The organism is Gardnerella swidsinskii (assembly GCF_023277705.1).
In the GTDB taxonomy this organism is placed as follows: Bacteria; Actinomycetota; Actinomycetes; order Actinomycetales; family Bifidobacteriaceae; genus Bifidobacterium; species Bifidobacterium swidsinskii.
Map to the genome: position 1 here is coordinate 1 of NZ_CP083176.1, position 57,671 is coordinate 57,671.

Consider the following 57,671-nt stretch of genomic DNA (forward strand, 5'->3'; position numbering starts at 1 on the left):
ATGGCATCGGATTTTTGGCTTATTGCTGGCTTGGGAAATCCTGGTACAAAATATGAGGGTACTCGACACAACATGGGTTTTATGGTTGCAGACGTTTTGGCACAACGTTGGTCAGTATCTCTTTCAGATCACAAAGGTTTAGCTAAACTTGGCAAAGGTGTTATGAATCTTGATGGTCGCGTAGCAAAGTTTTTCCTTGCTAAACCGTTGACTTTTATGAATGATTCTGGTGCTGCAGTATCTTCTATAAGCTCCTATTATCAAATAGAACCAGATCATATTGTGATAATTCATGATGATATGGATTTAGATTTTGGGCGTATTAAAGTAAAAGCAGGAGGCTCTGCGGGAGGACATAACGGTATTCGTTCTATCGATCGCTCTCTTGGTACTCCTCAATATTCTCGAGTGAGAATGGGTGTTGGTCATGCGCAGCGTGGTGCTCACGCGCACGATAATACAGTCAATTGGGTTCTTGGAGGTTTTGCTGCAGCTCAAAAATCCGATCTTCCAAACTTTTTAGCAGATGGTGCTGATGCTGCAGAAAGTATTATTTTCCATGGATTAGTAGCAACGCAGGAGAAGTTTAATGGCCGCTGATAGCAGGTCTAATATCAAAAATAACAAGAATGATAAGACTGATGATATTTCAGTAATAAGCTTGAGAGATATTCTTAATGATTTATCAACTAAGGACTCACTTTTTAAAGCTTTATCTGAATATGATCTTGATGTGATATCTGATTATTGTTGCGAAAGTGCAAATAAAAATCGTAAAGATTTAGATTCAATAAGTGAAGATTTAACAATTTCTTCTCCTATTGGAATTCGTTCTGCTATTGTTGCTGCATTAGCTAAGAAAAAGCCAGTTGTTGTTATTGTTCCATCGAGTAGAGATGCTGAAGATTTTATTGCGTCTGTGCGTGATTGGTACGATGGTGATGCTCAAGACGTTGCTAAATTAGAAGCGTGGGAAACGTTACCTCATGAAAGGCTTTCGCCTAGGGCAGATACTGTTGCTAGCAGGATTGCAGTGTTCCGTAGGCTTTGCCATCCTGAAAATAACACATCACTTTTTGGTCCGATTCGCGTGTTGGTTATGCCTGTGCGATCGCTTATTCAGCCTATAGTTGAAGGCATTGGTGATATAGATCCTCTGTTATTTGAGTGCGGAAAAGAATTAACTCTTGAATATGCTGTGAAACGTTTGGTAGAAAACGCATATACTCGTGTTGATTTGGTTATGGAACGTGGAGAGTTTGCTGTTCGTGGTGGAATTATTGACGTTTTTGCGCCAACGATGACGCATCCTGTGAGAATTGAATTTTTTGGTGATGAAATTGATACTATAAAGCAATTTCATGCTTCTGATCAGCGTACTTATGGCAATAATATTGCAAGTATTTGGGCTACGCCTTGCCGTGAGCTTCAGATTACAGAAAAAATTTGCAAGCGTGCGCGTTCTCTTATTGGTGCAATTCCAAATGCTGACGATATGCTTGAATCAATCGCAAATTCTATACCTGTAGAAGGTATGGAGTCTTTGTTGCCAGCACTAGTGGATCGCATGGAATCAGTGCAAAATATGCTTCCGAAGGAATCTGTTATTATTCTATCTGATCCCGAAAAATGCCGTAGAGCTGCAGATGACGTAACTGCTACAGCTAACGAATTCTTAGCAGCTAGTTGGCATGTTGCTGCTTCTGGACACGGTTCTGGAGCTCCAATAACATTCGATCAAGCTAATTTCTTGGATTTTGATGAAACGATTTCATCGTTAGAATTGTCTAATCATGACGTATGGAAATTAACATCTTTTGGTGTTGACAATCAAATTTATGGAAATATTGCTTTGCCAGCATCGGCGCCACAAGAGTTTCGAGGAGATGAATCGAAAGTTTCTGGCGGCATCACTTCTCTTGTTGACAATGGTTTTGCTGTAACTATTACTGCAGCGGCTTCTGGTACTCTTGCACGCTTGAGGCGCGCTATATATGCGACTGGTGTACATGAATTTACTACAGTGCGCTCAAGTATTTCGGATGGCTTCATTGACAATGCTGCGCGTATTGCGATTCTTACAGAGCGTGATCTGACAGGTAAATCTTCTGCATCAGCTCAACTAAAAACTCCAAGACGCAGGCGCAAAGCAATCGACCTAATGGAACTAAAGCCTGGTGATTTCGTTGTGCACGAGCAGCATGGTATTGGACGTTTTGTCGGCATGAAGCAACGTAATATTGCTGTTTCGGGTGGTAGTGCAACGCGCGAATATTTAGTCATTGAATATGCTCCTAGCAAACGTAACGCTCCTAACGATAAGCTTTTTATTCCAACTGATCAGCTTGATTTAGTGAGTAAATATATAGGTGCAGAAATACCAAAGCTTAACAAGCTCGGAGGTTCTGACTGGGCTCAAACTAAAGCAAAAGCTAAAAAGCATGTTCATGAAATTGCTGAAAATCTTATTAAACTTTATTCAGCAAGGCAGCAATCTCGCGGATTTGCGTTTAGTAAAGATACTCCTTGGCAAAAAGAGTTGGAAGACGCATTTCCTTATCAAGAAACTGCTGATCAGCTTACAACTATTGACGAAGTAAAAGCAGATATGGAAAACCCAATCCCAATGGATCGCTTAATTTGTGGAGATGTTGGTTTTGGTAAAACTGAAATTGCGTTACGTGCAGCTTTTAAAGCTGTGCAGGATTCCAAGCAAGTTGTTGTTTTAGTTCCAACGACCTTGCTTGTTCAACAGCATTACGAGACTTTTATAAATCGTTTTGAAGGATTCCCTGTAAAAGTTGCTGCAATGAGTAGATTCCAAACTTCTAAAGAGATTGAAGAAACTTTAGCTGGATTGCAAGATGGAAGCATTGACGTTGTTATTGGAACGCATAAGCTTTTGAATCCTAGTATAAAGTTCAAAGATTTAGGTTTGGTTATTATTGACGAAGAGCAGCGTTTTGGTGTGGAACATAAGGAAACGCTTAAAGCTTTGCGCACAAACGTTGACGTATTAAGTCTTTCAGCAACGCCAATTCCTAGAACTCTTGAAATGGCTGTAACTGGTATTCGTGAAATGTCTACTCTTGCAACTCCTCCAGAAGATAGGCTTCCAGTGCTTACATACGTTGGTGCGTATGATAATTCTCAAGTTGCTGCGTGCATTAAGCGTGAATTGTTGCGTGGGGGTCAAGTTTTTTACGTCCATAATCGCGTTGAAGATATTAGTTCTGTTGCAAGTAAGATTCAGGAGCTTGTGCCAGATGTCCGTGTTGCTATTGCTCATGGAAAAATGGGCGAGAAGCAGCTCGATGCTGTTATTCGTGATTTTTGGCATAGAGATATTGATGTGCTTGTTTGTACGACGATTATTGAAACAGGTCTTGATATTTCTAATGCGAATACACTTATTGTCGATCACGCAGATAGATTCGGTTTAAGCCAGTTGCATCAGCTTCGTGGTCGAGTAGGTAGAGGTCATGAGCGTGCTTACGCTTACTTTTTGTATGATCCGTCTAAGTCTATGACACAACAATCTCACGATAGGCTCTCAACAATTGCTCAGCATACTGCGCTTGGTTCTGGTTTTGATGTTGCGATGAAAGATTTGGAATTGCGCGGAACTGGAAATTTGCTTGGAGATGAGCAAAGTGGACACATTGAGGGTGTTGGATTTGATTTGTATGTTCGTATGGTTTCTGAAGCTGTTGAAAAATATAAGGAACCTGAAAGAGTTGAGCCTGTTTGCGTAACTATTGATCTTCCCGTTGAAGCTTCTCTTCCAGTTGATTATATTGCTTCTGACAAGCTTCGTTTGGAAGCGTACAGGAAGCTTGCTGCTGCTAAGGATAATAGTGATTTGCAAGAACTTCACGATGAGCTTCTTGATCGCTTTGGTAATCCGCCTGAAGAGTTTGAGTCTTTGTGTGATGTTGCTCGTTTGCGTTTTAAAGCACGCGAGATTGGTATTACGCAAATCAGCTCTCAAGGAAAATCAGTACGAGTTGTTGGCATCGATCCAAAAGAGTCTGTGATGATGCGTTTGAAGCGTATTTATAGAGGATTGCAGTATCGTCCTCTTACTCATATGCTTATTGTTCCAGCTCCTTTTGAATCTTCACTCGGGTCTGGTTCAATGAGTGAATCAGATATTCTTAAGTGGTCTAAGCAATTACTTGAAGACTTAGCGTGGTGATTTGTAATATCTGTTGCAATATAAGTGTTAAAAATATTTATTGCAATGCCATGCGTAGTTCGTCTTCTATTTCAACGTGATTATTTGGACGCTTTTGTGCATCAAGTTGGCTTCGATCAATATTCCAGTTTTTCTCAATAATTCCGTCTTTGATCATAAGAATTCTGTCAGAAAGTCTTACTGCTTCGGAAATATCGTGCGTGACCATTATCGTGGTCCAGCCATGTTTTTGCCTTAGATTATCAAGCAAATCTTGCATGTCTAAACGAGTTAAAGCGTCTAATGCTCCGAAAGGCTCGTCTAAAAGTAGTAATTCAGGATTATGAACTAAAGCTCTAGCTAATGAGACTCGTTGGGCTTGACCACCTGAAAGTTCTGATGGCCATTTCGAACCATAATTATTAAGTTGCATATCGTTAAGAGCTTTTTCTGCAATAGATTTTAGTTCTGATTTGTTTCCTTGCATGCCGAAAACTACGTTCTTACTTACTGTTAGCCATGGTATTAATCTTGCATCTTGGAAACCTATTGCTTGATGTTGTGTGACGTTTATTGTTCCAGAATCAGGTTTGATTAATCCTGAAATAACTTTAAGAAGAGTGGTTTTTCCGCATCCTGAGCGTCCTATTAGAGATACGAATTCGCCTTTTTTAATATTTAGATTTATATCTCGTAATATTTTAGCGTTATTTTTAAAAGTCACGCCAATATGTTCTAGAGTAACGCAGTAAGAGTTATCTTTAGTCTCATAGTTTTCTTCTATTTGAGTGTTCATATTTACTCCTACTGCGTTGCTTTAAATCATGTTTATATAATCTTGTTATATAACTTTGTTTTAATTTTGATTAATCAGTTATATATTATTTTATTTTGATATTTTATTTTGTTTTTTATGAATATGTGTTTTATGGATAAATGAATTAATTTACTTTGTGCAATCCATTACAGAATCTTTCAAATTCTTTGGAGCTTGCTTAATTAAACCATATTTCACGTATTCTTTGGCCTGAGTTTCCATCATTTTCAAACCTTTTTCATCGATTGGACGAATAGTTGGATTGTCAAACTTTTCAATTTGCTTAATAATAGTTTCGCTTGCTCCGAGCTGCTTGTAAGCGTTTCCAATAACATTGTTTTCTTTATGAGACTTTTCTGCTTCGCGAACAAGAGCCTTGTACATCTTCTTAACAAGATCTGGATGCTTTTTGGCAAAGCTCTTAGAAACAATGTGAATAGTAACGTTCATATTGCCGTACTTTTTAGCATTTACAAGCAATTTTGCGCCTGGAGTTGTCATTGCTGCAGCAAGATTCTGATCGAATGAGGAAATTGCGTCAATCTGTCCAGAAGTAAATGCTGCCTGGAAGTTCTTAGGGCTCATCTCAACTTTGTTAACTTTAGAAACGTCTAAACCGCTTTTATCAAATGCGCGGTGAAGCATGTAATCGCCAGTGTCACCGTTGTGAATAATAGCAACTTTCTTACCATATAAGTCTTTTAGTGTTTTCACTCCGCTTTTTGCGGATGCAACGATTCCTTGAGAATCACCATTGTAATATTCGAGCGCAAAAGCTACCCATGGCTGTCCTTCAGCAATCAAATCAATGAAGCGTCCAGTTCCAGTAGTTGTAGCATCTGCATTTCCGCTCATCACAGCAGTAAGACCGTCAACTGGAGTGTAAGGACCAGTGTAAGTTACTTTAGATTTTCCAAATTCTTCTTGAAGGAATTTCTCATTTTTCAAAGTAGTTAGATAATTTGCTGTAGAAAGATAAGCAACTCTCATAGTTCCAGCATCTTCTTTTGAAGAAGCGTTTGATGATTTTTGTGAGCTTCCGCAAGCTGCAAGAGATACAGTTGCACAAGCAGCGCAGATTAATGCAATAATGCTCTTTTTAGAAAATCGCATTTTTAAATTGGCCATGATATACAGCTCCTTTTGTTTGTTGTTTTGTTTGTTGTTTTGTTTATCTGTTGTTTGTTTGGTTGTTGTTATTTGGTTGTTGAATCTAAATATTGACTAATTCTTAAAAAGCAATTTAATGCATTTTAAAAAGTAGTTAACTTTAGAAAAATGTTGATATTACTAGATTATTGGCGTGATTTTTTATTTAATCTGCGTTCAGGTATAAGAAGATACTCTAATATGTTTGCAGTAAGCTCAGATCCAAGACCTGCAATTGCGTACATAATAACGCATGCCATCATTTGATCTGGTCTAAAGAATTCTTGTGCTCTTGAAAGAATGTATCCAATTCCAATAGAAGAATTAACTGTTTCGCAAGTCACTAATGCAACCCATGCTACAGATATTGCAAATCGCAAACCTGTCATAAAACTTGGAAGTGTGCCGCGAAGCAAAATAGATATAAAAATAGTAGATTTTTTAACGTGATAAACCTGCGCTAATTCAAGAAGTTTTGAATCAATATTACGAACTCCGTCGCGAATATTAACGTACATAGGTCCAAAAACGCCAACAGCTATAAGTGCTATTTTCATCGTTTCATCTATTCCGAGGAAAATTATTAATATTGGAGCTAAAGCCGGGAATGGAATTGACCTCAACATGTGGCTTGGTTTATCAACTACAATATTGCCAAGCTTACTGCCTCCTGCAAGTATTCCTGCTGGAACAGCAAAAATAATTCCTAACAAAAGTCCTAAAAGAACTCGTAAAATACTTATTCCTAAGGATTTTAATAATATGCCTTCGTTGTTTAAATCAATAAAAGCTTGTATTACTTCATATGGGGATGGCAAAGAACGGTCTTCGGTTGGAGAAAGAGTTGTGAAAAACCACAAAACCAAAATGAGGATAGTTGAAATCCACACTTTACATGAAGATACCGCTTTAAATGCAATCTTCAATATGTTCTTCGCTTTATTAGGCGAACTGTAAGTCATGCGACAATCCCTTCGATAGTTTTAGCTATATCAGGTTCAACGAGTGTATTCTCAGCGCAACACTATATGTATTGTTGTTTGGCACGATGTAGTTGCGCACCCCGTGTCTGAGGTCATTATCACTTAAGGGTATGGACAAGTATATTTTAAATCGATATTTATAAACAATATTGCTTAAAAATATACAATTGGCTCATATGACTCGAGTTGAATCAAAATATTGTGAACGTTCACGGCATAAATACGCTGGTACTCAATATAACGTCCATAAAACGCACTAGTCTTAAAAGAGTCATCACAACCCATAGGTATAAAGGAGTAGTTGTGGCAGCTATTGAAAGCGTATATGCACGCGAAATTTTGGATTCTCGTGGAAATCCTACTGTTCAGGTTTATTTGGAGACCGAAGATGGCGCTCAGGGTATTGGTTTAGTGCCTTCTGGTGCTTCTACTGGTGAAGCAGAAGCTTGGGAGCGTCGCGATGGCGACAAGTCCCGTTATCAGGGCAAGGGCACGTTGGAAGCTGTTAAGGCTGTCAACGAAGTAATCGCTCCTAAGGTTATTGGCATGGATGCCACCGATCAGCGCGCTCTTGATGAGACGATGATCGAGCTTGATGGCACGCCAAACAAGGGCAAGCTTGGTGCTAACGCAATTCTCGGCGTTTCCCTCGCTGCTCTCTACGCCGCTGCTGAGTCTGCTCAGCTTCCGTTGTACCGCTACATTGGCGGCACCAATGGTCACATTCTTCCAGTTCCAAACATGAACATCATGAACGGTGGTGCTCACGCTGATTTTGCAACCGATATTCAGGAATACATGATTTCTCCATACGGTTTCGCAACCTACAGCGATGCTTTGCGCGCTGGTGTTGAGGTTTATCACACCTTGAAGAATGTTTTGAAGAAGGAAGGCTTGGCTACTGGTCTTGGCGACGAAGGTGGCTTCGCTCCAAAGATGAAGTCCAATGAGGATTCCTTGAAGTACATCATGGATGCAATCGCAGCCGCTGGCTACGAGCCAGGCAAGCAGATTGGTATTTCTCTTGACGTTGCTTCCTCTGAGTTCTACAACAAGGAAACTGGTAAGTATCGTTTCGATGGCGAAGAGCGCGAATCTGCTTACATGCTTGATTACTACGAGAAGCTCATCAACGAGTATCCAATCGTTTCCATTGAAGATCCATTCCAGGAAGAAGGATGGGATGATTGGGCAGAAATCACCAAGCGTCTTGGTGATCGTTTGCAGTTCGTTGGCGATGACTTGCTTGTCACCAATCCAAAGCGTTTGGCTAAGGGTATTGAGCTTGGTGCAGCTAACTCCTTGCTCGTGAAGTTGAACCAGATTGGTTCCGTCACCGAAACCCTCGACGCTATTGAGCTTGCAACTAAGAACGGCTTCACTTCTATGGTTTCCCATCGTTCTGGCGAGACTCCAGATACCACCATTTCTGATCTTGCTGTTGCTAAGAACACTGGCCAAATCAAGACTGGTGCTCCTGCTCGTGGCGAGCGTATTGCTAAGTACAACCGCTTGCTTGAGATTGAGGAAGAGCTTGGTTCTACCGCTCAGTATGCTGGTTACAGCGCATTCAAGGCTTGCAAGAAGTATATGAAGTAACTTTTAGTTTTAAGTAACTTAGTGGCTTCTTGAGTCTTTGAGTTTTAACGGTCAGTCGTGTTTACGGCTGACCGTTTTTCGTATATTTTAGCGATTTTTTGAAAAAATATATAAATTTTTCTAACATTACTTTTATTCTCATCAAAATAGTGCTATTTTTTATGGAAAACTAAAAACGGAAGGAGATGTTTCATATGAGAAAAGTAGCAGTTATAGGCATGGGAAACGTTGGTGCAGCAGTAGCGCATCAACTTGTTGTTGGCGGTCACGCTGATGATTTGTATCTTTATGATACTAATGAGGCAAAGGTGAATGCCGACGCATTGGATTTTGAAGATTCAATGGATAATGTGCCTTTTAACGTTAATATTACGGTTAATGATTATGAAGCATTAAAAGACGTAGAGGTAATCGTAAGCGCCTTGGGTCATATAAAGCTTTTAGACGTTCCTCATCCAGATCGTTTTGCAGAGCTTAAGTATAATCGTAAGGAAGTTGCAGAAGTTGGTGCAAAGATTAAGGCTTCTGGATTCCACGGTGTTTTAATCGACATAACAAATCCTTGCGACGCTATTTGCCAGCTTTACAAGGAAGCTACTGGTCTTCCTTACGAAAAGATTATTGGAACTGGCACTTTGCTTGATTCTGCGCGCTTGCATCGTGCAGTAGGCAAGTTCTTTGGCGTGCATCCAAAGGCTGTTAAGGGATATAGCTTAGGAGAGCACGGTGATTCGCAATTCGTTGCGTGGTCTACTGTTAAGGTCTTTGAGCAGCCTATAACAGAGCTTATTAAAGAAAAGAACATGGATTTAGACGTTATTGATGAGGAAACTCGCGAAGGCGGTTTTACTGTGTTCTACGGAAAGAAGTACACAAACTACGGTATTGCTGCTGCTGCAGTTCGTTTAGTGGATGCAGTTCTTTCGGATTCTAAAGAGCAAATGCCTGTTTCAAACTATCGCGAAGAATACCATTCTTATCTTTCTTACCCAGCAATTGTTGGTAGAGAAGGAATTGTTAAGCAATGCCAGCTTGATTTGACTCAAGAAGAGTTGCAAAAATTGCAACATTCTGCAGATACAATTTTGAGTAAAGCTCAAGCAAAATAGATAAGTCAAAAATAAAATAACTAAAAAATACTACTTTTGAATCTAAAATATTTTACAGATTTTAGATAAAAGCGTATTGAAAAATGTCGTTGTAGGTTTGATTGCTCTTCAAGAGTATTGAATTTACAGCGACATTTTTGTTATAAAAATTTTTGATATTAGCTTATTTATTATTTGAATTTATAAAGTTGGCTAGTCCTAACTGTTCATGATATATACTTTTAACTATAAATTGAATTATTTTTTTTGGGGGAAATATGATTTCTAGTGCATACATAAGTGTTGGAAGTAATATAGGTGATAGATTACTTAATTTGCGTCAAGCTGTTTCGCTATTGAAGCAAAATTCGCATATAAGCAATATTATCGTTTCTTCAGTGTATGAAACTGAACCAGTTGGTGACGTAGTGCAAGACAGTTTTTATAACATTGCTTTACGCTTGGACACTGATTTAACAGCTTTTGAATTGCTTGATTTTATTCATGATATTGAACAGCGTCTTCACAGAAAGCGCATAGTTCGTTGGGGTCCTCGAACAATCGATTTAGATATTATTGATTTTGGTGGTCAAACTATAAAAAGTGAAAATCTTACGATTCCGCACAAAGAAAGAGATAATCGCAGATTCGTATTAGTTCCTTTGCTTGAAATAAGCGCAGACGATGCTAATTATCATGAGCTCATCCAAGATAAGCTTAATAAAACTAGCGACACTAATTGGATTAATATTATTGAAAGTAGCGAAGTTTTTAATTAGTTTGGAATATAAATTTAGTTTTAAATATGAGGTTTTAGAAAGAAAGAATACAAATGCGAATTATTGAAAGCGATTTGGAGAATGCGTCTTCTAAAAGTATTGCAGATATAGCGTTGCTGCAGGATCTTTGTGTAAATCAAAAAATTTTATGCACGTGGGAAAATATTAGCGAAAACGATTTAAGCAAAGTAGCTGATTTTCTCGATCATTTTGATACAGCTATCAAAGTTTCCGAGTCTTCTATTGACTTCATTTTGCCGCTTATTGCTCTTAAACCTTTTATGCAAGAGTGCGAAAAAGCATGGTACGAAGATCAAGAATTACTTGCAAGTTTGCGCTCGCTATTAAAGCAAAAAGCAATTGTGTGGAATGCAGGGCGATTCTGCTTTGATACACTTGACAAGCCGATAGTTTACGCGATTTTGAATATTACTCCTGACTCATTCTATGATGGCGGCAAGTACCAAAGTGAAGACGAAGTAAATAGCCATATTAAAGAAATAGTTGAAGCTGGTGCTGATGTTATAGAAGTAGGCGGTCAAACTACAAAACCTGGCGGTTATTTAGAAATTACTCCAGAAGAGGAAATAAGTCGCGTTATGCCTGCTATTAAGTATATTCACAAAAATTATCCTCAAATTGCTGTAGCAGTAGACACTTACAAGTTACCTGTAATGGAAGCTGCAATTGAAGCTGGCGTAGATATTATAAATGATGTTCGTGCGTTTGATTCTCCAGAAAAAGTAAAGCTTATGGCAGATTCTAACGTTGGATTAGTAACAATGCATAGCAATAGAGATACAGAATATGACAATTTAACAAAGGTTATGTGTCAATTCTTTAGCGATAATTTAAAAATGCTTGTTGATGGAGGAGTTGACTTAAATAGGATTATTCTTGATCAAGGAATTGGCTATGCAAAGGTTGCTGATGGTGAACAAGATTATGCAATGATGCGCAATATTAATCAATTGCATCGTTTTGGTCGACCAATACTGGTTGCGATTTCTAGAAAAGGCTTTGGTAAGAAGCTTTTTAATTTAGATAAAGAAGATCGTTTGCCTGTCACTTTAGTTGCAGAAACAGCGATGTTTATGGCTGGTGGACGTGTAATACGTGCTCATGATATTGCAGAAACAAAGCAATTAGTTGAAATGATCGATGTTATTAATAGAAATTACTGGTTTAAGTAGAAAAATTTGAATATTTTTTTGCAGTTTTGTTCGTCAGTTTTTTTAATTTTAATAACGAATAAATGTGAGTTACTGTAAATGTAGCGTGACTGTAAATGTGGCACAACAGCATTTTGCATCTAAAAGCGCGTAAGATACTAGCGGAATGTATGATGTTTTCACGTCGAATACATCAAGTAATTTAGAGAGTATGGTTATGAAAAAGCGTCGTAAAACAGCATTAGGTGAAGATGTAGCACCATTGCAACAGCGTCGACTACTTTCAGGACCACTTGTGTTTTTATTTATGGTTTTTGTAGTTACTGTTGGTTCAATTGAGTGCATTTCAACAGTTAGAAATTATGCGTTAAGCTTATCTGAGCTTCATGCACTTCAGCGTGAAGAAAGTGATTTACGTGAACAAAAACGTACGTTGGATAATAATATTGACCGATGGAAAGACAAAGCATACGTTACCGCTCAAGCTAGAGATCGTCTCGGTTTTATTTTTCCCGGTGAGCAGGCTGTTCGCGTAGAGCATCCTGAAGCAGTAACTGGAAAAGTTCCGAATGAATTTGCTCAAGAAAATAGCGAAACTAAGACTCATTCAGTCTTGCCTTGGTATAGTGACTTAATGTATGCAATACATAAAGCAGACAAACCAGATACTGTGCCATCCTTATAACATATAAACTGATAAAGTAAAAGATTATTTATTTGTAAAACAGCTTTAACAGGAGTAGAAACGCATGGCTAGCAGCCAAGAAAGTTCAGATAAAATGCAGAACAGTAATAAGAAATATATTCCAGAAGAAGCTGTGAAACGTTTATTTACTACACCTGCAAGTGATGCTGAGCGTACAATTGTTGAAAAGCAACTTGGAAGATTCCCTAGAGGAATGGTAGCTGTTGGTGCGCGTTGCGTTTGTGGTAGACCTCTTGCTGTTATTACTAGACCATGTTTAGAAGATGGCACACCATTCCCAACTACATGCTACCTTACCTGTCCTGAAGCTGTAAAAGCGGTGTCTCGCGTAGAAGCAGACGGTATTATGCGAGAATATAACGAGCTATTGCAATCGGACGAAGATCTGAAGAAACAATATGAGCGTGCGCATAAGTATTATTTGGAATTCCGTCATGAATTAGCTGTGTCTTTGGGGGATAGTGAAGAGCATATTAGTCAGATGAGCGCTGGTGGAATGCCAGTTCGTGTTAAATGCTTGCATGCTTTGCTTGCGCAAACATTGGTAATGGGCAAAGGTGTAAATCCTATTGGTGATATGGTGTTAGAGCGCATTAAAGATGAGTTTGATCCTAGCGTGTGCCGCTGTACTACTCCGTGGAGCGATGATGCATATGCTACTGAAACGGAAGTTGTTGTGGAAGACGAAACGATTGCAAAAGATAAAACTGCAGAGGGCGAAGCTGTGAAAAGTGACACGACTACTTGTGCAGAAAAAACAGTACAGGTTGCCGCAATTGACTGTGGTACGAATTCTATTCGACTAAAAATTGCGCAAGTTTCTGAGCATGGAATGAAAGATATTGTGCCTCGTATGCTTCGCGTCGTTAGACTAGGTCAGGGAATTGACGAAACTCATCGTTTCGCAGATGACGCTTTGGAACGAGTGAGGGAGGCTGCGCACGAATTTGCGCAAGTTTTGAAAGAACATCCAGTTGATGCGATTCGTTTTGTGGCAACTTCAGCTACACGAGATGCTGAAAATCGTGAGATTTTTGAACAAATGATGATTGATGAGCTTGGTGTTCGTCCTGAAGTTATTAGTGGTACTGAAGAGGCAGCTCTTAGCTTCCTTGGTGCAACAAGCGTTGTGTCTCGCGATGAGTTGCAGCCACCGTATCTCGTAGTTGATTTAGGTGGAGGTTCTACTGAGTTAGTGCTTGGAGGGGATGGGGACTGCTTGCCAACGCACAAGGTTTCTGCGGCGTACTCCATGAATGTTGGTTCCGTTAGAATGACGGAAAGGCATTTGCATACTGATCCTCCTACTGAAGAGGAAATTCAAGCTGCGATTGAAGATATTGACAAGCATATTGATGACGCTTTCAAAGTTGTCCCTGCAGGGCGAGCTCGTACTATTATTGGCGTTTCTGGAACTGTGACAACTATGGCTGCTTTGACTATGGGATTGCAGCATTATGATCATACTGCTGTCGATGGTGTGCGTATTGGGTTAGAGCAGGCCTACGCTGTTAATAATCGATTTTTGCGTATGCCTAAGGACTGCAGGCGCACGTATGCGACGATTCACCCAGGGCGTGTGGATGTTGTTGGCGGTGGAGCAGTTATTTGGAGTCGCGTGTTGGAGAGATTAGCAAAAGCTGCGTATGAGGATCACGGTGGGGTTTTGGATACGTTTGTTGCAAGTGAGCATGGTTTGCTTGACGGAATTACGCTTGATTTGGGAAGAAAGTTACTCGCCACACGCTGAGCTTGTTCTTTGCTTAGATATATGGCATAATAAGTGATTGCTGCCTCTGTGGCGGAATTGGCATACGCATCAGACTTAAAATCTGACGCCCTTACGGGCTTGTGGGTCCGAGTCCCACCGGAGGCACAAACAAAGCGCTGCACAGTTTTTAGCTGTGTGGCGCCTTTTGCTTTTCTGTTGGTTTTACCTATAACCCATAATGCGTGCATGTTGACAGCTTGTGATTACATAGTTATAGACAAAGTAATTGATAATAGTGAACCCCGGCTTAGGCTGGGGTTCATTGCGTATAAGGCAAAATGCGAATGATATTGAGAAACGATATCGCCCAAATATTTTAATATTTTAGGAGGTTGGAAAGTGCATAATCATAACGATGTAATTCAAACTAACGGCACTGGTTCACGCTCAAGCAGTGTGAATGCAAATGTCAACTCTTCCGATACTAATTACAATAATGCCAACGCAGCTTCCCAAGCAGAAGCAATTCACGCAAGTCATGCACATCAGCATCGTTTGCTTCTTACGCTTTCTCTTACTGCAACTGTGTTCTTTGCTGAGGTAATTGGTTCTTTCATAACCAATTCCTTGTCGCTTCTTATAGACGCAGGTCATATGCTTACAGACATTTCGGTTCTTGCAGCTTCAACAGTTACTGCAATTCTTATGCGTCGTCGTCCAAATAGTAAGCGCACGTGGGGTTGGGCGCGTCTTGAGGTTATTACAGCTGCTGCGGGAGCTCTTATTTTACTGCTTGTAGGAGTGTATGCTCTTGTTGAAGCTGGAATGCGTCTTTTTGGTAGTGGCCATCAAGGCATTCACGATGTAAATCAGCTGCTATTCTTTGGTATCCTTGGTTTAGCTGCGAATTTAGGTTCTCTTGTAATTCTTATGTCTCAATCGCAAGACAATATGAATATGCGTGCTGCTTTTCTTGAGGTTATGAACGATGCTCTTGGATCTGTTGCAGTTGTAGTCTCAGCTATTGTAATGATGAGTACAGGTTGGGCAGGTTTTGATGCTTTAGCTGGCGGTATTATTGCGCTTCTTATGATTCCTCGTGCGTTAAAGCTTCTTAAGAATGCTGTTAAGGTTCTTCTTGAGCAGACTCCTGAAGGTCTTGATTTAAACAAAGTTCGTGAACATCTAGAGCATGTTCCTCATGTTCTTGCAGTTCATGATTTGCACGCTAGTACTGTCTCTACTGGTATGCCGATTTTTATGGCACATGTTGTTGTGGATCCTAATATGACAATGTCTCAATGCTCTCATGTGCTTTCTCAGCTTCAGGACTGCTTACGCGAACATTTTCCTGTTTCTGTGTCTCACACTACTTTTCAACTTGAGCCTAAAGGCTATACAACTTCCAGTGCTTCAGAGCATCATGAATAGAGTTTATAAGGTTTTGCTTATAAGTTTTGTTGCAATGAATGTGGCAGGTTTGCATAAATCTGTGAATGTGTATTTCCTGTGTCGTAATCGTTTTTGAAGTAAAGTTATATTTATGCCGTTAAAAGAACTAATTGATAATACTCACAGTGAGCGCGTGCGCAGACTCGTTTCTTTAGGTCGCGCAAAGTCGCATGATTTGCAGCGTTTTTTAGTTGAAGGTCCGCAAAGTGTGCGCGAAGCTGTACGTTATGCCACAGATTCGTTATGTGATATTTATGTTACTAAAGATGCTTGTGAAGGTAATGAAAAGAAAAGTTCCCAATTTTCTTCTTTGCGGGAAATAGTTAAAGAAGCTTTATCTCGATCTTGTTATGTTCATCCTGTTGAACCGAGTATTATGCAAAAAATTAGTGCTGATTCACAGGGAATTGTTGCGGTTGCTAATTCGAAATCTTTAGATGATATCTATTTTAGTGAGTTTAAAAATTTGCAACAATCAGCACAAGTAAAATCAAAAAACGATTTTAAGCCTCTTCGTATTGCAGCTTGCTGGCAGGTAAGAGATCCTGGCAATGCTGGTGCTATTATTCGCGTTGCAGATGTTGCTGGATGCGATGCTGTTGTTTTTGTTGATGATTGCGTAAGTCGTTGGAATTCTAAGCTTGTGCGTTCGACTGCAGGTTCACTATTTCATCTTCCTGTAGTGCAATTAAGCGTTCAAGACTGGTTCGAATGCGCTGCAAAATCAAATATTCGAATTATTGCAGCTGATATTTACGGAACTGACAAGATTAAACCTGTGCCATTTCCAAAAATTTTAGTCAATTCCGAGGTTATTAGCAGTTCTTTGGCTATTTTATTTGGCAATGAAGCTAGAGGCTTACCTAAAGAAGTATTGCAACAGGTTGACGATATTTCAATAATTCCAATATATGGAAAAGCAGAATCAATGAACCTTGCAACAAGTGCAGCAGTAATGCTTATGGGCTTGGCTATGTCGAGTCATGAGCGAAAAATATAACTTTGGGCAATATTTTGCAATATCGTATATAAACAATGAATATACGTATAACACAGATAGGAAGGGTGCTGTGACCGATAATAAGCCATTCGATATTAAAGCTGTAAGTAAAGCAGTAAAAGAAGGTATTGCTAGCGTTACAGCTGCTCAAACTATGGAAGAGCTGAAGGCTGTTAAAACTAAGTATGCTGGCGCGCAGTCAGTGATGACTGTTGCAAGTAAAGCAATTGGTTCTTTGCTTGCGGATCAAAAGAAGGAAGTTGGCAAGGTGATGTCAACTTTGCGAGCTGATTTTGGTCGAGCTTTTGCAGAAGCTACAGAGCGAATTAAAGCTGTTGAAGAGGCTAACATGCTTTCTGCAGAAACTGTAGATATGACTCTTCCAATTAATCGTAAGCCTTTAGGTGCTCGTCATCCTATTGCTCGTATTATTGAGGATTTTGAAGACTTCTTTGTGTCTATGGGTTGGCAGATTTCTGCAGGTCCAGAAGTTGAAACTGAATGGTTTGATTTCGATGCATTGAACTTTGGTCCGGATCATCCTGCGCGTCAAATGCAAGATACTTTCTACGTTCAGGGTAATCAAGCTAAGGATGCTGCAGGCTTTGTCGGTTCAAATATGGTTTTGCGCACGCAAACTTCTTCTGATCAAGTACGTGCGTTAATTGAGCGTGGAGTTCCTCTGTATATTGCTTCTCCTGGTAGAGTGTTCCGCACTGATGAACTGGATGCAACGCATACTCCAGTTTTCCATCAATGTGAAGCTTTGGCTGTAGATAAGCATTTAACAATGGCTGATTTAAAGGGTGTTCTCGATCGTTTAGCTGTTGCGATGTTTGGTCCAGATGCAAAGAGCCGCTTGCGACCAAGCTACTTCCCATTTACTGAGCCTAGTGCTGAGCTGGATCTTTGGTTCCCAGATAAAAAGGGCGGTCCAGGCTGGATTGAATGGGGCGGTTGCGGAATGGTTAACCCTAATGTGTTGAAGTCTGCAGGTTTAGATCCACAAGTGTATACCGGTTTTGCTTTTGGTGTCGGCTTGGAGAGGACTCTGCTTCTTCGCCACGATATTAACGATATGCATGATTTGGTTGAAGGCGATAAGCGCTTCAGTGAACAGTTTGTAATGGGGGAGTAAAACTCATGCCAATGGTAGATATTGACTGGCTCAAAGATCATGTTGAAGTGCCAGAAGGTTTAACTTACGAACAGCTTGCTAAAGATTTAGTTCGTGTTGGTCTAGAGGAAGAAGAAATTCATACTTCTCAAGTTACCGGTCCAATTGTTGTCGGTTACGTAGTTGACGCTACTCCTGAACCGCAGAAAAATGGCAAAACTATTAATTGGTGCCATGTTGATGTTGGAGATAAATACAACGATGTTGACGAGAACGGCAAGAAAGTTCCTCGTGGCATTGTTTGCGGTGCTCCTAATATGGCTGCCGGTGAAAAGGTTGTTGTAACTCTTCCTGGTGCTGTTCTGCCTGGAGATTTTAAGATTGAGCCGCGTAAGACTTACGGTCATATTTCTGACGGTATGTGTGCTTCAGAGCGTGAGCTTGGTTTGGGAGATAGCCACAATGGCATTATTTTGTTGCGTGAATATGGCTTCTCTAAGGCTGAATACGATGAGTTGAAGCCTGGCGACGACGTAATGGAGTTGTTGCATCTTAATAAGCCGATTTTGGAGATTAACATAACGCCTGATCGTGGATATGCTTTCTCTTATCGTGGTGTTGCTCGCGAATATCATCATTCAACTGGTGCTGTTTATACGGATCCTGTTTCAAAGTTGAATGAGCAGGTATCGCAAATTAATGATGAAGGTCACAAGACTTCAGATATTGACGTGAGTATTGAAGATACTAATCCAATTCATGGTGTACCTGGTTGTGATCGATATTATGCGCGTGCTGTACACGGTTTTGACTCCACTTGTGCAAGCCCACGTTGGATGCAGCGTCGTTTAACGCGTGCAGGTATGCGCAGTATCTCTCTTGCTGTTGATATCACTAATTATGTCATGCTTGATTTGGGTCAACCTCTTCATGCTTATGATTTAGACAAAATTGAAGGTCCAATTGTAGTTCGTCGTGCACATGAGGGCGAACATCTTACGACTTTGGATGGCAAAGATCATGAATTGCATGTTGAGGATTTAGTTATTTGCGATTCTCCTCGTGGAAACCATGGTTCACGCGTGCTTGGCTTAGCAGGTGTTATGGGCGGCATGTATGGCGAAGTTACGAGTGAAACGAAAAATATTTTGATTGAGGCAGCGCACTTTGATCCCGTTTCAATTGCTCGTACTGCTCGTCGACATAAGATTCCTTCTGAGGCTTCTCGTCGTTTTGAGCGTGGCGTTGATACCCAATTGCAGCCAGCAGCTGCACAAATGGCTGCAAATCTTTTGGAACAGTTTGGTGGAGCTAAGCCATCTACATCGCCGTGTGATGTCAATAATACTCAGTCGCGAAATGTGATTGTGTTTAAAGCTAATGAAGTGCAGCGAGTTGCCGGTTTGGATGTTGATTTGAATCGCATTAGCGATATTCTTACCGATATTGGTTGCTCTGTTGCTGGTGGTGGAAATGGATCCTTCTCCGTTCTTCCTCCAACTTGGCGTCCTGATTTGAATGAGCCTTGCGATCTAGTAGGGGAAATTGCTCGACTTGTTGGATATGATGAGATTCCTGTTAAGGTTCCTGCTGTTCCTGTTACTGGTCGAACTGGCTTAACTGCGCAACAGCAAACTAGACGAGCTATTGCTTATGAGTTAGCGGAAACTGGTTTTGTTGAATCTTTAAGCTATCCATTTGTTGGTGAGGAAGATATTAAAGCTTTCCGTCAAAATGTGGATGAAGTTGCTGAAGTAAGTGTTCGTATTGCTAATCCTTTAGCTGGAGACAGGCCTTGGCTTCGTCGTTCTGTTTTGATGACTTTGGCTGGTACTGTTCGACGCAATCTTCATCGTGGTTTAACAGATATTTCCATGTATGAGCTTGGTCATGTGTACTTTAGCGATCCAAATGCTCCTGCAATTCCTGCATTACCTGGTTCTGTTAGACCTTCTAATGCTGAGCTTGCTGCGTTGGATGCTGGATTACCGGAACAACCTTTGCATGTTGCTGCTTTGCTAACTGGTCATGCTGAAGAAACTGGTTGGCTTGGTACTCATAGAGATGTTGATTGGAGCGATGCTGTTGAAGCACTCCAGCGAGTTGGTAAGAGAATTGGTGTTAAGTTCATTCTCGAACAGTTTAAAGCTCAAGATGCTCCATCTTCTTGGCATCCTGGTCGTAGTGCTCAAGTTTGTGTTCTTGCTGAAGATGGTTCAAGCGTCAATCTCGGTGTTGTTGGCGAATTGCATCCACATGTTTGTGAAGCGCTAGATTTACCTAAGCATTCTGCAGCATTCGAGCTTGATTTAACTGAATTGTTTAAGAATATGATTATGAAGCCTGTTCAAGCTAAACCAATTTCGACTTTCCCTCCTGTAAAGCAAGATTTCGCTTTCACTGCACCAATTGAGTTGAAAGCGAATGAATTGCAGTCTGCTATTGAAAAGTCTGCTGGAGATTTGCTTGAATCTGTTGAGTTGTTCGATGTGTATGAGGGTGAGCAGCTTGGAGAAGGTTTGCGTTCTCTTGCTTATTCCGTAACGTTCCGAGCAAATGATAGAACACTTTCTGGCGAAGAGATGGAAGAAGTTCGTAAGAAGATTACGGATGCTGCTGAAGTCTTGCACGCAACTTTGCGAGTGTAAAATATAATATATTTTAGTTAATGCGATTGTGCATACGTTCTAATAGTAGTATGCATAATCGCATTTATTGTATTATTAACTCTTTTTCTTTTTATGTAAAGTAACATCTATTTTTTAAATAAAATATAGCATTTTCATGCATAATAGATATGTGTGACGAAGAACACATAAATAATTTTTTATGCATGTAGATATGTATACACATATTCGTATATATTTAATTGAAAATATGTTTATGAAAGGTTTTGATAAAATTATGATGAATCCAGAAACGGATGCAGAATCAAATAACGAAGTGTCAATAAAACAGCAACGTCCTGCAACAAAAGCAGCGCGTTTAAACGCTATTGAACAAGCGTTACTGGCAGAAGTGATTACTTCTCAATCTCAACTCGCTAAAGTGTTGGCGCGTCATGGTTTTAATGTTACTCAAGCTACTTTGAGCCGAGATTTAGATGAGTTAAATGCCGTTAAAATTCGATTAACGGATGGCAGGATTGCGTATGTGCTTGGCGATGGTACTGGCAATCGTCATGCTATGGATACTGTGCGAATTGATCAGCAAGTTGCTCGCACTTTAGCAGGTCTTGTCACTGAAGTTGGACATGCAAATAATATTGTTGTTATTCACACTCCATCAGGCGCTGCACAATATGTTGCAAGTGTTATAGATCGTCAGCCTTTGAAAGGTATTTTAGGATCAGTTGCTGGAGATGATACAGTTATTATGGTTTGCGTTTCAAATGAAGAAGCTGAAAATCGAGCAAATTGGATGCTTTCAGTAGCTTCTCGTTAAACAATTTATTAAAAAATATTGTGGCTATTTAATTAAATATTGCATTAAAAAAATAATTTTGCAGTAACGAAAAGATTTATACGCGTGCAGTGCATTGTTGAGCTGCGCGCGTTTTTATATGTATAACTATAATTGATATATTTTTTTATATTTTATAATAACTCTTCGAAGATGATAAAAATATAATAATTTTTTGGCGCATCTGTTGATTTTATTTTAGATGTATAATATGCTCTTTATTGTTTATTTATTCAATACATGACCTGGGAGGTCACAATGACTAATAAAAAACGTATTGTCTTGGCGTATTCAGGTGGCCTCGATACTTCGGTAGCAATTCCATACCTTAAAGAGCAAACAGGTCAAGACGTTGTAGCTGTGTCGCTAAACGTTGGTCAAGGCGGTGAAGCGCTTGAAGTAATTAAGAATCGTGCTTTGGCTTGTGGTGCAGTTGAGGCATATGTTGTCGATGCTCGCGAAGAATTCGCAGATAATTATTGCATGCTTGCATTAAAAGCTAACGCAATGTATGAAGACGTGTATCCATTGGTTTCTGCTCTTTCTAGGCCTTTGATTACTCGCCACTTAGTGAATGCAGCTCATCAATTTGATGCAGACACAATTGCGCATGGTTGCACCGGCAAAGGAAACGATCAGGTTCGTTTTGAAGTTGCAATCCAATCTTTGGATCCAGAATTAAAAGCTATTAGCCCAATTCGAGACTTGTCACTTACTCGTGATGTTGAAATAGAATTCGCTAATGAGCACAAGCTTCCAATTGAACAAAGCAAGAAAAGCCCATATTCGATTGACCAAAACGTGTGGGGTCGTGCAATTGAAACCGGTTTCCTAGAAGATCCATGGAATGCTCCGACTGAAGAGTGCTATTCTTATACGCAAAATCCTCTTGAATCTCAAGAACCGGATGAAGTTAGAATTACTTTTGAAAAAGGTATTCCAGTCGCAATTGACGGTCATAGTGTAACGCCTTTGCAAGCAATTGAAGAAATGAATGCAAGAGCTGGAGCGCAAGGAATTGGACGAATCGATATTATTGAAGATCGTCTTGTAGGAATTAAATCTCGTGAATTGTACGAAGTTCCAGGTGCTCAATCTCTAATTGTTGCACACCAAGAGCTTGAAAATTGCTGCCTGGAGCGTGAGCAGCATAGGTTAAAGCGTGCTCTTGATAAAAAGTGGGCTGAATTTGTCTATGATGGTCAGTGGTTCTCTCCAGTTGTGTGTTCTCTTAACGCATTTATTAATGAAACTCAAGAGCATGTTTCTGGAGAGATTCGAATGACTATGTATGCTGGCAAAGCTGTAGTTACTGGACGTCGTTCTGAGGAATCATTGTATGACTTTAATTTAGCAACGTATGATTCTTCAGATACATTTGATCAGCGTGCTTCCAATGGATTCATTGAAATCTACGGATTGTCTAGCAAGGTTGCAGCAGCAAGAGATATGCGCGTTGCAAACAACAACTAATACGATATATATAAAAAGATATAAAGGTAATAAACTATGCACGATGCAACAAAAGCAGCAGCCGCAGAACTAGAAAATAATGAAAGTAATAATACTAATCACCCTATTGCATTGTGGGGTGGACGATTTAGTTCAGGTCCTTCAGCAGAGCTGACGAAACTAAGCAAGTCCACACAATTTGATTGGCGATTAGCGGATGATGATATTGCTGGTTCTAGAGCTCATGCGCATGCGTTGCATCGTGCAGGTCTTCTTAACGAAAAAGAGTATGCTGATTTATCTTGTGCATTAGATGAATTGCAAAAGCGTGTAGATGATGAAACTTTTGCACCCATTGAGGAAGATGAAGATGAAGCTACAGCATTAGAGCGCGGTTTACTTGAAATTGCTGGAAATGAGCTTGGTGGAAAGCTTCGTGCAGGTCGATCTAGGAATGATCAAATTGCAGCTTTAATACGTATGTTTTTGCGTAGGCATGCGCGCGTTATTGCATCATTATTGTTGTCAGTTTGCCAAGCGTTGCTGAATCAATCAAAAAATGCAAAAGACGCAGTGATGCCGGGTCGCACTCACATGCAACATGCTCAACCAATTTTGCTTGCGCATCAGTTAATGGCACATGTTTGGCCGCTTTTACGAGATGTAAATCGCTTCATAGATTGGGATTTGCGTGCAGATGAAAGCCCTTATGGAGCAGGAGCTTTGGCAGGCAATACTCTTGGTCTTAATCCAGAAGAAGTAGCTAAAGAGCTTGGTTTTTCTAAAGTTTGCGCTAATTCTATAGACGCAACTGCAAGTAGAGACTTAGTCGCAGAATTTTCATTCATCGCAGCAATGATTGGCGTTGATATATCACGATTAAGTGAAGAAATTATTATTTGGAATACTCAAGAATTTGCATTTGTTCGTTTAGATGATGCTTATTCAACTGGCTCATCGATTATGCCTCAAAAAAAGAATCCAGATATTGCTGAACTTGCTCGCGGTAAAGCTGGTAGATTAATAGGCGATTTAACTGGTTTAATGGCAACTCTTAAAGGTCTTCCTACTGCTTATGCTCGCGATTTGCAAGAAGATAAAGAAGCTGTTTTTGATCAAATTGACACTTTAGAAGTGCTTCTTCCAGCTTTTGCTGGAATGGTAGAAACTATGAAATTTGATCTAAATAGACTTTATGAACAGTCTTCTACTGGTTTCGCTCTTGCTACAGATATTGCAGAATGGCTTGTAAAAAAGGGTGTTCCATTCCGTAACGCTCATACTTTGTCTGGTTTGTGTGTAAAGCGAGCTGAGGGAATTGGGGGAGATCTTGCTGATTTAAGCGATGATGATTTTTCAAATATTCTAAGCGGTTTTGTTGATAGCGCAGAAATTGCGAATATCAGAACAATATTGACTAGTGCTGGATCTGTGTCTGCCAGATGCGGTCGTGGCGGTACAGCCTTCGCACGAGTTAAAGAGCAAATTGTAGAGGCTGAAAATGCAATGGATAATTATTATAAATTTGCAAATTCAAAAAGCGATGGTTCTGCTTATATCTCGCCTATAAAATAATTTTAAAATTAGATTATTAGCTGTCACGTTATAGTGCCAAATATTGTACTTTATAATATTTGGCACTTTTTTATTATGCGTGTCGTCATGTGCTGCAAAAATTGAAAGGCTTGTGGACGCGCAAAGCGCCCGATATTTATCGGTATTCTGTATTAAGGAGATACGAATGGCTCAGGTCAGGAACTACAAGGAAGCAGGTTTTGCTTCTTTGTTTGAAGAGCTTAAGTGGCGTGGATTAATTTCACAATCTACTGATGAGCAGCAGCTTGCTCAAGCGCTTGACGGAGAACCATTAACGTATTATTGCGGTTACGATCCTACTGCTGCTTCATTGCATATTGGTAATCTTGTACAGCTTATTAATATGCGCCATTTGCAGGCTGCAGGTCATCATCCTATTGCTTTAGTTGGTGGTGCCACTGGTTTGATTGGTGACCCTCGTCAAAGCGGAGAACGCACTCTTAATTCTAAGGATATTGTGGCTGGCTGGGCTGAACGTTTGCGTAAGCAGATTGGCAGAATTTTGCCTCTTGATGGTGAAAATCCTGTTCGTTTTGTCAGCAATTACGACTGGGTTTCTAAGATGTCTGCTATCGACTTCTTGCGTGATGTTGGTAAGAATTTCCGTGTTGGCACAATGCTTTCTAAGGATATTGTGGCTCGTCGCTTAAATTCCGATGAAGGTATTTCTTTTGCTGAGTTTAGCTATCAAGTTTTGCAAGGCAACGACTTCTTGTACTTGTTTGATAATTACGACGTAACTTTGCAACTTGGCGGTTCGGATCAGTGGGGTAATCTCACTTCCGGCATGGATTTGATTCGTAAGGTTCGTGGCACATCCGTAAACGTGTTTACTAGCCCGATTATTACAGATAATCAAGGTCGTAAGTTTGGTAAGTCAGAAGGTAATGCCATGTGGCTTGATCCTTCTATGCTTAGCCCTTATCGCTTCTACCAGTTCTGGTTCAATCAGCCTGATGATGAAGTTGTTAAGTTGCTTAAGGTGTTCACTTTCTTGCCAAAAGATGAAATTGAGCGTTTAGCTCAGCAAATTCAGGATGATCCTGGAAGTCGTGAAGCTCAGCGCGTGCTTGCGTGGGAAGTTACAAGTTTCGTTCACGGTGAAGATTTAACAAACCAGGCTATTGAAGCTTCTTCCGCTTTGTTTGGACGTGGTGATCTTTGCAATATTGATGAGCAGACTCTTGAAGCTGCTTTAGATGGCGTTAAGGTTAAGGCTGAAGACGGTAGTTTAGATTTCGCTAAGGCTAAAGTTGCAGATCGTGTTGTTGAGGCTGCAGTTGCCGCTGGTCTGTTCCGCACTGTTTCTGAAGCTCGTCGTGCTATTGAAGCAGGCGGTTTGTATCTGAATAATGAACGTGTAAGTGGTGTCGACGATGTGTTAAGTGAGGGCTCTTTCTTGCACGGTCGTTTCGCTTTGCTTCGCCGTGGCAAGAAAGCTATCGGTGCCGTAGAGCGCGCTTAATAAATGTTTGTGATTTATTAAAAATACATCTGTTGTAAGCTTGCTGCTTGATGTATGCTATAGCTTGCTTCAGCAGATGTTTAGTTGTTTTATGAATATAATTAAAATGTGATTTTGTAATAAAATTGCACATAGATGAGAGGTATGCCAGAATGGGCGAAGAACGCGAACACTCGCGGAGTGGTAAGAAATCTTTTGGTGAACGTGGTGGATTTGGTCATCGCAATGGTGGTAAAAGTAGCGAGCGTCGCGGTGGTTTCCATAAGGATGGTTTCCATAAAGGCGGTTTTAAGAAGGGTGGTTTCCGCCGTAATGATGATGACCGTGAAGAGAGCTTCCACTCTGGCGTAAAGCGTGATGGTGATCGTCGTTTTAACCGTCATGACGATCGTAAAGATGACCGTCGCGGTGGTTTTAAGAAGAATGGTTTTAAGAAGGACGGATTCCGCTCAGAGAATCGCGATAATGATCGTCGCTTTGATCGTAACCGTCATTTTGATCGTATAGATGATTGTCGCGATGACCGTCGCTCTAGAGATTTTGAACATTCTGGTGAAGAAGGTGGCAACCCACGCTACAAGAAGTTTGATGGTGAACATCGTTTTAACCATCGTGACGATCGCAGGGATAATCGTCGTGAGAACCATAGCAATGGCGATTTCCATAAAGATTTCCATAAAGGCTCTAAGGGTGGCTTCCGTGATGACCGCAGAGACGATCGTCGCGATGAGCGCAGAGATAATGAGCGTCGTTTTGATCGTCGTGACGATCGCAGAGATAATCGTAGCACAAATTCGCGTAGTAACTTCCGCTTTGAAGATGGTCCACGCCGCAATTCTGACGGAACTGTTTCTTATCCATCTCAAAATCCTTATACAGCACGTCGCCCTGGTGAACCTAAGATGCCAAAAGGTTTGGAATGGGCAATGCTTTCTAAAGAAGATCGCGAGCGTTTGCGCGGTCTTTCAAAGGAGCATGCTGAAAATATTGGTCTTCATATTCTTGCAGCTTATACTTTGCAAGAAGAAAATCCTGAACTTGCATTAGAACATGCAAAGTGGGCTGCTAAGCAAGCTTCTCGTATTGATTTTGCTCGCGAAACTTTAGCTTTTGTGGCCTATCGTCAGGGCGATTACAAACTTGCTTCTAAGGAATTCCGCACTGCAATGCGAATGAATGGTTACCTTGATTATTTGCCATTTATTGCCGATTGCGAGCGCGGTATGGGAAATCTAGATAAGGCTTTAGAAATTTGCATGTCAGATGAAGCAAAAACCTTAAGGGGAGAAGTAAAAGCCGAAATGTTCCTCGTTTATGCAGGTGTTTTGGCTGATACTGGTCATGCTGATAAGGCTATTGAATTGGTTCATGCAATGGGTCGTTCAAAGGGTCTTCCTGGGGAGTATCGTATGCGTGCAGTTCAAGCAGAACAATACTTCTTGGAAGAAGCCGGGCGTAGTGACGAAGCAATTGAATTAGAGTCTTTGCTTGATAAGCTTGAGCAACAGTATGCTGATGTTGATGACGAAGATATAAATCCTGATGATATTGTTATCGACTATGATTTAGAGCATTTGAATGATGACATGATGGATGAAATTGGCATGAGTGAAGATGATGCTCAATTTGCTCCTGATGAAGAATCTGATGAATATGCTGATGAAGAATCTGAAGCAACTGAAGATTCTGAAGATTTAGAAGACTCAGAAGAGACAAGTAACTCTGAGAATGCGGATAATACGGATACAATCGAGATGAGTGCTGTTCACGCTGACGAAGAGTAGTTCGTAACATTTGAATATTTGCGCCCGGCTGCTTTTAAGTAAGCCGGGCACTTGCTGCTTTGAGAGTTGATATTTATAAAATATATTTGAAAAATTTGAATCTAAATTAAGTGCAGTGTTTAGCAAACTTAAATGAGGTATAGTATGCAAGTTGAAACGAAAAAGAATTTTTCTTCATGTAATCGTCCGTTAAGCGATGCATTTCGTTTAGCACTGCTTGATTTAGATGGTGTTGTATATCGTGGTGGAAATGCTGTTGAATATGCGTCTGATTCCATTTTGTTTGCGCAAAAAAATGGAATGGCAATTGAATACACAACTAATAATTCTTCGCGTTTCCAATCTGTTGTTGCAAAACAACTGGAAAGTTTTGGCTTAAAAGTAGAACCATGGCAGATTATAACGTCTTCTGTTGTTGCAGCAAGGATGGTAGCTCGCAATGTTGAGAAAGGATCCAAAGTTCTTGTTCTCGGCGCTGAACATTTGCGTCAAGAAGTGCAACGCGTAGGATTACAACTCGTAGATTCGTGCGAAGATAATCCTAAAGCTGTTATTCAAGGCTGGTATCCTCAAATGACTTGGCAAGAAATGGCGGAAGTTTCTTTCGCTGTTGAGCATGGTGCAAAATATTTCGTTACTAACCGCGACTTAACTATTCCAAGAGAGCATGGTATTGCTCCTGGATGCGGTTCCATGATTCAAGCTGTTATTAATGCTACGGGTGTAGAGCCTATTTCGTCTGCTGGAAAACCAGAATCTGCAATGTATGATGAAGCAAGGTTTTTGGTTGCTGCTAATGCTAAGCATGATGATTCTGAATGTGAAGAATACACTGAAAAAGACGAGTATGGGAATCCTGTAATTAGTATTGAACATTCATTAGCAGTTGGAGATCGTTTAGATACTGATATTGAGGCTGGAACAAGAGGAGGCTATGCTTCATTACTTGTTCTTACTGGAGTTACAGATCCTCGCATGCTTATGCTTGCGCCAAAACATTTGCGTCCAAGTTTTGTTTCTAAAGACTTGCGAGGATTAAACGAATCTCATAACGCTCCTGAACGCGTTAACGGTAGTACTTTTACTTGTGAAGATGCTATAGCAAGAGTTGTGAATAATAATATTATTGAAGTTAATAACACTAACGATTGCAATGCTTTAAGAGCTGCTTGCGCGCTGGCATGGAGCTTGCAAGATTGCGGTGAAAATATGGAAAATTATACTCTTCCGGAGTTTTCCTTATGACTTTGAATGAGGATTTAAGTAAACTTTCAAATAGCAATATTTCACAACGCTTAGATTGCGCTTTGGTTAATCGTGGTTTAGCAGAAAGTAGGACAACTGCTCAACGTTTAATTCGTGCTGGCGTAGTGAGTGTTGACAATCGAAATATTACGAAATCCTCATTTTTAGTAAACAATTCACATACAATAACAATCGACGAATCAAAAAATACGCAATCTTGTATTAGATACGTTTCTCGTGGAGCACTTAAGTTAGAAGGTGCTTTCGAAGCGTTTTCTAAAAATGGTTTAACTACTTCCAAATCAACTAAAGCTCTAGATATAGGTGCATCAACGGGTGGTTTTTGCGACGTTCTTTTGCAAAGAGGTGTTCATTCTGTAATAGCTTTAGATGTTGGTCATGGTCAATTGCATCCAAAAATAGCTAACAATTCACATGTAATTGAAATGAGTGGCGTAAATATTCGAGATGTGTACGAAGAGAACTTGCCATATAAGCCAAATCTTATAGTTTCGGATGTTTCTTTTATTTCTCTAACGTTTGTTATTCCAGTAATTTCTAGAATAGCTCAATTGCATGCAGATATTGTGCTTTTAGTTAAGCCGCAATTTGAAGTAGGAAAAGGAAACCTTGGAAAAGGTGGAATAGTAACTGACGAGACTTTAAGAATTAAAGCTTTAGAAACAATAAAAAGTTGTGCAAATCAAAACGGTCTAAAGGTTATCTCCTCTTGCGAATCTCCTATTGAAGGAACGCATGGCAATACGGAGTATCTTCTTTATGCGCGTTACGAGAAGTAAGTTAATTATTGAATGTTTAGCATTTTTCAATATGTATCCTAACAATTACAATAGTAGTAGTTGTGTTTAAACAGTACGAAGGGGCTGTATATGCAGGAACATTTCGATACTAATTCCGCTTCGTCGGCTCGTCGTGCTCTTGTAGTTACTCACGCTAGAATCGATGTTCATAGTGATGTGGTAAATCAAGTCAAGACTCAACTTATTAAAGCTGGATTCGTTGTTGACGTATTCAACAGTGCTTCTGTGTCTGATTTTGCTAAAAAAACTACTCGTATAGTTGATGAAAATACGGAAATAGTTGTGGTGCTTGGGGGAGATGGCACCATGCTTCAGGCTGCTGAGTTAGTGCATTGCACTACCGTTCCAATTATCGGCATAAATCTTGGTCATGTTGGTTTTTTGGCAGAATTTGAAAGTTTTCAAATTAATGATGCTATTCGTAGGATTGCAAACAAGGATTACACTATTGACAGGAGAATGGAAGCTCATGTAGATGTGTGGCTTCCTGGCGAAAGTAAGCCTTTAAGTGATTGGGCGTTGAACGATATAACTCTTGATCGCGAAGACAGAGGTCGAATGGTAGAACTTTCAATACGAGTAGACGATGTTGAAATGTCATCTTTTGGTTGCGATGGTGTAATAGTTTCAACTCCTACTGGTTCCACAGCTTACGCATTTTCAGCAGGTGGATCAATCATGTGGCCAAATGTAGAAGCGTTACAACTAGTGCCATTAGCTGCTCATGCTCTTTTTGCGCGTCCTCTAATTATTGGTGCCGGTTCTACTTTTACTATTGATATTCTTAATGAATCGTCTTCTGGAGGTTGGATTTGTTGCGATGGTAGAAGACAGCGCGCTCTTCCTCAAGGGTCAAGGATTCAAGTTCGTCAATCAAAAGATGACCTATTATTAGCTAGACTTTCTGGTGCTCCTTTTACGAAGCGTTTAGTTACAAAATTTGATTTGCCAATAGTTGGATGGCGTGAGCACAATAATAATTCTTTAAACTGAATTATTTAAGTAGAAAATAATATTAAATATAGCATTTATAAAACGAGGTACAGCGTGCTTGAAGAGTTAGAAATACGTAATCTTGGGCCAATTTCACATGCGCTTATTACTCCTTCGTCTCACATGACAGCTATTACGGGCGAAACAGGCGCTGGAAAGTCAATGCTTTTAAGTGCTATCAAGCTTATTTCTGGATCCAAAGCAGAAGTTGCAAGGATTTCACCAAACGCTAAAGAAGCATGGGTTCAAGGCATATTTAGTATTCCTAAAACAAGTGAATTAGTAGATGCTGTTGGAAAATCCGGTATTGAATTAGAGCCTTCAGAAAATGACGAAAATAAATCAGATATGTATGTTTCTAGAACAGTACCACAAGAAGGTCGTTCAAGAGCAACAATTTCTGGTTTCGCAGTACCAAAAACAGTTCTTGAACAAGTATGCTCACGATTGATAGTTATTCATGGACAAAGTGACCAATTACGTATAGCAACAAATTCAAAACAACGCGAATTGCTTGATACTGTATCTAAAAATAGTGAATTACTTAAGCAATACGCATGTGCGTATCAAGCGTGGAAAGATGCTAAAGAAACATGTAATCGACTAGAAAATCAAGCGTCTTCTTCGCGACAACGTGCAGATTACCTTAGAGAATCGTTAGCGAGAATACGAGATGTGAATCCGCTGCCTAATGAAGATAAGGAATTGCGTGCAAAAAGAGAAAGAATTGAGAATTCTGCTCAAATTGTTAAAGCAGTGAGCATTGCGCTCGCATCCCTTGATTCCAGTCAAATAGATTATGGTGCTTCAGAATCATCTGAAGATGCTTGTTTTCTTGTAGATAAAGCTTCTCAAGCATTACGAAATATTCGTGTAGATGATTCTTTCAATTCTATTGCAAATCAACTTGACGATATTCATGCTCAACTTGACGATATTGTAATGCAGCTTGCTCAACAGTTGGATATCGATGTAAGTGAAAAAGATTTAGATGATTTAAATTCTCGTATTCATGATCTTACTGATTTAACTCGTAGGTGGGGTCCAACATTAGATGACGTACTTGATTGGTCCGAAAAAGCTCAGTTTGAACTTGAAGATTTAGATGATTCTCCTGAAGCTATTGCCAAAGCGCGTGCTAAGTGTGCTCAACGATATGATGATGCTCTTAAACTTGCTGAAGAATTATATAAAACTCGTTTAAATGCAGCTCATGATTTTGGCACTTTAGTTAGTGAAGAATTACATTCTTTGGCTATGCCAGGTGCTCAATTAATTATCAGTGTAAATAGGCGTTGCGAAGATTTATCTGGTTCTATTCCGCTTGATTCTAACGGATGTGATGATGTAGAGTTTTTGTTCCGACCATTTCCTGCTTCTTCAGATTTGCCGATGAGCAAAAGTGCTTCTGGTGGTGAATTAAGTAGGCTTATGCTTGCAATTGAGCTTGTTGTTGCGAAGTTGACAGATTGCGACGAAGAAAATATGACATTTGTTTTCGACGAAGTAGATTCTGGTGTTGGTGGTGTTGCGGCAGTAGAACTCGGTAAACGTTTGGCTCAACTTTCTCAACATGCTCAAGTTATTGTTGTTACTCATTTAGCTCAGGTTGCTTCTTTTGCAGATGCACAATTTGCAGTACAAAAAAATCTTGTTGAGAATAGTGAGAATAGTTCTTCTGCTATAGTTGCGGATACTTCTGTTATTGAGCTTAATGATTTGATGCGTGAGCAAGAGATTGCTAGGATGCTTGATGGAAGTGAATCAAAAACTTCATTAGAACATGCTCGTGAGCTATTGAGTGCAAGTAGGAAGATCATTGATGGATTTACAAAATAATTCGTCTATTGTTGCAGCGATTTTTGATTTTGACGGCACGTTACTTGATTCTTTAAGCGTTTGGGATGATATTGATCGAGTAAGTTTTGCGAAACGTGGTATGAACGTTCCTTCAATCTTTGCGAATACGACTGCAACAATGAATCCTAGACAAATTGCAGAATATGTTATTAAAAATTACGGATTTACTGATGCTCCTGAAGATTTGATGACGGAGTGGTCAGATATGGCTTTTGACGCTTATGCTAATCATCTTCCGCTAAGAAAAGGCGCGTATGAATATGTGTATTATTTGCGTTCTAATGGTATAAAGCTTTTTCTTGTTACAACTCTTTCTAAACGCTTGTGTATTCCAGCTTTAAAAAGAGTTGGCATTTTTAATTGTTTTGATTTTATTCATTTTGGAGAAGATTTATCTGAAAAAGGTAAGCATAGTCCTAAAACGTATATCGATATTGCTAATCAACTTAAAGTAGATCCAGCTAAATGTGTAGTTTTTGAAGATTCTGCTACAGCTTTATGTTCAGCTCAGCAAGCTGGTATGCAAACATGTGGGGTAGTTGATAATTCAAACGTAAAAATTGATTTAGATTCGTCGTTTAATAAATGCTTAGCAGTATTTTCTGATTTTTCTTTCGCTCCAAGAATCAGCGATATAAGTTGAAAATATGCTATTGGTTGAGTTGATGAGGTTTCACATACCCCGGGTTTTGTCGCATACACAAGTGCATGCGGATGGCCATCCATCTCGATTTGACGTTACCGCCAAACTCTAGCAGTCTACCCGAAGACTTGAGCGAGCAGCTCTAAAGCGTCTTCTGCTTGACCTTGCTCCCAATGAGGCTTGCCATGCGGCTTACTGTTACCAGAAGTCCGGTGGTCTCTTACACCGCCGTTTCACCCTTACCCGAACGAAACGTTCAGGCGGTCTATTCTCTGTTGCGCTATCTCTCAGGTCGCCCTGGGCGGACGTTATCCGCCATTGTGCTCTGTGGAGCCCGGAAGTTCCTCAGCCACTCCGAATGAACATTGTGACCGCGGCCATCGTGAAACCTCAACCTTCCCAATTATAGCAGATGATATTAATATCGTAAAAAATTCGTTATTTTATAAGAAATTCCGTAATAAACGTTAATTTTTTTATTTTAATTTAATAAATCGCTAGGTTTGTATGGATTTAGCAGATATAATAGAAGAACCGACGGCATCGTGGCAGTCGGGTTGTACAAATCGAGCTTAAGGTTCGAGTCTATATGGGGAGGTTTCGCATGGAAATCGTCATTACTGGTCGTCATACGCAGATTAATCAAAGGTTCCGTGACGTTGTAGAAAGTAAGATGAATCGTGTGACCGCCATTGCGCCTGATGCGCAGCGCGTGCAAATCGTGTTGACTCATGAAGGCAATCCAAGGCAGGCTGACACAGCAAAGCGAGTTGAAATTACTGTTGTTGCAGGAAGCACAGTGATTCGCGCAGAAGCTTCTAGCACTGATCAATTTAGTGCATTAGATATGGCGCTTGATAAGTTGACGCTTCGTTTGCGTCGCACTCGCGATCGTCGTAAGGATCATCGTCGTGGATATACGGAAATGACTCCTGTAGACATGGGTGCTGTAGAGCCTGAGATTGAGACTACTGTTGAAGAGCCAGAAGAAAATGAGGTTAATAGCGCAGATGCTGCTGTTGCTTCCGATTTAGGTCCTGGTGAATCTGTGGAAGTAAGTGTTGGCGACACTCCTATTGTGATTCGTCGTAAGTTACATATTGCAGAGCCTATGAGCATAGATGAGGCTTTGTATGAGATGGAGCTTATCGGGCATGATTTCTTCTTGTTCGTAAACAAAGAAACTATGAGACCATCTGTAGTATATCGCAGACATGGTTGGAGCTATGGCGTATTTGAAATTGATACACCTGAAAATGTTGCTAAGCAAAAGTAATAATTAAAACACATCTAAAATGCGCGAATAAGTGCGCATGCCCGTCTAGCACAATGTTGGGCGGGCATTTTTATGTAGTAATCAGACTCGCTAACTTATAAAAATCGTAGCCGTCGCGTAATATAGGCACAGTTTACGTCTATGTTGGCTAGGCCGTCGTCATAGACATGACCTAAGGGAGCAAAACGTGGTAGATATCGTCGATAAAGCCTTGCGTATGGGTGAAGGCCATCAATTGAAGCGCCTTGAGAACGTAGCAAAGGCTGTGAATGCGTTGGAAGATGAAATTTCCGCGCTTTCCGATGAAGAATTGAAGGGTCAAACTGCTAAATTCAAGCAGCGTTTAGACAATGGTGCAAAGCTTGATGATTTGATGCCTGAAGCCTTCGCTACTGTGCGAGAGGTTTCAAAGCGTACGCTTGGCCAGCGTCATTTTGATGTGCAGCTTATGGGTGGCGCTGCATTGCATTGGGGCAATATTGCAGAAATGAAAACTGGTGAAGGTAAAACATTGGTTGCTACTTTGCCAAGCTATCTGAATGCTTTGGAAGGCAAAGGTGTGCACGTTGTCACAGTCAACGATTACCTTGCTAGCTACCAGAGCGAGCTTATGGGTCGTATTTATAGATTCCTTGGCATGAGTGTTGGATGCATTATTACAGACCAGCAGCCGCCAGAGCGTCGTAAGCAATACAATGCTGATATTACTTACGGTACAAATAATGAGTTTGGCTTCGATTACTTGCGTGATAACATGGCGTGGGAAAAGAGCGAGCTTGTGCAGCGCGGTCATCACTATGCAATTGTCGATGAGGTCGATTCCATTCTTATCGATGAGGCTCGTACGCCACTTATTATTTCAGGTCCTGCTGAAGGTGATGTAACTCATTGGTATCGTGAATTTGCAAAGCTTGTTTTGAAGCTTACTCGCGATGTTGATTACGAGATTGATGAAAAGAAGAAAACCGCAGGTATTCTTGATCCTGGCATCGCAAAAATTGAGGATTACTTGGGCATCGATAACCTTTATGAGCCAAGCAATACAGCTCTTATTGGTTATTTGAATAACGCTTTGAAAGCTAAGGAGCTTTTCCTTCTAGATCGTGACTATGTTGTTACAAACGGCGAAGTTTTGATTGTCGATGAGCACACTGGTCGTGTTCTTCCAGGTCGTCGTTATAGCGAGGGCTTGCATCAAGCAATTGAAGCTAAGGAAAACGTGGAAGTCAAGGCAGAAAATCAGACTTTTGCTACTATTACTTTGCAAAACTACTTCCGCATGTACGACAAGCTTGCTGGTATGACTGGTACTGCTGAGACTGAAGCTGCAGAGTTCATGGGAACTTACAAGCTTGGTGTTCTTCCAATTCCTTCCAACCGTCCAGTAATTCGTAAAGATAAGGACGATTTGATCTTCCGCACAAAGAAAGAAAAGCTTACTGCTATTGTGCGAGATGTTGCTGAGCGTCATGCAAAGGGTCAGCCTGTGTTGCTTGGTACAGCTTCTGTTGAATCTTCTGAGATTCTTTCTTCGCTTCTTGACGTTGCTCGCATTCCTCACCAGGTTTTGAATGCTAAGCAGAATGCTAAGGAAGCTGCTGTTGTTGCTGTTGCAGGTCGTAAGGGTGCTGTAACTGTTGCTACTAACATGGCAGGTCGTGGTACCGATATTATGCTTGGCGGCAATGTTGAGTTCCTTGCAGATTCTAAGTTGAAGGCTGAAGGATATTCTCCAGACGATACTCCTGAAGAGTATGAGAAGCGTTGGCCAGGCGTTTTAGCTGAAGTTAAAGAGCAAGTTAAGGACGAGCACGAAGAAGTTAAGAATCTTGGTGGCTTGTATGTACTTGGTACTGAGCGTCACGAATCTCGTCGTATTGATAACCAGCTTCGAGGTCGTTCTGGCCGTCAGGGTGATCCTGGCGAGTCCCGCTTCTACTTAAGCTTGGAAGATGATTTGATGCGCCTGTTCAACACTCAGCTTGTTGCTCGTGTTATGGCTAAGGGATTGCCAGAAGGCGAACCAATTGAGTCTAAGTACGTTTCTAACGGTGTGCGCACGGCACAGAAGACTGTTGAAGCTCGTAACTTTGAAATGCGTAAGAACGTTTTGAAGTATGACGATGTTATGAATAAGCAGCGTACTGTGATTTATGCAGAGCGTCAGATGGTTCTTAAGGGTGAAGATATTCACGAGGACATCTTGAAGTTCATCAGTGACACCGTAGAAAGTTATGTGCGTGGCGCAATGAACGGTTCTGATAAGCCAAAGAATTGGGATTTGGACGGCTTAAAAGATGCTCTTAACTCTGTAATGCCTGTACTTCTTGATTGGGATCAGGTGCGTGAAACGATTATCAATCTTAAGGGCGAAAAAGCTGTTTCTGCTTTGCGTGATTTGATTGTCGACAGTGTAGTAAAGGTTTACTCTCTCATCGAAGATCGTCTCGGCGCTGATCCACTTCGTCAAATTGAACGTCGCGTTGTTCTTTCTGTTCTCGATCGCAAGTGGCGTGAACATCTTTATGAGATGGATTATTTGAAGGATGGTATTGGTCTGCGTGGTATGGGTCAGCGTGATCCGCTCGTTGAATATCAGCGTGAAGGCTACCAGATGTACAATTCGATGATTGAGGCAATTAAGGAAGAAAGCATTCAGCTTCTATTCCACATTGATATCAATCAGATTGCTTCTACTGAAGATATTTCTTCTGACGATGAGCTTGATGAAGATGTTGCACAAGCTTCGTCTGAGGTAGATGCTGAAGATCAGGCTGCTGGTATTGTTGGTCCTGCACCTTTGAGTCATGCTGAGGGAGATGTTCCGTTGAGCATGCGACCAAAGAATGAAGAATGGAAGACTCCATGGTCTGATGGTCGTACATTCCCAGGAACAAATAAGAATGAAGAGTGCCCATGTGGTTCTGGTCGTAAGTACAAGCTTTGCCATGGTCAAAACGAATCTGAAAATGAAGCTGAGTAACTTGAAAGCTGCTAAGTAAAATAAATAAAAGGCGGTGTGATTATAATCATGCCGCCTTTTTATTATATTCGATTGATTATTAGCTATACTCGAGCACCATCTCCATAATCGCTGTAATCTTCTTTATACGGATCAGGTTTTTTGCGATTCATAAGTAATCCTGCTCCACTAAGTAGCATTAATAGGCCGCATATAATACCAACAATGTTTGCTATAGCAGGAATAAAAGCACTTACAATAACACCGAAGATACCTATAACAAATAGAATCCACAAAACTACATTAACTAAAGATACGTTATAAAATCGTGGATTTGGGGGCACAAAATCATCTCCATAGTCTTCCATAGTCTTATCTAAATCAAGCCAACTTGTGCGTGCGTTATCACGAGGACCTTTAGCAGTTATGATCGTGTGAGGGTCTTGCATTCTAGTAGGAATAATATAGGATTTATGGCTGCTTAGATTTTTTAAGCTAAATTTATTTTTTATAGCATTTTTTTGATTTTTAGAATTATTATCGCTTGCTATACTGTTGCGTTCTTTCTTTTTTTCTTCTTTCTGAGCGTGCTTTTCAAAGCTTTTTGCGCTACGTGAATTAGCAATATCATTCATATCGTCAGAATGCTCTGCAATAAAAGATGACCAATCATCATCAAAATTTCTATTGTTTTGTTTTTGATTATTCTTTAATGATTCTGACGTTAACTCGTCATCACGGCGAGGGTCGTTGGTATTCTTAGAAGAAGTCATGAACTATACTGTAGCAAGTCTTCCTGATTCTATGCTTAAAATGTTCGAAATTGGACTTGCAAGAAAGGATATGGTATGTTGTACTGGTTCTTCGTGAAGGGACTTGGGGGTATTGCCTGCATGAGGATTCATCCATCAGCGCAAGGTGTTAAAAATGTACCTAAAAAGGGTGGAGCTATTATTGCTGCAAATCATCTTGCTGTTATTGATGACGCGCTTCTGCCATTGACTTGTCCTCGTATGATTCACTTTATGGGTAAAGCAGAATATTTTGAAGGCAAAGGTTTAAAGGGTCGTTTCAAGAAGTGGTGGTTTACTTCTGTTGGCGTTTTTCCTGTAGATCGTTCTGGAGGCGCAAAATCGCTTGGCGCCTTGAATCATGCTCGTGAAATATTAGAAAAAGGTCAGCTTTTTGGTATTCATATTGAAGGTACAAGAAGTCCAGACGGTCGTTTATATCGCGGTCATACTGGTGCTGCACGTCTTGCTCTTGAAACAGGTTGCCCGATTATACCAGTTGCAATTATTGGAACTAGAGAATTGCAAGTGCATGGTCAAGTTATTCCTGCAAAAGGTAAAACTAAGGCAATTTATGGCGAGCCTATTCAAGTAGAGCGTGTTTGTGACGAAAGCGAGATTACCCACGAGCGTTTACGTGAAATTACAGATAAAGTAACTAAGTCTATTCAGCAAATGAGTGGTCAAGAATACGTTGATGAATATGCTCAAACTGTAAAAGAACGTATGCGTAAAAAACGTGAAGAAAGTAATGAAAATAAATAATATAATTCTAATGCTATTAGGCTAGCGTTATTAGATATTTAAATTTTATTTATATTCAAATATTTAAGCGGCGAAAGTTATTTAGCTTCCGCCGCTTTTATAATACTTAAAACACGCTTATATTACTGTAAGAGTGATAATAGAAGGATTTCCATTAGAATCCTTCAATGGTACTTCACTTCCAGCTCCAGGGGATTGGAAGCGCACTACGTGCATTAAATCACCAAGTGGAGCAGAAATACGAACTTTCAGTCCTAGATTTTCAATAATCCTTTTAGCTTCATCACTGTTCTTTCCGCAAACGTTTGGCAATGTAACAGTTTTTGGACCTTTAGAAACAACAACTTTAACACTATCGCCCCAATGTAAGTCAGAACCAGCTTCAACGGAAGCGCGGATAATCTTACCCTTTGCTACAGTATCGCTATTTTCTTCTTCGTACTTTACATCCAGCTTAGCGTCAGTTAAAGCTGAGTCAGCTTCACTCTTTGTTTTCCCAACAATATCTGGCATTTGCACAGGCTTAGGTCCCTTGGAAAGTAAAACACTTACTTCTTCGTTATGGTTCATGCGTGTGCCAGGTTTAGGGTTAATATCAATTAAGCTGCCAGCTGGTATGTCTATAGAATACGTGTCTCCTGACTTATCGTGAACAATGTTAGTAAATCCTGCTTTACGCAATGTTTTCAAAGGATTTTTGCCATTGTAAGTCTTTGGATCTGTAATATCGTCCGGGATTGTAGACTTGCGAATTCCACGCGAAATCACAACATTAAGAGTGCTATTATTGTGCTTTTGAATATGGCTGCCTACAACATCAGGATTTGTTGAAACTACTTTTCCTTCTGGCACATCGTCACTATAATCTTTTGAAACTTTGTAAGGAATTCCAGCAATTTTAAGCGTGTGCTCATATTGTTGCCAATTGACATCAGTTATTTTGCAAGATGCATAATTTTTGCATTGAAGGTCGTCGGGCTTAGGCAACGTCCAATAACTGCCAGGACCTAAGAAATACCAAAAACCACCAATAGCAGCAATTGCTAATACTCCAGCTGTGCTTAAACCTGCAATAAGGAAAACACGCTTTTTAGAAGAACGATTAGGCTTGTTTCCTAAGTTTTTTTCCTTATTTGACATGCCAAACGGTTTTGCTGCATTTAAGTTGTTGTTAAAATTGCGAGAGCTAATAGCAATTGTTGGCATATTGCTATCGTCAAATTCTTCTAAAGGATTATCTTGCGAATTGTATGACACATCTTCTGCATTAGCAGCACGCCATTGCATAGCTTGTGTTTTTTGAAGATTATTCGTATCGAAAGCACTGTCGGACTTCGCTAGTGAATTGTCTATTGCTACATTATTGACTTCAGGATTATGTAGATCATTATTTGTGTGTGAATCGAGTTCACTTACAGAATTATTTCTAGGTATTGCAACAGTTTCGTCTGTAGCATTTTGCAATAAAGAGTTGGAATTAGCAGAAAAATTAGAGCCTGAAGTATTTATTGCTCGTGTAGCATCTGAGTCATTATTAGGATTCAATTTGTCCGAATAATTTGCTTCAGGGGAAACACGCAAATTATTAATAGGAGAAAAGTCTGTTTCTTCTGAAAACTCTTGTGGTTCTTCTGCTTTGTATTGCCAATCTTCAGAGTTTAATTGTGTAGAAAGTGCACGTAATTTTGCTAATGCTTCACTTGCATCTTTAGGTCGTTCGTTCATGTCGCGAGCAGTGAGGTTTGCTATGAATTGTGCAACTTTTTCGCTAATTCCAGGGCAAGCTGTAGCAATGGAAGGAGTGTTTTCATGCACATGCTTGAAAACAAGCGTAACAGGATTATCTGCAGTAAAAGGCACTCTTCCTGCAAGCATTTCCCAAGCCATCATGCCTGCTGAATACAAATCACCTTGAGGAGTTGCAAGATTATGCTCAATAAGTTCAGGAGCAAGATAAGCTGCTGTGCCAAGAAGTAATCCTGTAGAAGATAGTGTTGCTTGCGAAATTGCTCTAGCTAAACCGAAATCAGTAATTTGAACATGACCTCGATCGTTAATTAAAATATTTTCCGGCTTAATATCTCTATGTACAACTCCAGCATTATGTGCAGAAGCGAGACCATCCAAAGTTTCTGCAAGTAGACGCAGCGTATCTCGCACACTGAATGTGCCTTGCATATTCATTTCATAACGCAAATTAACGCCATGAACATATTCCATTACGAGATAATCGAGCCCGTCATATTCGCCTGTATCATAAACTTGTACAATATGTGGATTTGCAATTGCTGCAGCAGAAGTTGCTTCTCTGCGGAATCTAGCAATAAATTGCTGGCGATGCACTCCTTGAGCAAGTTGAGTGTGCATGATTTTAATTGCTACAGGTCTATCAAGGCGTTCATCTTCTGCTTGATACACAGTAGCCATGCCACCCTGAGCTATTTTGCGCACAATGCGATAGCGATTTTCAATGCGCATACCTGGCTGCGCCTGCGTAGCTTCATCCATTGTCACAATCCTTATACGCGTAAAACCATTTTTACTACTTACGAGTGTACAAGCAAGATAGTAAAGAAAGCTAATTTCGAGCGTTATTTGCTAAATATTATTGTACATTACGCCATGCTTCAGGTATAAATCGTTTGCTAATTTCATGCAAAATAGCTTTTCCACTGTCGCTCAATGTACTTGATTCGATTGCTTGTTGTGAATCATTCCACAGATTCTCAATTCGCTTTTTTGATTTTTCAATAGCACCAGAAGTATGGTAAATCTGTATTATTTTATTTACATCATCTTCACTTCTAGTACTACGCGTGTAGGCTTTTAATAGTATTTCTCTTTCGTTATCGTTTCCGTATTGCAAAGCATCTGCAAGAAGAACTGCACGCTTACCTTCTCTAATATCACCGCCAATAGGCTTACCTGTAATCTTGCTATCTGAAACAATATCAAGCAAATCATCAGCAATTTGGAAAGCAACACCTAACGAATTGCCAATAGAATTAGCAAGATTGTATGCTTCAGTTGGTTGCATATTTGCTGCAAGAAAGCCGAGAGTTAATGGAGCAACAGTAGTGTAACTGGCTGTTTTCCATCTAAAAACATTCAAAGATGATTCCGCAAGTTGTATTGGATTATCTAGTTGCATCATTTCTATTGACAAATCCAATACTTGACCAATACCAACATTTCTTTGCATAGACGCAAATGCTGCTAACAATTCCTCGCCATAAGTAAAATTCTTCGCACAATTTCTTGCAATATCGAAACTTTCTGTGGCAAGTAGATCTCCCAGCATTAAACCTAAGCCTGTGCCAATATGCTTATTATTGCAAGCTTTACTTAATGCACAATACGCACTAGGTTTTCCACGTCTTAAATAAGATTCGTCAATAATATCATCATGAATTAATGCAGCTGTTTGAAATACTTCTAGAGCACAAGCTATGTCAAATACAGACTGTTCATGGATTTTTTGAATATTGGTTTCTTTTGATGCAGCGTAAAATGCTGAAATCGTAAGAAGAGCTCTAAGACGTTTTCCGCCTTCGCTTGAAACAATAGCTTGCTTTATTACTTGCTGTAGTATTTGCGCACATGTGGATGAAAGATTATTTTCTAATCCCGTATTAAATTGCTGAGAAATTAAAAAAGTAATTCTAGATTCAATATCGTTAAGACTGTAATTGTTGCCTATAAATGTGCTCATATTATGAAAGTTATCCACAGGGCTGAACATTACAAAACGCAGTTATTATTATGCTTTAATAAGCTTTTCACCGCGGAAATAGTTTTTTATTGAATGCTGACTCATATCTTGAGAAACTTCAATATATCAAAAATGCTATTGCATAGTTTGATTATCAAAATAAAAAATCATGTAAAAAATGAAGGGGAGTATGCATGGAAATTGTAGAGGATGATTTGAAAACGAAGATATCGCATAATTGTATTGATGACTTTGATATGCAAAGTCTTATGCAAATTTATGGTGAAAGTGCTAATTCTTTTAATGGTTGTTTAGATTTTGCAGGTTCAGAAGATTTTGAAAGTTTTGCTGGAAGAGAAATTTCAGATATTAATGGGACTATATATCCTTCTAAAGAGTGCAGCTTTTTTATGACTTTTTCTAAGGAATATATTTACAACAACTGTAGTGATAGTGCGCAATGGATTAAAGGATTAGAATATTGGGTTCCGGCAGTTTCGGAAGCTTTTATAGAAAATGTTAATCAAAATGGCAAGCAATATGCTATTAGAGATATTGCAAGCAGAGCACTTATGCGATGGTACAACATGTTTGCTTACGATGAAAAAATGTTTGGATATGATTTAGTAAATCTGCCAATAGCAATGTTGCATAATATTAATGTTCGTGATGCAATGCTTATTTCTATTCTGGATGAAAATCAAGAATGGTATGACGAAAAAACTTTGTCGGAATTTGCTTGGTGCCCTCATACACCTGAAGTATCTCGTAATTTGCGGCATTGTTTAGAAGCAAAATTCACTCAAACAAATAATAAGCCTGATATAAAGAGAGCTATTTTCGCGTGCAAAATTTTAAAATCTATGGCTATTATTACTAGAAGCATTCCAAAATTATCTGTGCAAGTTTACGCTTTGTTAGCTTATATCAGCTGGTGGTTTAGGCTCGGAGAAGTAAAATATTATTGTGATTGTGCATTGCGCATTGATCCTGATTGTTCTATGGCAAAAATAGTGTGTGGAGCATTCGAAAATGGTCTTGAGCCAGCATGGATTGAATAATTCGCCACGCCGCAAAAATTAGTTGTGGAATAATCGTCTTGCTTAAATGGTTTACTACTTAAGGTAAAACTTGCCCTTGCATGGACTATGCCTATATGCGTTACAAGGGGATAATACAGGAGGAACAGTTTGACGAGTGAAGTTGGATTAACGGTCGACAGCGACGAAATGCAAGATGATACTAAGCCTGTAAAAACTCGCAAGGCTAGCGCTGCGCGTAAAACCAGTACTCGAACTTCGTCAGCTGATAGCAAGACGCGCAGTTCTCGCTCAAAGAAAACTGAAGACAACAAGATTGATACTGAATCAGTATCGGCTGATGCTGAACATGACGAAACTGAAGATAGCGTAGACATTGAATCTCAAGATCAATTATCTATTGACGATTCTTTAGATGACGATTCACATCTTGATGTTGATGATGAACATTTGAATCTTGATGATTTAGACGATATTCAGCCAGAAGATATATCTGATGTTGACGATTTAAGCGATATTGACGTTGCAGATGATCTTGATGATGAAGAGTCTGAAGATCTTGATGAAATTGATGATCACGACGAAATTAAGCATGATGCTCCGCAAGTGCCACAAGCAAAAGGCGCATTTGTTGTACGTGATGATGACGATGACGATAATCTAACTCCATCTGGTAATCCTAAGCGTCGTGTAATTGCTACAGGTGCTACTGCGGATCCTGTTAAGGATTATCTAAAGCAGATAGGTAGAGTTAGCTTGCTTAATGCTGAGCAAGAAGTTGATTTGTCAGAGCGTATTGAAGCTGGATTGTATGCTCAGCATTTGCTTGATACTCAAATTGATCAAATGGAGTTTAAGCGTAAACGTGAGCTTAAGTGGGCTGCAGCAGATGGCAAGAAAGCTAAAGATCATCTTCTTGAAGCAAACTTGCGTCTTGTTGTTTCTCTTGCTAAGCGTTATACCGGTCGAGGCATGCTTTTCCTTGATTTAATTCAGGAAGGTAACCTTGGTTTGATTCGTGCAGTTGAAAAGTTCGACTGGAAGAAGGGCTTTAAGTTCTCAACCTACGCAACTTGGTGGATTCGCCAGGCTATTACGCGTGCTATGGCAGATCAGGCTCGTACTATTCGAGTTCCAGTGCATATGGTTGAGGTTATTAATAAGCTTTCTAGGGTTCAGCGTCAAATGCTTCAAGATTTAGGTCGTGAACCTACGCCGGATGAGCTTGCTCGCGAACTAGATATGCCAGTAGAAAAGGTTCAGGAAGTACAAAAATACGGTCGTGAGCCAATTTCTTTGCACACTCCTCTGGGCGAGGATGGCGATTCCGAGTTCGGTGATTTGATTGAAGATACTGACGCAATCGCACCGTCTGATGCTGTTGCGTTCTCGCTCCTTCAAGAACAGTTCAGGCAAGTTTTGGAAACTTTGGCTCCTAGGGAGGCTGGAGTTATTAAGATGCGCTACGGCTTGGAAGATGGTCAGCCAAAAACTTTAGACGATATTGGTCGCGTTTATGGTGTTACTCGTGAACGTATCCGTCAAATTGAGTCTAAAACAATGTCTAAGCTGCGTCATCCTTCTAGATCGCAAACTTTGCGTGACTTCTTAGATCAGTGATTGTGTGAAGTTATATTACAAAGTGTCGTATTGTTGCTTTTGCGATAGTACGACACTTATTGCTTAAAATAATCGGTTGTACGTTTAATAAGTGCAAGGGGTAGAAGTGGTCTCTCATAAAGAGCAGTATGATGCCGACAGTTTGACAGTGCTAGAAGGCTTGGATGCTGTAAGAAAGCGTCCAGGCATGTATATTGGCACTACAGACAGCCAAGGCTTAATGCATTGCCTTTGGGAGATTATTGATAATGCGGTTGACGAGGCTTTGGCGGGTGCTTGTGACCATATTATTGTTACTCTTCACGACGATGGATCTATTGAAGTTGCAGATAACGGTCGTGGTATTCCAGTAGATGTTGAGCCAAAAACAAAGCTCACTGGCGTTGAAGTTGTTCTAACTAAGCTTCACGCTGGAGCAAAGTTTGGTAACGCTTCTTATAATGCTGCAGGCGGTTTGCATGGTGTTGGATCCTCTGTTGTAAACGCTTTAAGCTTGCGTTTAGATGTTGAAGTCGATAGAGACGGTAAAACGCATCATATGGCGTTCCATCAAGGGCATCCTGGTGTGTATAGCGATGCTGACCCAGAGCATCCATCTCCAGTCTCTCCATTTAAGCATACGCGTAAGAACAAGCCTACTGAGCTTGAAATTATCGGCACTGTTTCGCCAAAAACTACCGGAACTCGTGTACGCTACTGGGCGGATCCAGAAATTTTTAACTCAACTGCGCATTTCAGCTATGAGCAGCTTATTGCTCGCGTGCGTCAAACAAGTTTCCTGGTTCCAGGCTTAAAAATTACTGTTATTGACGAGCACGTTCCTGAAGGTGAATCTGCAAATATTGAAGAAATTGATTCTACTAAAGATGATGTTGCAGAAAATAATATTGCGGAAAATAATCTTCTTGAAAATCAGCCTGATAATATCGATGACTCTGTGTCTGAATTTGAAGAATTAGAATCTGAAACAACATTAGAAGATGAAGGTGATTCTGAAGATAAGACTGAAAATATCGCGAATGAAGATGAGACTGAAGATGCTGAATCTGAAGAATCAGTTGCACAATCTGTTGCAAATGCTCAGTCTGCTAACTCAATGCAAAATAAGCATCATCCTCGAGTAGTTGAATTTTTGCACAACGGTGGTGTTAAAGATTTCGTTGATTTTCTTTCAAAAGGTGAAGCAGTATCGGATATTTGGCGTATTTCTGGCGAAGATACTTATATAGAAGAAACGCAAGCCGTTGACTCTTCTGGTGAATTACACGCGCAGCAAGTAACTCGAAAATGCGGTGTTGATATTGCAATGCGCTGGGTAAACGGATACGATTCAACGATTATTAGTTTCGTAAACGTTGTTGAAACTCCTGGCGGAGGCATGCACGTTGACGGCTTTATGCAGGGATTAACTAAGCAAATTCGTAAAGCCGTGGAAGATAATGCTAGAAAGCTTAAAGTAAATCTTAAAGACGCCAACACAAAAATTGAGCGTGATGACATTATGGCAGGCTTGGTAGCAGTCGTAACTGTTCGTATTGCCGAGCCTCAATTCCAAGGTCAAACTAAGGATGTTCTTGGAACTGCTCAAGTTAAGCCAATCGTTACCAAAATGACTGACGCTCAATTCGGTGAGATGATTACCGGTTCTAAGAGAGGATTCAAAGAGCAGTCTTCTAGAGTTTTGGAAAAAATAGTTTCCGAAATGCATGCGCGTATTCAAGCGCGTAAAACTAAGGAAGTTACCCGCAGAAAGAACGCTCTTGAGTCTGCTTCAATGCCGCCGAAACTTTCTGACTGCCAGCCTGGAAACGACGATGTTGCAGAACTTTTCATCGTCGAGGGCGATTCTGCACTTGGCACTGCAAAAGCTGCTCGAAATTCTGCTTTCCAAGCTCTTCTTCCAATTCGCGGTAAGATTTTGAACGTGCAAAAAGCAAGTCTTGCACAAATGCTTTCCAACAAAGAGTGTGCTGCAATTATTCAGGTTGTTGGAGCAGGATCGGGCGCAAGTTTTGATATTTCACAAGCACGTTATAACAAGATTGTTATGATGACAGATGCTGATGTTGACGGCGCGCACATTCGTATTTTGCTGCTGACGCTGTTCTATCGTTATATGCGTCCGCTTATTGAGCACGGTCATGTTTATGCTGCAGTGCCGCCTCTTCACAGAATTGCGCTCGCTGGAAAGCGCAAGGGCGAGTATATTTACACGTATTCCGACGATGAATTGGCTGGAAAGCTTGATGATTTGCAAGCTAAAGGCATTGATTTTAACAGCGATATTCAGCGTTACAAGGGCTTGGGCGAGATGGATGCAGATCAGCTTGCAGACACAACCATGGATCCTAGAACTCGCATGCTTCGAAGGATTCGTATGGAAGATGCTCAGCAAGCGAGTGAAGTATTTGATTTGCTAATGGGCGATGATGTTCCTCCGCGCAAGCAGTTTATTGTTGATAACGCAGACGACTTCGATCGTTCCAAAATCGATACCTGATATCGGTATGCCGCTCGCGTCGCTTTATGTCGCCTTGTATATTTGTATTCCTTTATATTGCTTTATAAAGTCGCGTTGGCATTACAAATATGAAGTACTAGTGTTGGGGAATTTTTATGGTTAACCTTCTTCTTGCTGTTATTTATCTTGCTTTTATAAGCTTGGGTTTGCCGGATGCTCTTCTTGGAGCTGCGTGGCCTACGATGAGTCATGATATTGGTGCGCAAATTTCTTGGGCTGGTGGAATATCAATGGTTATTTCTGCAGGAACAATTGTTTCTGCGCTGCTATCTAATAGGTTTACGCATAAGTTTGGCCCTGGGAAGGTTACGCTTATTTCAGTTGCTTTAACAGCTTTAGCGTTACTAGGTTTTTCTTTTGCTCCGAATTATCTTGTGCTTATTTTTCTAGCTATACCATACGGTTTAGGTGCTGGAGGAGTGGATGCGGCTCTTAATAATTACGTTGCAATTCACTATGAAAGCTGGCACATGAGCTGGCTTCACTGCATGTGGGGAATTGGTGCTTCCGCAGGTCCTTATGTTATGGGTTTCGCACTTTCTCACGGTCAGCGCTGGCCTGCAGGCTACCAGTATATTGCTGTTATACAAATTGCTCTCACTCTTGTGTTATTCATAAGTTTGCCGCTGTGGAAAAATAATAATAAAAAGGCAGAGACGCATAATCTTACTGAGGTAAAGAAACAATCTTCTGGGATGCTATCTTACGCAGAAGTTTTGCGCATTCCAGGAGCTAAGAATATTCTTATTATGTTCTTTTGCTATTGTGCGTTGGAGCAAACTGCAGGATTGTGGGCTAGTAGTTACATGGTTTTGCATGGAGGAGTTAGCCGCATTGTTGCGGCAGGTTGGGCAAGCTTGTTTTATGTTGGCATTACAGTTGGTCGTTTTGTAAGCGGATTTCTTACTATGCGTTTTAACGATGCAACGATGATTCGTATTGGGCAGTGCGTAATGCTTATGGGCATTCTGGTATTGTTGCTGCCTTTGCTGAATCATATTGAGCTTATTGCAGGATTTGTAATTATTGGACTAGGCTGCGCTCCAGTTTACCCATGCATTATTCATTCCACGCCGCATTATTTTGGTGCAGATAAGTCTCAAGCTATTGTTGGCATGCAAATGGCAAGCGCATATATTGGGTCTATGGTAATGCCTGCGATTTTTGGACTAATTGCGCAGAATGTTTCTATGGTGCTTCTTCCGGCTTATTTGCTTATTCTTCTCGCTGTAATGACTTTTATGCACGTGCGCTTGCTTCGAACTTGCGTAACTCGAGTCTGAAAGCATTTGTGTGCGCGATTGCTTATATTTTTTTGATGTAGACTTGTGTTAGATGTGTTATGTGTGCTAGGTGTGTTAGAACTTGTTGTATACGCATTATCTAGTAGATGTATTTCTAATAATGTTTTTACAAAAGGAGGGGTTATGAATGATATTAAGCAAGAAGTCTTTGACAAAGATAAGCTTGATTTTGCAATATTTTGTATTGAAAATGTTGCTAAGAAGCTTAATCAAAACCCTCGCGATACGTATGATGCTTTGACTAAGAAGAGTAATATTCTTATGTCTTATATTGTTCCATCTTATGACGTTTTGCACACTCAAGGCAAAGAGTATATTACAAACGATATTATTTCCTTCATGCGCGAAAAAGGTGTAAAAGTATGATTGTTTATCACGGTTCTTTTATGCCTGTTGAATTTCCAGATGTATTGCATTCGCGTAAAGATGTTGATTTTGGCGCAGGATTCTACGTTACATCAATACGTAGTCAGGCTGATAATTGGGCGAAGAAATTTATTCGCAAGGACAAAGATGCTTTTGTTTCTTCTTATAATTTTGACAATAATGTTCTTAATGAATTATCTGTTCTTAAGTTTGATTCATATTCTGAAGAATGGCTTAATTTCATACTTAATGCTCGTTCTGGAAATGATACAAGCAGTTTTGATGTAGGTAATTGGCGGTGTAGCAAACGATAAGGTTTATAACACACTTGAATTGTTTTTTGATGATTTAATTACTAAGTCTGAAGCTTTAGGCAGACTAAAATATGAAAAACCTAATAATCAAATATGTTTTAGAAGTCAAAAAGCTATTGATTTGTGTCTTACATACATAAAAAGCGAGTGTGTAAATAGTAAGTTTTTAGGGGAGTGATGGATTTTGAAGGCGAATCCTATTTTGTTGCAAAAGAAGTATGCTAGGGTTGTAAGTCTTCTGGCTGAGCGTGCTGGGTTGAGTTATGAGCAGGCGCTTGACGTGTTTTACCATTCTGTTACTTACGATTTGATGCGTAATGGTATTTCGGATATGCATTGTATGAGCGACGGATATTTGGTTCAAGATTTGCTTGATGAGATGCATAATTCTAAAATGTGTGTTAATGCATGACTTTTGTAATAAATTAAACGATTGTGTGATATACCATGCTTGCATTTGTATTTCGACTATAAAGCGTACAATGTGTATACGTTTTTACATTATCTCGTTATCTATTTTTTAAGAGGGTAAATGAATAAGAGAACTGGTCTTATGTTGACTAGCACTATGATGGGTATTGCTACTGCTGCTTGTGCTTTCTGCATGGCACAAAGTGCGAATGCTGCCGAAACTTCAGCTTCTTCTGGTGTTAATACGACTGTAAATTCTTCTACCACAGCTTCTAATACAGAAACTTCCTCTACAGAAGGTTCTTCTTCCGTAACTTCTTATAACGCAGCTTCTAATACGCCCATTGGGGGGTCTGCTTTAGATAGCACTTCCGCAAAACCTTCTGGAAATACTGTATCTTCCAAGTCTAGCGAAACTGCAAAAACTGCCGAAACCACAAAATCTACTAAATCTTCTAAAGCTTCTGAATCTGTAACTGATGCTGAAAATTCTGAAAATGCTAGACTTACACAAACTCTTATAGATGTAAGCAATACTAATCTTCAAACAAATAATCGTGAAGATAGAAGCGTACACGCATCTGCAGAATCTAAAGCAGCATCAACTGATTCGGGTACTACAGATGATGCATCTTTAACTTGGACGAAGGACGACTTTAATATTTCTGCCGATGGTAAAACTGTTGGTGGCAGGAAAGATGTTTATCATCCTGAAACGAATCAAACAGTAAATGAATATGTGGATGGACTTAGCGCCAAAGGCAAGGAAAAGCTTAAGAAAAATCATCACATAGTTATTCCTGAAGGTATTGAAGTTATTCATGAATGTGCTTTTACTGGAAGTGCAAAGCAGGTTGGGAATAAGCATGAGCACATTGATGGCGAAACTTATATTGAGGGTGTAACTCTTCCGCAGTCTCTTAAAATCATAGAATACGGTGCGTTCGGTTGGAATAAGATTAAAGGAACCGTTGTTATTCCAAAAAATGTGGTTTCAGTAAGCGATGCAGCCTTTGTTGCTAATGAAATTGAAAAAGTTGTGTTTGAAGGCGTGCTTGATGATAAGGGAAAAGAGCACGATACAGATACTAATCCGTATTATCTTGCTGGAGTTGGTAGTGTTGCTTTCCAAGGTAATAAAATTTCTGATATTGTCGTAAAAGGTAATTTAGGACAATATAAGTTTCGCTCAGGGGAAAATGATTCACCGTTTGACAATCAAAATCCTGGACCTTTCACTATTGAAGTGGGAGAGGAATACAAAAGTCCTATCAAAATTACGCAAGAAAGCGCTGGTCATACAATCAGTGTTATGGAGGGTTTTGAGGAGAATGGAAATCCTGTAACGATTGACCTCTCACCATATTTTAAGAAAAATGCTGATGGCAAATATGTAGCTGTAAAAACTGGCACACTTGAAGGTCAGTGCATTTTTTATGACTTTGTTCAGCGTGTGCCTAGGATGATTGGTAGATCGCATTTTACGTACAACATTGTTCCTAAAGCTACGATTTACACAGTTACTTTTGTAAATGGCGCTAATTCTCATTATGCTTCTGTGCAAGTTAAGGAAGGCAAGAGCATAAACGATAAGAGTGTTGATAGTCAGTCGATGCCTAAAGATCCTACGAAGATTGGGTACACTTTTGAAGGGTGGAATGAAGATCAAGACGGTACTGGTGCAGTGTTCCTTGCCAGCACTAGTGTAAACAAAAATTTGAAAGTTTACTCCATTTTTAAGAATTACTTACCAGTTATTACAGTTCAGAATAAGACTATTACTGAGGGTGATTCACTCGATTTGAATAGTCTTGTTGTGTCTGTTAGTGATATTGAGGATAATTCTATAACAACTAAGGTTAGGCGTATTAGTGACGGTGGTTTTAATAACAATGTTCCAGGCGTTTACACTATCACGTTTAGCGTAACGGACAATGGCGGTGCTACTGCAACAGCAGTTGCAACAGTAACTGTTAATAAGAAGCCAACGCCAACTCCTGTTCCAGTTCCTGAGTCGCCGACCCCTGTCGCTCCAGGTCCGATTCTGACACCTTCTGAGTCTGAGACAGAACCTGAGTCCGCTCCAGCTCTTTCGCAACCCGAGCAACCGGAAGCTAAGCGCGTTGTTAAGCATCTTCCTAAAACTGGCTCTTCAGTAGCTATGGTAATAAATTATTTGTTTGCATCTGTGACTGCAGGAATTTTTGCACTTGTAGAAGCTAGAAAATCACTTCGCAGATATTCCAAGCATGCTCGCAAAAACTAGCTTTAAAAAGTGTAAAACTAGCAAGCAAAAACATTACTACCCAATGTGCGCAATTGGGGAAACGAGTTCAGTTCCAGAAGCATCCCTACGCATATCTGGCTTAGGTAACTCAACATTGCTTCCGCCTTCTGTAACGGCTTGCAATGGATAGTATCCAACGTACGCGTGTATCAACGTATCTTGACCTTTAAGGAATCTTTGCGAGCGCACGCCACCAGTTGCGCGACCTTTTGTTGGGTACATGTCAAATGGAGTAATCTTTGCAGAACCGTTTTCGGTTCCAGGAAGAGCTTCACTGTCTCCAGCAACGGTGAATACAACTGTTCCAGAAGCGGAGAATAAACCATTTTCACCTTCTTCGTAATGCCACTCTATTGATTTTTCTGGCACTACTGCGAAGGTTGCAACTTTAGCACCTTCTGCTAAACGAATGCCTGCCATTCCGCCTGCTGTGCGTCCTTGTGGTCTAACTTGTTTAGCGTCAAAGGTAAGTAATGAAGAATCACTACTAATGAACACGAGTCTGTCGTTGTCTTTTGCTGGAGCTGCGGCAATAACGGTGTCGTCGTCTTTTAAGTCAATTATGCTCCATGAATCCATGGTAGTTGGAGCTTCAAAATTCCATCTTTTAACTACACCGTTTCGTGTTCCAATTGCAAGTGGAGTAGCGTTTTGTGAGGCATCAAATGCTATTGCTGAAACTACGCGTTCTCCTCTTACTGGATCCGTGCTTTGCGTGGAAGTTAGCAGTTCTTGTGCTTTTACTCCGTGGTTGAGCAGCGCAGGTTTTCCTTCTTCATAGTTAAGTTGTGGCAAATCTGCAACATGAGCTAGAACTAGTCGACCAGATGAAGTAACAAGAGCACAAGTTGAACGCGTTGTTGTTGCAAACATTGTTTTACAAGGAGTGTTAAATACGTTGTTGTTGTGCGAATTCCAATGTTCTAACACTGCAATGCTTGTTCTGGCAATTAACCCTGAAGTGCTTAATGCTACTGCGCAAGGTTCGTCACTTAATTGCATTGCGACAGAAGATGCGTCAGCTTCTCCAGTTTTACGAGCTGCATTAGCTGCTGCAGCCAAATCTGCTTGAGTTGAAGTAATTTTATTTGCTGATTGAACGGCTTTAATCGCAATATCCTCACTGTTTTTATTTATGCTGGAGGCTACTGGAGTAAAACTACCATCTTCATTTTCGTCAAGCAAAATTGTTCTGCGTGGAGTATCCCATTGTTTAACTGCAGAATCCATATCTGCTATTACGACGTTGTCGAGTTTAGCTTCAGAACTTAATATTTGATTTAGCTCTTCAATTTTTTTGAGCAAATCGTCGCGTTCAGCTTCGAGCTCTATTCGGCTCATTTTAGTAAGTCTGCGAAGACGTAAGTCAAGAATATACTGTGCTTGAATTTCATCAAGATCGAATACTTTAATTAACTTAGTTTTTGCACTATCTGCATCTTCAGATGAACGAATGACCTGAATTACTTCATCAATATCAAGAAGTGCAAGAAGCAAGCCATCAACCAAATGTAAGCGTTCTTGAGCTTTTTTGCGCCTAAATTCGCTGCGTCTGCGTACCACGGTTCTGCGGTGAGAAATCCAAACGTCTAATAGCTCTCGCAAGCCCATTGTGTGAGGTCTACCGTCAACAAGTGCAACATTGTTAATAGTAAAGCTCTCTTGCAAAGGAGTGTGCTTAAAAAGTTGAGCAAGCACAGCGTTAGGATCAAAGCCTGTCTTAATCTCAATAACAATACGAGTTCCGTTATGTCGATCTGTTAAATCAATAGCACCTGAAATACCGTCTAATTTTCTTGATTTAACTCCTTGAGAAATTCTTTCCAAAACGCGCTCTGGGCCAACCATAAACGGAAGTTCTGTAACAATAATAGCTTTTTTGCGAGCAGTAATATTTTCGATATGTGTTGTAGATCTTGTAGTGAATGCTCCGCGACCTGTTGCGTAAGCTTCGCGAATGCCACTTCGACCAATGATAATTCCTCCGCTAGGCCAGTCAGGTCCTGGAACTAGTTTCATAAGATCATCTAGGGTTGCGTCAGGATGTTTCATAACATATTTTGCTGCAGCAACTACTTCGCCTAGATTATGCGTTGCCATATTAGTTGCCATGCCTACAGCAATTCCAGAAGCGCCATTTACTAAAAGATTTGGAATAGCTGCAGGAAGCACAGTAGGTTCTTTTAGTTTATTGTCGTAATTTGGTACGAAATCAACTGTGTCTTCGTTGATATCCGCGTTCATACCTAGTGATGCAGGAGCTAAACGCGCTTCGGTGTATCGAGAAGCTGCTGGACCGTCGTCAAGAGAGCCAAAATTACCGTGTCCGTCAACAAGCGGCAAGCGTAGGGAAAATGGTTGAGCTAGACGAACCATTGCCTCATAGATTGCAGAATCACCGTGAGGATGAAGTTTACCCATTACTTCACCAACAACACGCGCTGATTTCATATAAGCATGATCAGGACTCAAATTCATATTGCCCATTTGATACACAATGCGTCGCTGCACTGGTTTCATTCCGTCTCGTGCGTCCGGTAAAGCTCGAGCATAAATAACTGAATAAGCATATTCCAAGAAGGATTTGCTCATTTCTTCGTTTAATGGTGTTTCAACAATATGCTCTTTAACTTTTCTTGGGTCGAAAGCTTGCTGTGTTGAGTGATGGCGTGAGGGCATATTTAGAACTCCTTGAATGACATTACGGCTATCAATCTTACCAATTTATATGCACAAACAGCATGTTTTTGCTGAATTTTTCAGCAATTTGACTAGTTATTTATATAAATATTTGTTATTCGCGTTTTGTTCAATGCAATATAAGTGGTTCAATAGTAAGTATGAGTGCTGAAATACCGTCTGAAAATGATCTTTTGCAATTTGTTGGTAATGTTAAGTACGGTGATTTTTCTAATTCCGCAGTTAATGAAAATTTTTCTTACGATTTTAATGAAAAAAATCTTGGTGGAGCGTTACATATATCTTCGGTTCTTCCAGCTTTAAGTGATGCAATAGATGCTCCTGTTAAAACAGCTATTCATAACGATCCACACGCTTTGCGAGAAAATCTTGGTTTCCCTAAATCTAATTCTGCAATTGTAGTGTTAATAGATGGTTTAGGATACTGGAATATTCTTATGCGTAAAGGTCACGCTCCTTATTTACGATCCTTGCTTAACGAATCAATAAATCAACGACCAATTAGCACGTGCGTTCCAAGCACAACTGTTGCTGCAATGGCTACTTTTGGAACAGGCACATGTCCTGGTCTTACTTGCATGACTGGTTACACGCAAAAGAATTCTCAAACTGGTAAACTTGCGCAGCTTATTCAATTTAATGATGCGCCTGATCCGCTAGTTTTGCAGCAAGAGCCGACTATATTTGAAAGTTTAGTTTCTAATGGAGTCCGTGCAGATAGCGTGGGATTACCAAAGTTTGAAAATACTCCTCTTACCAAAGCTGCTTTTCGTGGAGCAAATTATATTACTGCTGGAACTCCTAGAGCTCGCATTCTTAAGGCTGCTAATAGCAGTAAAACTCCAGGTTTAACTTATATGTATTTACGTGACGCTGATAAAACCGGTCATAATTATGGTTGGGATTCTCAGCAGTGGGTTTCTGTTTTTGAGCAAATTGACGAGCAGTTGCGTCTTTTGCGAGCAAATTGTGCTCCTGGAACATTAATTGTTATTACTGCAGATCATGGGATGATTAAATCCGATCCCAATAAGCGAATTGATATTGCTAAACATGATGAGCTGATAAAAGGCGTATCGATGGTTGGCGGTGAACCTCGTTCTGTAATGTTGTATGCTAACAGTGACGCAAATCCTGAAGATATTATTTACCGTTGGCGTGAATATTTTGGAACTAATGCAATTGTACGCAGTAAAAAACAAGCTATTGACGATGGTATTTTTGGTTTAGTAAACAACAGGGCAGAGGATGTTATTGGCGATGTTATTGTGCAAGCTTGTGGAGCTTACACAATTGTTGATTCTCGCATTCAATCTGATAAAGCTATGAGTTTACCTAGCGTTCATGGATCGATGACTCATATGGAAATGGATATTCCGTGCCTCATAGATTTAGTGTAAGCGATTTTTGCTTCTATTATTGAAAATATTTTATAAATCGTAACTTAGCAAATAAAATGTGTGACACTCAAATTTTACTAAGAGTGTCACACATATTGTTAATAAGCGAAAAATTTATTTTTAAACTTCTTATTTAGCTTTCGCCAAATAATATTTCATCCCAGCTTGGTACTGCTGCTCTTCCAGCTTTACGTTTATTGTGCTCAGAAGATGATTTTTCTTGGCCATTAGTATTAATTTCTTGATTATTTTTAGCAGAATTTTGATTACTTTCAGCAGCATTTTTTTGCAAATTCGTACTAGCAATATCTGCTTTTTCAGCATTTTGAACTTTCGCAGCCAATGATTTTTGTGCTTCATTAGACGCATTGACGATTTTGCTATTCGTTTCGTTTCTATTAATAAATTCAGCATCTGGTTGTATTAGCGAAGTCTGCTGAGGATTATCTTCTTTAATAAATTGCGTATTTGTTTCAGTAGAACGCTTAGAATAGCCTTTTTCTAATACTTGCTGTATGTCAGAATTATTGTCCTGATTTTCGAAGGAAGATTGGGCTTGTGCATCTGCAAGTTTGTCACTGTTTCTAAGTTCCCATTGAGAAACAGCTCGTTCGATTCTGGCAGAACGAATAGAATTTCCTGGAAGCTCTTCAGTGTTGAATGGGAAATTAATGCTTACAGTGTCTCTATAAGCTCCACCATATGGAGATTGTTTAGAAGTATCCGCTGCATTAACATCTTCACCAAGCAATAATCTAGACGAAGGGTTCGCGCATGTAACAGAGTTGTCATGCATGTTCCATGTCCACTCAGCTTTAATAGTGCGAGTAGCAGTTTTGAAAGTAGCAGTAATTCGCCATGGCTCTAATCCTCTGCGCGTTGCTTTCCATTGCACTGTTTCCATGCCAATATGTGCTTTAGCTAATGTTCTTTCAATTAAATCTGCAATAGTGCGCATATTGCTTTGTTTAGGAGCAGGTACTAGAAGGAACTGCTCAATTGCATACTGCTTTTCGGTTTCAACGCCTGCAGAAAAACGCCTAACTTGTGCTTCACTAACGTTGTATCTTTGCGCCACATGTGAAGGTGCAACTCCTGCGCGAATCAATGCCTGAATTTGCGAAATAGGCA

Annotated in this window: 43 protein-coding genes, 1 tRNA gene, 1 other RNA gene and 1 riboswitch (1 of these 46 running past the window's edge); of the genes, 36 read left to right on the plus strand and 9 right to left on the minus strand. The window is 40.1% G+C overall.

The annotated features are described in order from the left end of the window. A complete protein-coding gene (gene pth / locus K9E37_RS00005; protein WP_103013991.1) occupies positions 1–600 on the plus strand; it encodes an aminoacyl-tRNA hydrolase in 600 nt (199 codons plus the stop codon). After that, positions 590–4,198 carry a transcription-repair coupling factor gene (gene mfd / locus K9E37_RS00010; RefSeq protein WP_248893290.1) on the plus strand — a complete coding sequence of 1,203 codons (3,609 nt, stop codon included), beginning with the start codon at positions 590–592 and terminating at the stop codon, positions 4,196–4,198. The genes pth and mfd overlap by 11 nt, the downstream gene beginning before the upstream one ends. Before the next feature lie 37 nt (positions 4,199–4,235). Here mfd and K9E37_RS00015 read toward each other — a convergent pair whose 3' ends face one another. The 3 genes from K9E37_RS00015 to K9E37_RS00025 form a co-directional block, all read right to left on the minus strand. Further along, the gene (locus K9E37_RS00015; protein WP_012914090.1) at positions 4,236–4,973 is read right to left on the minus strand and encodes an ABC transporter ATP-binding protein; all 738 of its coding nucleotides are present in this window, start codon (positions 4,971–4,973) and stop codon (positions 4,236–4,238) included. Positions 4,974–5,123: 150 nt separating this feature from the next. Then, positions 5,124–6,122, minus strand: a complete 999-nt coding sequence (locus K9E37_RS00020; RefSeq protein WP_103013993.1) for an ABC transporter substrate-binding protein — start codon at positions 6,120–6,122, stop codon at positions 5,124–5,126. 167 nt (positions 6,123–6,289) lie between these two features. Further along, positions 6,290–7,105 carry an ABC transporter permease gene (locus tag K9E37_RS00025; protein ID WP_004111408.1) on the minus strand — a complete coding sequence of 272 codons (816 nt, stop codon included), beginning with the start codon at positions 7,103–7,105 and terminating at the stop codon, positions 6,290–6,292. Further along, positions 7,095–7,219: riboswitch (TPP riboswitch) on the minus strand. It overlaps the preceding gene by 11 nt. Before the next feature lie 210 nt (positions 7,220–7,429). Here K9E37_RS00025 and eno point away from each other — a divergent pair. The 21 genes from eno to K9E37_RS00130 all read left to right on the plus strand — a co-directional run bounded on the left by eno (position 7,430) and on the right by K9E37_RS00130 (position 33,071). Then, positions 7,430–8,725, plus strand: coding sequence for a phosphopyruvate hydratase (gene eno, locus K9E37_RS00030; RefSeq protein WP_004111411.1), 1,296 nt, complete (start codon positions 7,430–7,432; stop codon positions 8,723–8,725). A 194-nt stretch (positions 8,726–8,919) separates the two neighbouring features. Further along, positions 8,920–9,834: an L-lactate dehydrogenase gene (locus tag K9E37_RS00035; RefSeq protein ID WP_248893293.1), complete on the plus strand. Its 915-nt coding sequence runs from the start codon at positions 8,920–8,922 to the stop codon at positions 9,832–9,834. A 257-nt stretch (positions 9,835–10,091) separates the two neighbouring features. Then, positions 10,092–10,592 carry a 2-amino-4-hydroxy-6-hydroxymethyldihydropteridine diphosphokinase gene (folK, locus tag K9E37_RS00040; RefSeq protein WP_004119382.1) on the plus strand — a complete coding sequence of 167 codons (501 nt, stop codon included), beginning with the start codon at positions 10,092–10,094 and terminating at the stop codon, positions 10,590–10,592. Between the two features lie 53 nt (positions 10,593–10,645). After that, on the plus strand, positions 10,646–11,785 hold the full coding sequence (folP, locus tag K9E37_RS00045) for a dihydropteroate synthase (RefSeq protein ID WP_248893295.1): 1,140 nt from the start codon (positions 10,646–10,648) through the stop codon (positions 11,783–11,785). A gap of 190 nt (positions 11,786–11,975) precedes the next feature. Further along, the gene (locus K9E37_RS00050) at positions 11,976–12,449 is read left to right on the plus strand and encodes an FtsB family cell division protein (RefSeq protein WP_012914095.1); all 474 of its coding nucleotides are present in this window, start codon (positions 11,976–11,978) and stop codon (positions 12,447–12,449) included. A 94-nt stretch (positions 12,450–12,543) separates the two neighbouring features. Next, positions 12,544–14,220, plus strand: a complete 1,677-nt coding sequence (locus K9E37_RS00055) for a DUF501 domain-containing protein (protein ID WP_248893575.1) — start codon at positions 12,544–12,546, stop codon at positions 14,218–14,220. Positions 14,221–14,262: 42 nt separating this feature from the next. Beyond that, a tRNA-Leu gene (locus K9E37_RS00060) sits at positions 14,263–14,346 on the plus strand. A 291-nt stretch (positions 14,347–14,637) separates the two neighbouring features. After that, positions 14,638–15,612, plus strand: a complete 975-nt coding sequence (locus tag K9E37_RS00065; protein ID WP_415685259.1) for a cation diffusion facilitator family transporter — start codon at positions 14,638–14,640, stop codon at positions 15,610–15,612. Between the two features lie 112 nt (positions 15,613–15,724). Then, positions 15,725–16,633, plus strand: coding sequence for a TrmH family RNA methyltransferase (locus K9E37_RS00070; RefSeq protein WP_012914098.1), 909 nt, complete (start codon positions 15,725–15,727; stop codon positions 16,631–16,633). Between the two features lie 70 nt (positions 16,634–16,703). Beyond that, positions 16,704–17,771, plus strand: coding sequence for a phenylalanine--tRNA ligase subunit alpha (pheS, locus tag K9E37_RS00075; protein ID WP_041160572.1), 1,068 nt, complete (start codon positions 16,704–16,706; stop codon positions 17,769–17,771). 5 nt (positions 17,772–17,776) lie between these two features. Further along, the gene (gene pheT, locus K9E37_RS00080; RefSeq protein WP_248893297.1) at positions 17,777–20,398 is read left to right on the plus strand and encodes a phenylalanine--tRNA ligase subunit beta; all 2,622 of its coding nucleotides are present in this window, start codon (positions 17,777–17,779) and stop codon (positions 20,396–20,398) included. 256 nt (positions 20,399–20,654) lie between these two features. Further along, entirely contained in the window at positions 20,655–21,194 is a 540-nt protein-coding gene (locus K9E37_RS00085; protein WP_032842537.1) for an arginine repressor, read from the plus strand. Positions 21,195–21,470: 276 nt separating this feature from the next. Then, positions 21,471–22,685 (plus strand): argininosuccinate synthase, encoded by a 1,215-nt coding sequence (locus tag K9E37_RS00090; RefSeq protein WP_012914101.1) that lies wholly within the window; start codon positions 21,471–21,473, stop codon positions 22,683–22,685. Between the two features lie 36 nt (positions 22,686–22,721). Beyond that, positions 22,722–24,239, plus strand: a complete 1,518-nt coding sequence (gene argH / locus K9E37_RS00095; protein ID WP_012914102.1) for an argininosuccinate lyase — start codon at positions 22,722–22,724, stop codon at positions 24,237–24,239. A gap of 166 nt (positions 24,240–24,405) precedes the next feature. Then, a complete protein-coding gene (tyrS, locus tag K9E37_RS00100; RefSeq protein WP_012914103.1) occupies positions 24,406–25,725 on the plus strand; it encodes a tyrosine--tRNA ligase in 1,320 nt (439 codons plus the stop codon). Between the two features lie 152 nt (positions 25,726–25,877). Further along, entirely contained in the window at positions 25,878–27,509 is a 1,632-nt protein-coding gene (locus K9E37_RS00105) for a tetratricopeptide repeat protein (RefSeq protein ID WP_012914104.1), read from the plus strand. Between the two features lie 144 nt (positions 27,510–27,653). Further along, positions 27,654–28,754: an HAD-IIA family hydrolase gene (locus tag K9E37_RS00110; protein WP_012914105.1), complete on the plus strand. Its 1,101-nt coding sequence runs from the start codon at positions 27,654–27,656 to the stop codon at positions 28,752–28,754. Continuing rightward, complete coding sequence (locus K9E37_RS00115) at positions 28,751–29,554, plus strand: TlyA family RNA methyltransferase (protein ID WP_012914106.1); 804 nt, start codon at positions 28,751–28,753, stop codon at positions 29,552–29,554. Before K9E37_RS00110 ends, K9E37_RS00115 begins: the two co-directional genes overlap by 4 nt. A 90-nt stretch (positions 29,555–29,644) precedes the next feature. After that, positions 29,645–30,568 (plus strand): NAD kinase, encoded by a 924-nt coding sequence (locus K9E37_RS00120; protein WP_012914107.1) that lies wholly within the window; start codon positions 29,645–29,647, stop codon positions 30,566–30,568. Positions 30,569–30,622: 54 nt separating this feature from the next. Further along, positions 30,623–32,407: a DNA repair protein RecN gene (gene recN, locus K9E37_RS00125; RefSeq protein WP_012914108.1), complete on the plus strand. Its 1,785-nt coding sequence runs from the start codon at positions 30,623–30,625 to the stop codon at positions 32,405–32,407. Further along, positions 32,391–33,071 (plus strand): HAD family hydrolase, encoded by a 681-nt coding sequence (locus tag K9E37_RS00130; RefSeq protein ID WP_248893300.1) that lies wholly within the window; start codon positions 32,391–32,393, stop codon positions 33,069–33,071. The genes recN and K9E37_RS00130 overlap by 17 nt, the downstream gene beginning before the upstream one ends. 19 nt (positions 33,072–33,090) lie before the next feature. Here the strand turns inward: K9E37_RS00130 and rnpB are convergent. Next, positions 33,091–33,464, minus strand: an RNA gene (rnpB, locus tag K9E37_RS00135) — RNase P RNA component class A. Between the two features lie 211 nt (positions 33,465–33,675). On the opposite strand from rnpB, the gene hpf reads away from it, so the two are divergent. Together hpf and secA are read left to right on the plus strand one after the other, a co-directional pair. Then, a complete protein-coding gene (gene hpf / locus K9E37_RS00140) occupies positions 33,676–34,347 on the plus strand; it encodes a ribosome hibernation-promoting factor, HPF/YfiA family (protein ID WP_004106803.1) in 672 nt (223 codons plus the stop codon). Between the two features lie 187 nt (positions 34,348–34,534). Beyond that, complete coding sequence (secA, locus tag K9E37_RS00145; protein WP_248893302.1) at positions 34,535–37,330, plus strand: preprotein translocase subunit SecA; 2,796 nt, start codon at positions 34,535–34,537, stop codon at positions 37,328–37,330. A gap of 83 nt (positions 37,331–37,413) precedes the next feature. Here the strand turns inward: secA and K9E37_RS00150 are convergent, their stop codons facing one another. Continuing rightward, entirely contained in the window at positions 37,414–38,082 is a 669-nt protein-coding gene (locus K9E37_RS00150; RefSeq protein WP_012914112.1) for a hypothetical protein, read from the minus strand. Between the two features lie 75 nt (positions 38,083–38,157). On the opposite strand from K9E37_RS00150, the gene K9E37_RS00155 reads away from it, so the two are divergent. Then, a complete protein-coding gene (locus tag K9E37_RS00155) occupies positions 38,158–38,865 on the plus strand; it encodes a lysophospholipid acyltransferase family protein (protein ID WP_012914113.1) in 708 nt (235 codons plus the stop codon). Between the two features lie 117 nt (positions 38,866–38,982). On the opposite strand, the gene K9E37_RS00160 is transcribed toward K9E37_RS00155, so the two are convergent. Next, a complete protein-coding gene (locus K9E37_RS00160) occupies positions 38,983–41,373 on the minus strand; it encodes a Stk1 family PASTA domain-containing Ser/Thr kinase (protein ID WP_248893305.1) in 2,391 nt (796 codons plus the stop codon). A gap of 97 nt (positions 41,374–41,470) precedes the next feature. Further along, positions 41,471–42,577 (minus strand): polyprenyl synthetase family protein, encoded by a 1,107-nt coding sequence (locus K9E37_RS00165; protein ID WP_116994778.1) that lies wholly within the window; start codon positions 42,575–42,577, stop codon positions 41,471–41,473. A 194-nt stretch (positions 42,578–42,771) separates the two neighbouring features. On the opposite strand from K9E37_RS00165, the gene K9E37_RS00170 reads away from it, so the two are divergent. The 9 genes from K9E37_RS00170 to K9E37_RS00205 all read left to right on the plus strand — a co-directional run bounded on the left by K9E37_RS00170 (position 42,772) and on the right by K9E37_RS00205 (position 52,419). Continuing rightward, positions 42,772–43,638 carry a hypothetical protein gene (locus K9E37_RS00170; protein ID WP_119504403.1) on the plus strand — a complete coding sequence of 289 codons (867 nt, stop codon included), beginning with the start codon at positions 42,772–42,774 and terminating at the stop codon, positions 43,636–43,638. A 129-nt stretch (positions 43,639–43,767) separates the two neighbouring features. Then, on the plus strand, positions 43,768–45,237 hold the full coding sequence (locus tag K9E37_RS00175) for an RNA polymerase sigma factor (RefSeq protein ID WP_410310451.1): 1,470 nt from the start codon (positions 43,768–43,770) through the stop codon (positions 45,235–45,237). 106 nt (positions 45,238–45,343) lie between these two features. Further along, positions 45,344–47,737 (plus strand): DNA gyrase/topoisomerase IV subunit B, encoded by a 2,394-nt coding sequence (locus K9E37_RS00180; protein WP_248893308.1) that lies wholly within the window; start codon positions 45,344–45,346, stop codon positions 47,735–47,737. Between the two features lie 116 nt (positions 47,738–47,853). Further along, positions 47,854–49,041, plus strand: coding sequence for an MFS transporter (locus K9E37_RS00185; protein ID WP_116440614.1), 1,188 nt, complete (start codon positions 47,854–47,856; stop codon positions 49,039–49,041). A 144-nt stretch (positions 49,042–49,185) separates the two neighbouring features. Continuing rightward, a complete protein-coding gene (locus K9E37_RS00190; protein WP_012914119.1) occupies positions 49,186–49,428 on the plus strand; it encodes a DUF3791 domain-containing protein in 243 nt (80 codons plus the stop codon). Next, positions 49,425–49,742: a DUF3990 domain-containing protein gene (locus K9E37_RS06435; protein WP_276517881.1), complete on the plus strand. Its 318-nt coding sequence runs from the start codon at positions 49,425–49,427 to the stop codon at positions 49,740–49,742. The genes K9E37_RS00190 and K9E37_RS06435 overlap by 4 nt, the downstream gene beginning before the upstream one ends. A 19-nt stretch (positions 49,743–49,761) precedes the next feature. Then, the gene (locus tag K9E37_RS06440; RefSeq protein WP_276517882.1) at positions 49,762–49,920 is read left to right on the plus strand and encodes a hypothetical protein; all 159 of its coding nucleotides are present in this window, start codon (positions 49,762–49,764) and stop codon (positions 49,918–49,920) included. Positions 49,921–49,926: 6 nt separating this feature from the next. Beyond that, positions 49,927–50,154 (plus strand): DUF3791 domain-containing protein, encoded by a 228-nt coding sequence (locus tag K9E37_RS00200; protein ID WP_004111475.1) that lies wholly within the window; start codon positions 49,927–49,929, stop codon positions 50,152–50,154. A 120-nt stretch (positions 50,155–50,274) separates the two neighbouring features. Then, positions 50,275–52,419, plus strand: a complete 2,145-nt coding sequence (locus K9E37_RS00205; RefSeq protein ID WP_248893311.1) for an InlB B-repeat-containing protein — start codon at positions 50,275–50,277, stop codon at positions 52,417–52,419. A 36-nt stretch (positions 52,420–52,455) separates the two neighbouring features. Here K9E37_RS00205 and K9E37_RS00210 read toward each other — a convergent pair whose 3' ends face one another. After that, entirely contained in the window at positions 52,456–55,119 is a 2,664-nt protein-coding gene (locus K9E37_RS00210; protein ID WP_004111478.1) for a DNA gyrase/topoisomerase IV subunit A, read from the minus strand. A gap of 161 nt (positions 55,120–55,280) precedes the next feature. Here K9E37_RS00210 and K9E37_RS00215 point away from each other — a divergent pair, with 161 nt between their 5' ends. Further along, positions 55,281–56,540 (plus strand): alkaline phosphatase family protein, encoded by a 1,260-nt coding sequence (locus K9E37_RS00215; RefSeq protein ID WP_248893313.1) that lies wholly within the window; start codon positions 55,281–55,283, stop codon positions 56,538–56,540. Positions 56,541–56,673: 133 nt separating this feature from the next. On the opposite strand, the gene sepH is transcribed toward K9E37_RS00215, so the two are convergent. Then, positions 56,674–57,671: the 3' portion of a septation protein SepH gene (gene sepH, locus K9E37_RS00220; RefSeq protein WP_248893315.1), read on the minus strand. 211 nt of this gene lie beyond the right edge of the window; only the last 998 of its 1,209 coding nucleotides appear in the window; its start codon lies beyond the right edge, outside the window; the stop codon is at positions 56,674–56,676.

Excerpts from the sequence above, each read along its gene's own strand:
- pth (WP_103013991.1), top strand. The coding sequence starts at position 1 with ATGGCATCGGATTTTTGGCTTATTGCTGGCTTGGGAAATCCTGGTACA.
- mfd (WP_248893290.1), top strand. The coding sequence starts at position 590 with ATGGCCGCTGATAGCAGGTCTAATATCAAAAATAACAAGAATGATAAG.
- K9E37_RS00015 (WP_012914090.1), bottom strand. The coding sequence starts at position 4,973 with ATGAACACTCAAATAGAAGAAAACTATGAGACTAAAGATAACTCTTAC.
- K9E37_RS00020 (WP_103013993.1), bottom strand. The coding sequence starts at position 6,122 with ATGGCCAATTTAAAAATGCGATTTTCTAAAAAGAGCATTATTGCATTA.
- K9E37_RS00025 (WP_004111408.1), bottom strand. The coding sequence starts at position 7,105 with ATGACTTACAGTTCGCCTAATAAAGCGAAGAACATATTGAAGATTGCA.
- K9E37_RS00035 (WP_248893293.1), top strand. The coding sequence starts at position 8,920 with ATGAGAAAAGTAGCAGTTATAGGCATGGGAAACGTTGGTGCAGCAGTA.
- folK (WP_004119382.1), top strand. The coding sequence starts at position 10,092 with ATGATTTCTAGTGCATACATAAGTGTTGGAAGTAATATAGGTGATAGA.
- folP (WP_248893295.1), top strand. The coding sequence starts at position 10,646 with ATGCGAATTATTGAAAGCGATTTGGAGAATGCGTCTTCTAAAAGTATT.
- K9E37_RS00050 (WP_012914095.1), top strand. The coding sequence starts at position 11,976 with ATGGTTATGAAAAAGCGTCGTAAAACAGCATTAGGTGAAGATGTAGCA.
- K9E37_RS00055 (WP_248893575.1), top strand. The coding sequence starts at position 12,544 with ATGCAGAACAGTAATAAGAAATATATTCCAGAAGAAGCTGTGAAACGT.
- K9E37_RS00070 (WP_012914098.1), top strand. The coding sequence starts at position 15,725 with ATGCCGTTAAAAGAACTAATTGATAATACTCACAGTGAGCGCGTGCGC.
- pheT (WP_248893297.1), top strand. The coding sequence starts at position 17,777 with ATGCCAATGGTAGATATTGACTGGCTCAAAGATCATGTTGAAGTGCCA.
- K9E37_RS00085 (WP_032842537.1), top strand. The coding sequence starts at position 20,655 with ATGATGAATCCAGAAACGGATGCAGAATCAAATAACGAAGTGTCAATA.
- K9E37_RS00090 (WP_012914101.1), top strand. The coding sequence starts at position 21,471 with ATGACTAATAAAAAACGTATTGTCTTGGCGTATTCAGGTGGCCTCGAT.
- argH (WP_012914102.1), top strand. The coding sequence starts at position 22,722 with ATGCACGATGCAACAAAAGCAGCAGCCGCAGAACTAGAAAATAATGAA.
- tyrS (WP_012914103.1), top strand. The coding sequence starts at position 24,406 with ATGGCTCAGGTCAGGAACTACAAGGAAGCAGGTTTTGCTTCTTTGTTT.
- K9E37_RS00105 (WP_012914104.1), top strand. The coding sequence starts at position 25,878 with ATGGGCGAAGAACGCGAACACTCGCGGAGTGGTAAGAAATCTTTTGGT.
- K9E37_RS00110 (WP_012914105.1), top strand. The coding sequence starts at position 27,654 with ATGCAAGTTGAAACGAAAAAGAATTTTTCTTCATGTAATCGTCCGTTA.
- K9E37_RS00115 (WP_012914106.1), top strand. The coding sequence starts at position 28,751 with ATGACTTTGAATGAGGATTTAAGTAAACTTTCAAATAGCAATATTTCA.
- K9E37_RS00120 (WP_012914107.1), top strand. The coding sequence starts at position 29,645 with ATGCAGGAACATTTCGATACTAATTCCGCTTCGTCGGCTCGTCGTGCT.
- K9E37_RS00130 (WP_248893300.1), top strand. The coding sequence starts at position 32,391 with ATGGATTTACAAAATAATTCGTCTATTGTTGCAGCGATTTTTGATTTT.
- hpf (WP_004106803.1), top strand. The coding sequence starts at position 33,676 with ATGGAAATCGTCATTACTGGTCGTCATACGCAGATTAATCAAAGGTTC.
- K9E37_RS00150 (WP_012914112.1), bottom strand. The coding sequence starts at position 38,082 with ATGACTTCTTCTAAGAATACCAACGACCCTCGCCGTGATGACGAGTTA.
- K9E37_RS00155 (WP_012914113.1), top strand. The coding sequence starts at position 38,158 with ATGTTGTACTGGTTCTTCGTGAAGGGACTTGGGGGTATTGCCTGCATG.
- K9E37_RS00160 (WP_248893305.1), bottom strand. The coding sequence starts at position 41,373 with ATGGATGAAGCTACGCAGGCGCAGCCAGGTATGCGCATTGAAAATCGC.
- K9E37_RS00165 (WP_116994778.1), bottom strand. The coding sequence starts at position 42,577 with ATGAGCACATTTATAGGCAACAATTACAGTCTTAACGATATTGAATCT.
- K9E37_RS00170 (WP_119504403.1), top strand. The coding sequence starts at position 42,772 with ATGGAAATTGTAGAGGATGATTTGAAAACGAAGATATCGCATAATTGT.
- K9E37_RS00185 (WP_116440614.1), top strand. The coding sequence starts at position 47,854 with ATGGTTAACCTTCTTCTTGCTGTTATTTATCTTGCTTTTATAAGCTTG.
- K9E37_RS00190 (WP_012914119.1), top strand. The coding sequence starts at position 49,186 with ATGAATGATATTAAGCAAGAAGTCTTTGACAAAGATAAGCTTGATTTT.
- K9E37_RS06435 (WP_276517881.1), top strand. The coding sequence starts at position 49,425 with ATGATTGTTTATCACGGTTCTTTTATGCCTGTTGAATTTCCAGATGTA.
- K9E37_RS00205 (WP_248893311.1), top strand. The coding sequence starts at position 50,275 with ATGAATAAGAGAACTGGTCTTATGTTGACTAGCACTATGATGGGTATT.
- K9E37_RS00210 (WP_004111478.1), bottom strand. The coding sequence starts at position 55,119 with ATGCCCTCACGCCATCACTCAACACAGCAAGCTTTCGACCCAAGAAAA.
- K9E37_RS00215 (WP_248893313.1), top strand. The coding sequence starts at position 55,281 with ATGAGTGCTGAAATACCGTCTGAAAATGATCTTTTGCAATTTGTTGGT.